The organism is Xylanibacter rarus (genome assembly GCF_001275135.1).
Taxonomy (GTDB): domain Bacteria; phylum Bacteroidota; class Bacteroidia; order Bacteroidales; family Bacteroidaceae; genus Prevotella; species Prevotella rara.
Map to the genome: position 1 here is coordinate 57672 of NZ_LFQU01000006.1, position 57671 is coordinate 115342.

General features: G+C 48.1%; 38 protein-coding genes (2 of these 38 cut by a window edge). 25 read left to right on the plus strand and 13 right to left on the minus strand.

Features of this window, described 5'->3' with window-relative positions:
- The 5 genes from ACU52_RS04855 to ACU52_RS04875 all read left to right on the plus strand — a co-directional run.
- On the plus strand, positions 1-894 hold the 3' portion of the coding sequence (locus tag ACU52_RS04855) for a diaminopimelate dehydrogenase (protein ID WP_053397959.1). 6 nt of this gene lie to the left of the window's left edge; the window shows 894 of its 900 coding nt (coding positions 7-900); the start codon falls outside the window, past its left edge; it ends in the stop codon at positions 892-894.
- 598 nt (positions 895-1492) lie between these two features.
- The gene (locus tag ACU52_RS04860) at positions 1493-2380 is read left to right on the plus strand and encodes an alpha/beta hydrolase (RefSeq protein ID WP_239684871.1); all 888 of its coding nucleotides are present in this window, start codon (positions 1493-1495) and stop codon (positions 2378-2380) included.
- Between the two features lie 640 nt (positions 2381-3020).
- Positions 3021-3911, plus strand: coding sequence for a GLPGLI family protein (locus ACU52_RS04865; RefSeq protein WP_053397960.1), 891 nt, complete (start codon positions 3021-3023; stop codon positions 3909-3911).
- A 31-nt stretch (positions 3912-3942) separates the two neighbouring features.
- Complete coding sequence (locus ACU52_RS04870; RefSeq protein WP_082335169.1) at positions 3943-4845, plus strand: GLPGLI family protein; 903 nt, start codon at positions 3943-3945, stop codon at positions 4843-4845.
- Positions 4839-7412: a TonB-dependent receptor gene (locus ACU52_RS04875; RefSeq protein ID WP_053397962.1), complete on the plus strand. Its 2574-nt coding sequence runs from the start codon at positions 4839-4841 to the stop codon at positions 7410-7412. Before ACU52_RS04870 ends, ACU52_RS04875 begins: the two co-directional genes overlap by 7 nt.
- A 172-nt stretch (positions 7413-7584) precedes the next feature.
- Here the strand turns inward: ACU52_RS04875 and ACU52_RS04880 are convergent, their stop codons facing one another.
- Complete coding sequence (locus ACU52_RS04880) at positions 7585-9000, minus strand: C1 family peptidase (protein WP_193391572.1); 1416 nt, start codon at positions 8998-9000, stop codon at positions 7585-7587.
- Between the two features lie 219 nt (positions 9001-9219).
- Between ACU52_RS04880 and dxs the strand changes: the two genes are divergently transcribed.
- The 3 genes from dxs to ACU52_RS04895 are packed head-to-tail and all read left to right on the plus strand — an operon-like array spanning position 9220 to position 13960.
- Complete coding sequence (gene dxs / locus ACU52_RS04885) at positions 9220-11133, plus strand: 1-deoxy-D-xylulose-5-phosphate synthase (protein WP_053398000.1); 1914 nt, start codon at positions 9220-9222, stop codon at positions 11131-11133.
- A 16-nt stretch (positions 11134-11149) separates the two neighbouring features.
- A complete protein-coding gene (gene trkA / locus ACU52_RS04890) occupies positions 11150-12493 on the plus strand; it encodes a Trk system potassium transporter TrkA (protein ID WP_021855711.1) in 1344 nt (447 codons plus the stop codon).
- A gap of 9 nt (positions 12494-12502) precedes the next feature.
- Complete coding sequence (locus ACU52_RS04895) at positions 12503-13960, plus strand: TrkH family potassium uptake protein (RefSeq protein ID WP_021855712.1); 1458 nt, start codon at positions 12503-12505, stop codon at positions 13958-13960.
- A gap of 211 nt (positions 13961-14171) precedes the next feature.
- Here the strand turns inward: ACU52_RS04895 and ACU52_RS04900 are convergent, their stop codons facing one another.
- Together ACU52_RS04900 and ACU52_RS04905 are read right to left on the minus strand one after the other, a co-directional pair.
- Complete coding sequence (locus tag ACU52_RS04900) at positions 14172-15254, minus strand: DUF4435 domain-containing protein (protein ID WP_082335170.1); 1083 nt, start codon at positions 15252-15254, stop codon at positions 14172-14174.
- Between the two features lie 12 nt (positions 15255-15266).
- Positions 15267-16094, minus strand: coding sequence for an AAA family ATPase (locus ACU52_RS04905; RefSeq protein WP_021855714.1), 828 nt, complete (start codon positions 16092-16094; stop codon positions 15267-15269).
- Positions 16095-16192: 98 nt separating this feature from the next.
- Between ACU52_RS04905 and ACU52_RS04910 the strand changes: the two genes are divergently transcribed.
- Positions 16193-17128, plus strand: coding sequence for a DMT family transporter (locus ACU52_RS04910; RefSeq protein WP_021855715.1), 936 nt, complete (start codon positions 16193-16195; stop codon positions 17126-17128).
- 269 nt (positions 17129-17397) lie between these two features.
- On the opposite strand, the gene ACU52_RS15025 is transcribed toward ACU52_RS04910, so the two are convergent.
- Positions 17398-17931, minus strand: coding sequence for a hypothetical protein (locus tag ACU52_RS15025; protein WP_147630776.1), 534 nt, complete (start codon positions 17929-17931; stop codon positions 17398-17400).
- 399 nt (positions 17932-18330) lie between these two features.
- Between ACU52_RS15025 and dnaK the strand changes: the two genes are divergently transcribed.
- Complete coding sequence (dnaK, locus tag ACU52_RS04915) at positions 18331-20256, plus strand: molecular chaperone DnaK (RefSeq protein ID WP_053397963.1); 1926 nt, start codon at positions 18331-18333, stop codon at positions 20254-20256.
- 182 nt (positions 20257-20438) lie between these two features.
- Here the strand turns inward: dnaK and ACU52_RS04920 are convergent, their stop codons facing one another.
- The 5 genes from ACU52_RS04920 to ACU52_RS04940 all read right to left on the minus strand — a co-directional run bounded on the left by ACU52_RS04920 (position 20439) and on the right by ACU52_RS04940 (position 31511).
- Positions 20439-22214, minus strand: a complete 1776-nt coding sequence (locus ACU52_RS04920) for an Omp28-related outer membrane protein (protein ID WP_147630777.1) — start codon at positions 22212-22214, stop codon at positions 20439-20441.
- A gap of 97 nt (positions 22215-22311) precedes the next feature.
- On the minus strand, positions 22312-24591 hold the full coding sequence (locus ACU52_RS04925) for a T9SS type A sorting domain-containing protein (RefSeq protein ID WP_147630778.1): 2280 nt from the start codon (positions 24589-24591) through the stop codon (positions 22312-22314).
- A gap of 18 nt (positions 24592-24609) precedes the next feature.
- Positions 24610-25479, minus strand: coding sequence for a hypothetical protein (locus ACU52_RS04930; protein ID WP_147630779.1), 870 nt, complete (start codon positions 25477-25479; stop codon positions 24610-24612).
- A 421-nt stretch (positions 25480-25900) separates the two neighbouring features.
- Positions 25901-30775: a RecQ family ATP-dependent DNA helicase gene (locus ACU52_RS04935; protein ID WP_053398001.1), complete on the minus strand. Its 4875-nt coding sequence runs from the start codon at positions 30773-30775 to the stop codon at positions 25901-25903.
- A 400-nt stretch (positions 30776-31175) separates the two neighbouring features.
- Positions 31176-31511, minus strand: a complete 336-nt coding sequence (locus ACU52_RS04940) for a macro domain-containing protein (protein WP_053397967.1) — start codon at positions 31509-31511, stop codon at positions 31176-31178.
- A gap of 480 nt (positions 31512-31991) precedes the next feature.
- Between ACU52_RS04940 and ACU52_RS04945 the strand changes: the two genes are divergently transcribed.
- The 6 genes from ACU52_RS04945 (at position 31992) to ACU52_RS04970 (ending at position 38648) form a co-directional block, all read left to right on the plus strand.
- The gene (locus ACU52_RS04945) at positions 31992-32303 is read left to right on the plus strand and encodes a hypothetical protein (protein ID WP_053397968.1); all 312 of its coding nucleotides are present in this window, start codon (positions 31992-31994) and stop codon (positions 32301-32303) included.
- A gap of 260 nt (positions 32304-32563) precedes the next feature.
- The gene (locus tag ACU52_RS04950) at positions 32564-32995 is read left to right on the plus strand and encodes a MarR family winged helix-turn-helix transcriptional regulator (protein ID WP_053397969.1); all 432 of its coding nucleotides are present in this window, start codon (positions 32564-32566) and stop codon (positions 32993-32995) included.
- Between the two features lie 256 nt (positions 32996-33251).
- Positions 33252-34583: a TolC family protein gene (locus ACU52_RS04955; protein WP_082335171.1), complete on the plus strand. Its 1332-nt coding sequence runs from the start codon at positions 33252-33254 to the stop codon at positions 34581-34583.
- 12 nt (positions 34584-34595) lie between these two features.
- Positions 34596-35630 (plus strand): HlyD family secretion protein, encoded by a 1035-nt coding sequence (locus tag ACU52_RS04960; RefSeq protein WP_053397971.1) that lies wholly within the window; start codon positions 34596-34598, stop codon positions 35628-35630.
- A gap of 5 nt (positions 35631-35635) precedes the next feature.
- Complete coding sequence (locus tag ACU52_RS04965) at positions 35636-37228, plus strand: MFS transporter (protein ID WP_147630780.1); 1593 nt, start codon at positions 35636-35638, stop codon at positions 37226-37228.
- 475 nt (positions 37229-37703) lie between these two features.
- Positions 37704-38648, plus strand: a complete 945-nt coding sequence (locus ACU52_RS04970; RefSeq protein WP_053398002.1) for an NAD(P)H-dependent flavin oxidoreductase — start codon at positions 37704-37706, stop codon at positions 38646-38648.
- A gap of 196 nt (positions 38649-38844) precedes the next feature.
- On the opposite strand, the gene ACU52_RS04975 is transcribed toward ACU52_RS04970, so the two are convergent.
- The 3 genes from ACU52_RS04975 to ACU52_RS04990 form a co-directional block, all read right to left on the minus strand.
- Positions 38845-40269 (minus strand): MATE family efflux transporter, encoded by a 1425-nt coding sequence (locus ACU52_RS04975; protein ID WP_021853408.1) that lies wholly within the window; start codon positions 40267-40269, stop codon positions 38845-38847.
- A 953-nt stretch (positions 40270-41222) separates the two neighbouring features.
- On the minus strand, positions 41223-41858 hold the full coding sequence (locus tag ACU52_RS04985) for a BamJ family beta-barrel-assembly machinery protein (RefSeq protein WP_053397974.1): 636 nt from the start codon (positions 41856-41858) through the stop codon (positions 41223-41225).
- A complete protein-coding gene (locus tag ACU52_RS04990) occupies positions 41859-43400 on the minus strand; it encodes a glycine--tRNA ligase (RefSeq protein ID WP_053397975.1) in 1542 nt (513 codons plus the stop codon). It abuts the gene before it with no gap.
- A gap of 1000 nt (positions 43401-44400) precedes the next feature.
- On the opposite strand from ACU52_RS04990, the gene ACU52_RS04995 reads away from it, so the two are divergent.
- From ACU52_RS04995 to ACU52_RS05020, 6 genes are all read left to right on the plus strand, one after another.
- Positions 44401-47136, plus strand: coding sequence for a DNA gyrase/topoisomerase IV subunit A (locus ACU52_RS04995; protein WP_053397976.1), 2736 nt, complete (start codon positions 44401-44403; stop codon positions 47134-47136).
- Complete coding sequence (locus ACU52_RS05000) at positions 47123-48007, plus strand: DUF3316 domain-containing protein (RefSeq protein WP_082335172.1); 885 nt, start codon at positions 47123-47125, stop codon at positions 48005-48007. The genes ACU52_RS04995 and ACU52_RS05000 overlap by 14 nt, the downstream gene beginning before the upstream one ends.
- Positions 48004-49017, plus strand: coding sequence for a S41 family peptidase (locus tag ACU52_RS05005; RefSeq protein ID WP_053397977.1), 1014 nt, complete (start codon positions 48004-48006; stop codon positions 49015-49017). The genes ACU52_RS05000 and ACU52_RS05005 overlap by 4 nt, the downstream gene beginning before the upstream one ends.
- Complete coding sequence (locus tag ACU52_RS05010; protein WP_053397978.1) at positions 49014-49823, plus strand: ABC transporter ATP-binding protein; 810 nt, start codon at positions 49014-49016, stop codon at positions 49821-49823. Before ACU52_RS05005 ends, ACU52_RS05010 begins: the two co-directional genes overlap by 4 nt.
- A 155-nt stretch (positions 49824-49978) precedes the next feature.
- Positions 49979-50665 (plus strand): response regulator transcription factor, encoded by a 687-nt coding sequence (locus tag ACU52_RS05015; protein ID WP_021853417.1) that lies wholly within the window; start codon positions 49979-49981, stop codon positions 50663-50665.
- On the plus strand, positions 50662-52032 hold the full coding sequence (locus ACU52_RS05020; protein ID WP_053397979.1) for a HAMP domain-containing sensor histidine kinase: 1371 nt from the start codon (positions 50662-50664) through the stop codon (positions 52030-52032). Before ACU52_RS05015 ends, ACU52_RS05020 begins: the two co-directional genes overlap by 4 nt.
- A gap of 32 nt (positions 52033-52064) precedes the next feature.
- Here ACU52_RS05020 and ACU52_RS05025 read toward each other — a convergent pair whose 3' ends face one another.
- A complete protein-coding gene (locus ACU52_RS05025) occupies positions 52065-52757 on the minus strand; it encodes an MgtC/SapB family protein (protein ID WP_053397980.1) in 693 nt (230 codons plus the stop codon).
- Between the two features lie 200 nt (positions 52758-52957).
- On the opposite strand from ACU52_RS05025, the gene mgtA reads away from it, so the two are divergent.
- The 3 genes from mgtA to ACU52_RS05045 form a co-directional block, all read left to right on the plus strand.
- Positions 52958-55603, plus strand: coding sequence for a magnesium-translocating P-type ATPase (gene mgtA / locus ACU52_RS05030; protein ID WP_053397981.1), 2646 nt, complete (start codon positions 52958-52960; stop codon positions 55601-55603).
- 4 nt (positions 55604-55607) lie between these two features.
- Positions 55608-56657 carry a hypothetical protein gene (locus ACU52_RS05035; protein WP_053397982.1) on the plus strand — a complete coding sequence of 350 codons (1050 nt, stop codon included), beginning with the start codon at positions 55608-55610 and terminating at the stop codon, positions 56655-56657.
- A gap of 810 nt (positions 56658-57467) precedes the next feature.
- Positions 57468-57671: the 5' portion of a DUF362 domain-containing protein gene (locus ACU52_RS05045; protein ID WP_021853422.1), read on the plus strand. Its footprint extends 741 nt past the window's final position; 204 of the gene's 945 nt are visible here — the first part of the coding sequence; the start codon lies at positions 57468-57470; the stop codon falls past the right edge of the window.

The window sequence follows — 57671 nt, forward strand, 5'->3', positions numbered from 1 at the left end:
AAAATCAGAGCAGCCGTAGTAGGCTACGGCAACATAGGCAAATTTGCCGTTGAGGCACTCGAAGCAGCTGAAGACTTCGAGATTGCAGGTATAGTAAGACGCCACGGAGCAGAGAACAAGCCGGCAGAGCTGGCCGACTATGAAGTGGTGAAGGACATCACTGAGCTGAAAGATGTTGACGTGGCCATCCTTGCCACACCGACACGCAGCTGCGAGGAGTATGCAACAAAGATTCTTGCACTCGGCATCAACACCGTTGACAGCTTCGACATACACACAAGCATACGCGAATATCGTTCTAACCTGATGAAGATATGCAAGGAACACGGCACTGTGGCTGTGATTGCAGCAGGATGGGACCCAGGTTCTGACAGCGTTGTACGCACACTTATGCAGAGCCTTGCACCTAAAGGACTGAGCTACACCAACTTCGGTCCGGGCATGAGCATGGGCCACTCTGTATGCGTGCGCTCTAAAGAGGGCGTAAAGAACGCTCTGTCTATGACCATACCTAAGGGCGAAGGCATACACCGCCGCATGGTTTACGTTGAGCTTGAAGAGGGCGCAAGTCTTGAGGAGGTTACAAAGGCTATCAAGGCCGACCCGTATTTCGCAAGCGACGAGACTTACGTTATGCAGGTTGACAGCGTTGACGCTGTGCAGGACATGGGCCACGGCGTAAACCTCGTGCGCAAGGGTGTGAGCGGAAAGACTCAGAACCAGCGCATGGAGTTCAACATGAGCATCAACAACCCAGCCCTGACAGGTCAGGTGCTCGTAAACGTTGCACGCGCATCTATGCGCCAGCAGCCCGGATGCTACACCATGGTTGAAATCCCCGTAATCGACCTTCTGCCCGGCGACCGCGAGGAGCTGATAAGCCACCTGGTGTAAATTCTAAGTGAAGAGTGAAAAATCCAATAGTATTGTGGATTTCTGTCAGTAGTTAAAGTCAATATGCTTTAACCACTGAAATAAAGTTAAGGAGATGTTTCTTTGAGCGCAGCAAAAAAGGGAACATCTCCTATCTTTATCAGGCCATAACGGATTGAATTGTCTGCCAGCTACTCACTGGGCATAAGAAACGTAATGTAGCTAAATGTATTTTAACCAAAATCGTTATTAAAATCCGGTCGGGATTTTTGCTTTATATAAAGCGAATTTTCGTCAGTTTTTGCTGTCATAGCAGACTATGTCAGGAAAAACGAACAAAAAGACGGCTGAAAGCATGAATGAACAAAATTGATAAAGCAATGTGCGGCATAATGACCGATTGGGGTTTAATAAACAAGCCCGCCGGAAAAGATTAAGTACGCACGGAATTTTATTCCGCCAACGGATGATTTTATATAGCCATATGCATTTTACATCGAACATAAACCGGTTTATTATAACAGCATTTATAATATTCAATTCATTTTCTGCATATTCAGCAAATACAGGACACGATGAATATTCAGAGCGAAATGAAGCAGATTCATTCATTGCCCGTATGCCAGAAAAGCTGCAGGAGCGTCAGACTGAAGCTATACGCAAGGCAATGTCCGGCAACAACGACCTGCTTCTTAATGTAAGAAACGCCCGCAATACAGCAGCCAAGCTGCCCAACGGTGTCTATCGAACAGACATCAGTAAGAGTCTTACTCTTTTTAGAAGCAAGCGCTACGACAACGACACAACACCACTGCTTGTATATTTTCATGGTGGCGGCTGGGTTATAGGAAGTATAAACAGTTGTTCACGTTATTGTGCTGCGATGGCCGAAAGAGGCATTGCCGTACTTGCCGTAGATTATAGGCTCGCCCCCGAGCATCCTTTCCCGGAAGGACTGAAAGACTGCATAGATGCCGTAAAATTTGCCTGCGAAAATATGGCGAAATGGAAATGCAGCAGCATATCTGTAGGCGGAGACAGCTCAGGCGGAAATCTTGCCATAGCCACGGCATTGAGCTTCCCTAAAAACACTTTCAGCAGCCTGATTACATTCTATCCCGTTACAAAAGCCTATGCTGACAACTCCGAATCATGGAAACTGTTCGGAAAAGGATTCGGACTTGACAGCGAACTTATGAACGCTTTCAACGAAGCATACACCACCGAATCGCATAATCCATTAGTATCTCCCGCAGAAGCAGACGACCATGCCCTTGCAAAACTTCCGCCAACGTTGCTCGTGGCGGCCGAACGCGACATCCTACGATGCCAAGGAGCAGAATTTGCAGAGAGGCTGAAAAATATTGGCATAGAACAGAAATACATTCTGATTCCCGGTTCGGTCCACTTGTTCATTACGGTTGACGGACAGCCTACAGCGTTCAAACATTCTGTAAATGAATCGTCTGAGTTCATATTCAGACATTCAGGACAAGCCACGCAATAAGGATAAGCGCCATATATGCGCTGAAACCACATGTATTACACAACAGCAATCCACCCCAAGAAAGAGCAACGCCCATTTATGCAGCTCTACCGTATGCCGGAAAAACAAAAGGCCTATCGCCACTCTGACTTTCCACATACGTGAGGTTGCATATAAGAAAACACATTGCATAACTGATTTTCAACTTATTCAGAAATTACATTGGAAAAATAAAAAGAATATTATGAAAGACACATAAAAGACATATACCGACATGGAATAGTCAGATGCATTTAACATGTTGAAAGTTAGTTAAATATAATTCAAAAGTCGGATTTATTTATTTTTATACATTAAAATTTCATATTTTTGCGTTTGGCATTTACAACAGTCTTGCAGCCCGACGCATCTTGGAGGTCCATGCACGAGCCTTGCATCACTTGTTTGCAACGCCGGGCGGATTCTGCTTCAACGAGTTATTCTAAGCCGTCATCAACATGAAGGCAAAAAGATGTGTGGAGCATATCATTTATGCAGACTAAGATATTTGCCATACAAAAACACTTCGCAGACGACAGAACTAAACACAAAGCCAACGGCATTGACTTTTGTGATAAACCAAACCGCCACAAATATCTAAGAAAATAAACATAAAATAGTAATGAAACACATAAGCATTTTAGTATTATGCCTGTTGTTATGCCATATAGGCCGTGCACAAACTGGGAGAGCATTTATGACAAGTCCGGACGGAGGCATGTACGCGTATAAAAGAATCAATCATGCTCCTTATGACACAACAGATGTCAATGTGTTTTATAAAGTAAGTTTCTTGCCCGACTCTACTAAAAAGGACAGATACAGAGACGGACAAACGTTGTTGATGATATCTGACGACTACACATGGTTTGGCGACTACTACAAAATAAAGGCCGACTCCGTAAACAATTATCTAGCTAAGAGCAAAAAGAACGCACACGACAAAAAGGCAAATGATGATTTCAATATGCTTGTAACTAAAACGACATTCGACTACATCATGCTTGCCGACCTGAAAGGTTCGCAGACTACCGTGCAACTGAGATCACCATTGAACAAATACCAATACACCTACCCCACACCACAAATCCAATGGACTTTGCTGTCTGGAGACACCATAATAAACGACCTTCAATGCAAAAAAGCGACATGCCGATACGCCGGACGCAACTTCATAGCATGGTACGCCGAAAGCATGCCGCTGCCTTATGGTCCTTTCGTTTTCAGCGGTCTGCCAGGACTCGTTATGAAACTGTATGACGACAAACTGAATTGGATATTCACAAACAACGGCATATCAAAAGCCGCGTCAACAGATATGATGTATCTTTATAAGGACAAGAGATATAAAAAGACAACAAGAGAAAAGGCCTTATCTGCCTACCGTAACGAAGTGGAAAATTTTGTGAGCATTGCGATAGAAAGCGGAGTTATAACAGTTGTAAAAAAAAGTCCAAACTTTGATAAAATGATGGCACCACGCCCGAGCAATATGCTTGAACTGGAATGGTAAAATACTTACGATTAAGTATAACTAAGAATATATGAAACGGATATTTCCTTCATTAATCGCTATTTTATGCACATTGCCTATGTCTGTAAAAGCACAGATGCCACGCATAACAAGCTATGACGGAGGTCTGGATGCGTTCAGGAAAATAAGAAAAGAAGTGTACGACACGGCCAAAATCGCGGTGTATTACGACCTGAAATACTTGAAAGACAGCACCAAGACGGATAAATATACCGAGGCAAAGACACTGTTGCAAATATCAGATAAATACCAAAAGTATGGCGACTATTATCAGCTTGCACTCGACTCGATGGATATTTACATGGGAAAAAGCAAGAAAAACGCACGCGACAGACAGGCCATCAAAACATGGAATGAAGCAATAGGCAGAATCAACTATTACACAGTTAGCATTACTGACCTTGCTGATTATCAGACCAAAGTGCAGTTTTATGACAATTTATATAACTTTGAATACTCCTTCACGCCACAGATCGACTGGAATCTTGCAGCGGGAGACACAATAATAAGTGACATTCCCTGCAAGAAAGCCACATGCAGCTATGCCGGAAGAGATTATGTGGCATGGTATGCCGACAACATAAGCCTGCCCTACGGACCGTATATATTCAACGGACTACCCGGACTGATAATAGATATCCGTGACACAAAAGGCAACTGGATATTCACCTATGCCGGCATGGAGAAGGCACATTCTTACCGCGACATGTATCTTTATGAAAAAGAGTTCTGGGGCAAGCTGAAGACTGTAAGCCGCGAAGAGGCTCTAACTTCGTGCTGCAACGATATAGAGAACTATGACAATCTCTCAATAGAAGTTTTTAAAGTGAAGACTAAAGTGAACGGCAAATGGGTATCGCAAGAGGCTAATTATCCACGCCGTCCGAGTAATATGCTTGAATTGAAATGGTAAAAAACTTTATCTTAATATTGTTTTCTCTGGTGCTTGACTGCGTTAGTGCGGCGGCTCAGAATGACATGACGGCTTATTCGGGAAAAGTTACCGATACTGCAGGAAAAGCCGTAGGCAACGTTACGTGCAAACTGCTGGACGGCAAGGACTCGCTCCTTGCATACGCGCTGACAAGAAGAGACGGAACATACAGGCTGAAAGCCGTGAACGGCGGACGGCAGATTGAGTTTGCGTTTCTCGGCTACGAGACGCGGCGCATACCGCTCAAAGAAGGCTGCAACGTGTATGACGCGCGACTTGAGCGCAAGGCCGTAGAGTTGAAAAACGTAACCGTGACAGCCGACCCTATAACACGGCGCAAGGACACGCTGCTGTATAACGTTGACGCCTTCCGACAGAAACAGGACCGAAGCATAGAAGACGTGCTGAAGCGGATGCCGGGCATAGAGGTGAGCAACAACGGAGAAATAAGCTATCAGGGCAAGCCGATAAACAAAGTGAACATAGAAGGGCTCGACCTCATGGGCGCACAATATAACCAGGCCACGCAAAACATGCCTGCCGAGGCCGTGGCGCAAGTGCAGATAATGGAGCGCAACCAGCCGATAAAGGCCCTTGAAGGCAAGGTGAGCAACGACCGCGCAACGCTCAACCTGAAACTGAAACGAGGCTACAAGGCACGCCCCTTCGGCGAGGCCGACGGCAACATAGGCGGAAGTCCCGTGACATGGGACAACCGACTGACGGCAATAAACATAAACAAGAAAAACCAGCTGCTGTTCACAGGAATGATGAACAACTGCGGAATAAGTCTGGAGAGTCTTACCCAAGGCATGAACAGCTATACGGGAATGTACACCACAGAGCCGCTGCCCGCGCCTTTCATGTACTCACCAACGGCACAGACGCCGCCAATCTCGCAGCTGTATTATCTTAAAAACAAGTCGTATTACACGGGACTTAACTATCTGCACGCCTTCACACAGGAAAAAACGCTGCGCATGAATGTTATGTATTATCATGACAGCGGACTGCAACAAGACAGTATTTTCAACAGCTACACAGCCAAGGATGATACAGTAAACGTGTTTGAAAACAACAACATACACAACAGGAACGACCTTGTGAAGGGCATTTTGCGCTATGAACAGAACACAAAGAGCGTGTATCTCACGGATGAAGCGTCGGCAACGTTAGGACTCGGCGACGCCCTAAACAACGTCAGCAGCAACATAGGCATATTGCAGGAACAGGTAAAGCGCAAACAATATGACGTGCAGAACATACTCGAAGCAACGATAAACACCGACGCTATGCTCTTCGACATGTCGTCGATAGTGCGCCTTTACGGCTCGCGCGAACGGCTCGGCGTTACATCAGGCGATGAAGAAATGCCGACAGACTATACGGCAAGACTGCGCAACCTGTTTACGCGCAACCGCATAGGCACCAACTTCAGCCTTTTCGGCGGCAGTCTCGGCATAGGCTACATCATGGAATACAAGCGCAACGAGACAACCGTGAGCGGTGTTAAGGACGATATGACGGGCAGCTACTGGCTTCACACCCTTGAGCCGAAATACGAATACAACCTGCCCGACGGCTCGCTGACACTCACCCTGCCGGTTGAATATATTTCTTATTCGTACCCGATGCGCGGCATAAAGACGCACAAGGTGATGTTCTCGCCAATGCTCGACATCGACTATAAGCTCAGCACAATGGCATCTGTCGACGCGTCAGTAGGTATCATACGCAATGCCGACACACGGAGCGTGCCTTTCTACGGGACAATGATGAACAACTACCGCACCTATACACTGGGCGCTGACTCGATGTCGTTCAGCCGCACTAAGACTGCCAGCATACGGTTGTCGTGGCTCAACACGGCAACAATGCTGTCATGGAATGTGTATGCCATTTGGCAGCAGATTAATCAAGACCGTTATTTCAGTTATCTTTACGCAGGCGACCTGACGCTGATAAATCCTGTATGGGCCGACAACACGCACACATCATTCAGCGGTGTCGGCAACGTTAAGAAGATATGGCGCAACGCAAGGTTCACGCTGAAAGGCTCTGTCTCTTACTCTTACAACAAGGCGCTTGCCTCACAGAATGGCGTTGAAGGCTATATAAGATATAATGCCGCCAACGCGCAAGTGGGTGCGTCATGGGACAAACTTAATTGGCTGACGGCAAACCTGACCGTTGCAGGCAACATAACATGGAAACGCCCCGACACTTTCTCGTCAACAGACAACGTTCTGAAAAATGCATACTGCTCACTGAGCCTCGACTTTATGCCGATAAAAGCTCTGCGCCTGTACGCAGATGCTGCCGGAACCACATACGAGATAACCCACGACCAATATTCAACCAACCTGTTTCTGAACGCCGGAGCAAAGTATGACTTCAGCAAGACGCTCAGCGTAACGCTCACAGCCATCAACCTGCTTAACCGCGAAAGCTACGAGATTTCGTCATATCAAGGTTCAAACTACACATTCCTGCGCGTTCCGTTGAGAGGCCGCACAGTGATGGCAGGCATAAGCCTAAAGTTCTGAAACAAATATTTTATATTCATAGACATAAAAAATCCGCCGGACAAAAGGACGTCCGACGGATTTTATTTTTAAGTATGAGTAAGATACAAATTAAAGAATTATGTCACGTAGCTAACAATCATCGAGAAAACCACAAGGCATATGGCTTTAACTACTTTAACTCCTAAAACAACTATTCATCCGGCAAGAAGAGCGGATCTTCGGGCATAACCATAACAGGCTTCTGCTCATACTGCTTAAGAGTCTTGGCAGGAACATACTTCTTGTCGACAACGAGGCGGAACATATACTCGTTGAACCACTCGTTGGTCATTATCAGGCAGCCCTTCTGGCCCCAGTCGCCGCCCCAGCTGTTCTCAACCTTCCACTTTGTGGGGTTGCCCTTGGCGTCGAGGTCAACGGCCGTAAGAGTCATGGCGTGAGTAGAGCCGCTGTCGTAAGTCATAATGCGCTGAGCCTTGTTCATGCCGAATGTTGTGCCGAAGAGCGAGCCGTAGTCATAGTTGCGCGGGTCGCAATAGCCACGCTTGCGGTCAAGGAACTTACCTACGTCGTAAGAGCTGTACATCTTCTTGCCGTCTTTCAGAGAGGCGATGGCAAGTTTGGCTATTTCTTCCATCGGCAGGTTAAGATATTTCCAGTTAGTTCCGTCGTATGTGTGGCGGTCGTATTCCACCTCGTAAGTCTTGTAATACTCGCGGCGCGGGTCGTTCATAACCATGATGAAAGAGCCGCCTATGGCTTTGCCGCCAAGCATCTCGGCAGCAAACGACTTCGGAGTGAATTTCTTTGCCTCGGTAACGGTGCGTCCGTCCTTGTTCTTGAAGGCATAAGTAAACTCCTTTACAGGCTCGCCTATGGTAAGAGCCAGCATGCGGTAGATCTCGCCCAGCATCTTTGTCTTCTCGGCGTTAATCTCCTTTGCGCTCTTTCCGCCGTTAGCCATGTCGCGCAGCTTCAGGCCGAACTCGCGCAGCTTTGACTTAATCAGTGACGTAGCCTTAGATGTGTTCTCGGCAGAGAATGTCTCGGGCATTACCTCTGCAGGCACAAGTCCGTATTTGTCAACAAGGTCTGACACACCGCAGAATGTACCGCCGTCGTTGAGCGGACTCTTAAAGAAGAACTGAACACGCACATCGTCCATAGGCTTCGACGCACAGTCGATAACGCCCTGCAGGAAAAGATTTGACTTCTCGAGCTGATCCCAGAAGAAGAGATAAGCATGAGACAGGTCGACACGAAGCGAGTCGGTGCGGTTGGCGAAGTTTGAGCGTATCACGTTGAAGCCGCTGAACATCCAGCAACGACCGCTCTGCTTCTGGTCGGTAATGTTCTGCGACTTGGTCTCAACGCTGAAGTAAGTGTCGAGAGCTCCCTGGTTGGCGTAGTTCTGAGCCAGGTTGTCGATACTGTTAGACGCCACGGCGTTAAACAAAGCCTTGTCGGCAGTTGTCAGCTTCTGCGACTGCTGAATTTCCTTGAGCATATCAGCCGATATGCCTCCGTCCTTTGTCTGTGCATGACATGGCAGCGATAACAGCGCAACCACCATGCCCGACATGAAAATACCCTTGTTAATATTCATTTTTTCTTTATTTTTTTGTTTGTCGCAAATTTACATCTTTTTATTGAAAAACACACTATACGGCCTTTCATTTTACATTTATCCCCACTTAATTACAGTCATTAACGCCCCCATTTCATCCGCCAGGGCACTTTACACCTTAATAAAAATAAACGAATTTATTTTGTTCTTCAATCTGTTTACATTATCTTTGCAATGATATTCAATAATAAGACGACCGTGGAATCTAACGATTTTAAGCTTCTTAACAAAATAAATTATCCCGCCGACTTAAGAAAGTTGAAAGAAGAACAGCTGCCGCAACTGTGCAAAGAGCTGCGCGACGACATTCTGAAAGAACTTTCGGTAAACCCGGGGCACATGGCCTCGAGCATGGGAGCAATAGAACTTACCGTAGCCCTGCACTACGTGTTCAACACACCGGAAGACAGACTGGTTTGGGACGTGGGACACCAGGCCTACGGACACAAGATTCTGACAGGCAGGAAAGACCGCTTCTGCACCAACCGCAAGCTGAACGGAATAATGCCCTTTCCGTCGCCGTTAGAAAGCGAATACGACAGTTTTGTGTGCGGACATGCCTCTAACTCTATTTCTGCCGCGCTGGGAATGGCACTGGCTGCAAAGAAGACCGGCAACGGCAAGAGACATGTGGTGGCTATTATAGGCGACGGCGCCATGAGCGGCGGACTGGCCTTTGAGGGACTCAACAACGTGTCGACCACGCCTAACGACATGCTCATCATCCTCAACGACAACAACATGAGCATAGACCGCAGCGTAGGCGGACTGAAGCAGGCTCTGCTGAAGCTGAACACCAACGAGACCTACAACAATGTTAGATTCAAACTGTCGAAATGGCTCAACGCAAAGGGATATCTCGACGAAGACCGCCGGCAGGGCATACTGAGGCTGAACAACGCGCTGAAGTCGGCCATAAGCCATCAGCAGAACATCTTTGAAGGCCTCAACATAAGATACTTCGGCCCATTCGACGGACACAACATAACAGAACTGGTAAGGGTGCTGCGACAGCTAAAGGACATGAAAGGCCCCAAGCTGCTGCACCTGCACACAATAAAGGGGCACGGATATGCACCGGCCGAAAAGGCTGCAACGATATGGCATGCCCCCGGAAAATTCAACATCAACACAGGCGAGCGCATAACAGACGACGAGACTGGAGTGCCGCCTAAATATCAGACAGTGTTCGGCGAGACGCTGCTCGAACTGGCAAAGAACAATCCGCGCATAATAGGCGTTACGCCGGCAATGCCTACAGGATGCTCCATGAACATTCTGATGAAGGCCATGCCCGACAGAGCCTTCGACGTGGGCATTGCCGAAGGCCACGCCGTAACGTTCTCGGCAGGAATGGCAAAGGAAGGCATGCTGCCGTTCTGCAACATATACAGTTCGTTCGCACAGCGCGCCTACGACAACATCATTCACGACGTGGCAATACTGAAACTTCCCGTCGTTATATGTCTCGACCGCGCCGGACTGGTAGGCGAAGACGGAGCCACACACCACGGCGCCTTCGACATTGCTGCCCTGAGACCCGTGCCTAACCTGACCATAGCCTCGCCTATGAACGAGCACGAACTGCGCAACCTTATGTACACGGCGCAGCTCGACGGCAAAGGACCTTTCGTGATAAGATATCCGAGAGGACACGGCGTGATAGTAGAATGGCACAATGAGTTTGAAGAAATTGAAGTAGGAACAGGACGCAAGCTGAAAGACGGCAACAGCGTGGCCGTGCTGTCAGTGGGCCCGATAGGCAACAACGTTACCAAGGCCATAGAAGCCGTAGAGAAAGAATGCGGCGGAGCACAGATTGCCCACTACGACATGCGCTTCATAAAGCCGCTCGACGAGAAACTTCTGGCCGAGGCAGCATCAAAGTTCAAGCATATCATAACCGTTGAAGACGGAGTGCGCAAGGGCGGATTCGGCTCAGCCGTGCTCGAATGGCTCAGCGACAACAACTATACAACACGCGTCACAAGACTCGGACTGCCCGACAAGTTTATCGAACAGGGCACCGTAAACGAACTGCAGCACATAACGGGAATCGACAACGAAACGATAGCCGCGACAATAAAGAATGCCATAGGCAGCATATCCTAAACAATAAAGATGTAAAATGAAAATCATCATAGCTGGAGCTTATGCCATAGGAACTCACCTGGCAAAGCTGTTATCACGCAACGATCAGGACATTGTGCTGATCGACGAAGACGAGGAAAGGCTCAACAACATCAGCAATGACTACGACCTGATGACCATCCACTCCTCGCCTTCGAGCATACAAACTCTTAAAAACGCCGGCGTGCAACACGCCAACCTGTTCATCGGAGTCACGCCTGACGAGAACATGAACATGAACAGCTGCATACTTGCAAAGGCTCTCGGAGCAAAAAGAACGGTGGCAAAGGTGAACAACTATGAGTTTATTGACGAAAAGCTGAAAGAATTTTTCAACAATCTCGGCATCGACTCGCTCATCTATCCTGAGAACCTCGCCGCACGCGACATAACCAACGGTCTGAAGATGAGCTGGGTGAGGCAGCGCTGGGACGTGCACAACGGCGCGCTGATAATGCTCGGCATAAAGCTGAGGGAGACATGTGAGATTCTGAACGAGCCGCTAAAAGACCTCTGCAAGCCCGAATCGCCATATCACATCGTGGCGATAAAACGCGGCGAAGACACCATTATACCACGAGGCGACGACGAACTGAAAATATACGACATGGCATACTTCATGACCACACGCAACTATATTCCGTATATCAGAAAGATTGTCGGCAAGGAACACTACGTGGACGTAAGGAACGTGATGATAATGGGAGGCGGCAACACGGCCATAAGAGCCGCGCTGACCATGCCCGAATACATGAACGCAAAGATCATTGAAGCCGACGAGAAGCGCTGCGAATATATCAATGAGATTGTAGACACCGACAGGACGATGGTGATAAACGGCGACGGACGAGACCTGCCGCTGCTCATTGAGGAAGGAATAAAGAACACGCAGGCCTTCGTTGCCCTGACGGCTAATGCCGAGACAAACATCCTGGCATGCCTTACGGCAAAGCGCATGGGCGTGAGAAAGACCATAGCAATGGTTGAAAACCTCGACTATGTGAGCATGGCTGAAAGCCTTGACATCGGTACTATCGTCAACAAGAAGGCCATAGCCGCAAGCCACATCTACCAGATGATGCTCGACGCCGACGTGAAGAACACCCGTTTCCTCATGACCGCAAACGCCGACGTGGCCGAGTTTACGGCACAGCCGGGTTCGAAGATAACCAAAAAGAAAGTATACGAGCTGGGACTTCCCAAGGGAACGACAATTGGAGGACTGGTAAGAAACGGCGAAGGACATCTTGTGTCCGGTAACACGGAGATTGAGGCAGGCGACATAGTGGTTGTGTTCTGCCACAACGTCAACATGAGCAAAATAGAAAAGTTCTTCAACTAAAAGCATAAAATGATAAACTTCAAAATCATATATAAGGTTATAGGCTCGCTGCTCTTTATTGAAGCGATAATGATGCTCTACAGCCTGTGCGTGTCGCTCTACTATAAAGAAGACGACATTATGGCGTTTGTCATATCAATAGCCATAACCGTCACCACGGCCATAGGACTGAAATATAAGGGCTATCATGCTGAAAACAGTATGGGACGCCGCGACGCTTATCTGCTTGTAACGCTGACATGGGTCATATTCAGTATTCTTGGTGCCCTGCCGTTCGTGATAAGCGGATATATACCGAGCTTCACAGATGCCTTCTTTGAGACGATGTCGGGCTTCACAACCACAGGAGCCACGATTATCGACGATGTGGAGAGCCTGCCCCACGGCCTCGTGTTCTGGCGCTCCATGACCCACTGGATCGGCGGCCTTGGTATCGTGTTCTTCACCATTGCCATATTGCCGTCGCTCGTAGGCGGAAGCATGAAGGTGTTCTCGGCAGAGGCTACGGGCCCGATAAAGACGAAGATGCACCCCCGACTGAGCACCAACGCCAAGGCTATATGGGCCGTCTACCTGCTTCTCACCGTAGGATGCGCAGCCAGCTTCTATGTTGCCGGCATGAGTCTTTTCGACTGTCTTAACTACTCAATGTCGATAACGGCCACAGGAGGCTTCGCACCTCACAACTCAAGTACAGGCCACTTCCATTCGGCTGTGATTGACTATATCTCTATAATATTCATGTTTCTGTCGGGAACTAACTTCACCCTGCTGTATCTAAGTCTCTTTAAGGGCAAGATAAAGTCGGTTGTGAAGGATGCCGAGCTTAAGTTCTACTTCTGTGTTGTGGCCCTGGCCACTGCCGGAATAATGTTCTTCCTGATAAAAGACCTTAACTATAATCTGGCCGACTCGTTACGCTACGCACTGTTCCAGGTAGTAGCGTTTATAACAACAACAGGTATATTCAACGCCGACGCAGGCAAATGGCCGCACATAACATGGGTGATTCTCAGTATCTGCATGTTTGTCGGAGCATGTGCCGGCAGCACGAGCGGCGGCTTTAAGTGCATCAGAAGCGTCATTCTGCTGAAGATTATAAAGAACGAGTTTAGGCACATCATTCATCCCAAGGCCGTGCTGCCCGTAAAGATAAGCAACAACACGGTGCCCTATCAGGCGCAGGCCACGCTGCTTGTGTTTCTGTCTCTCTATCTCGCCGTGTGCCTGTTTGCATATTTCTCACTTACATGCATGGGCATAGACAGCACCAACTCTGTAACGATAGCACTGAGCTGTGCCAGCAACGTCGGCCCTACGCTCGGTCTTGAGATAGGTCCTACGATGTCGTGGAGCGGCATTCCTGACGCCGGAAAATGGATTTGCTCGATACTGATGCTTATGGGACGTCTCGAGTTTTTCAGCGTGCTGGTGCTGTTCACACCTGCTTTCTGGAAAGAGAACTGATGCTTGCGGGAAGCAACAAGAGTCTGTTTTTTATATAAGACTTTACTTACTGAAAACGGACTTTTACCTTTATATAAGAAGTAATGAATAATGCATCTGCTGCGGAATTATTAATTTCATCCGCAACAGATGCATTATTCATTTTCTGCGCCATTACAACGGCTATATTATTACCAAGACTTACACATTGTAAACACACTGAAGGCGGCTGTCATTGCCGCCCTTTCTCGTGCCTGTTGCTCTCTGAATTCTTATCTTCCGATGGCGTACCTGCCGGCGCATCACCGTCTGCCGCAGCATTGCCGGCCTGAAGATACGCCTCGATGTCGCGCTTCATACGCATGAACGGACCTGAAGTGTAATAGCCCATGTTCTTCTTCAGCATCTGCTCTATGTCCTGAACGCTGTGAGAATAGCACGAAAGCTCGTTGCGCATCTGCGTTGAATGTACTGCCTGTCGCCTTATCTCGTTCTCACGCTCACGCACAAGCCGCTCGCACACCTTGGTCATTACGGGCACCACCACCTTGTCGAACAGATGATGTCCCTGTATATATAGATAGGTGGTGTCGGGCGTTACGCCAAGGCTTATCAGCTCTTTCTTCAGCGCCAGATACGACTCCTTGGCGTTGGGGTTATGATGATGCAGCCAGTTGATTTTCTTTGTAACCTTGTTGCGCACGTTGGCTATGGCCTGCTCCGGTGCGCCAAGACTGAAGCTGCCTATCTCTATCACGCGGTTAAACTCTGTTATGGTGAACTGCGTGTAGATGTCTCTGCGGTAGTACCATATAGACCATACGAACAAAGGGAAGATGGCCTCGCTGTACTGCTTGAGGAACTCGCTGAAGTTGAATATGGCGTGGTCGTTGAGCGTAACCATCACACAGACATTGTGCAGCGACGGGGCGTAGCACTGAAGGTTCTCTATCGAATAGGCATAGGTGTGAAAGACGAACGGATTGCTTAGAATGTTGCGCGACGTAACCGTAGCGCCCTGTATCAGATAGTCGTAGTCGGCATCCACGCAGGCTATCATGTCCTGCCCCACCTTGCCGTATAGCAGGTTCATTAGCACGGAGCGCTTGCCTCGCTCGAGCGTGTTGTGCGACGGCAGCATCACTTCAAAATATTTTGTGTCGTCCTCATAGCTGCCGAGCAGCATGCGCCAGAAGAGCACGTCGTCGTAGCTCTCAACGTAGGCCACGATGCGCCGGCGGGCAGTCTTCGACTTCAGTCTGTTTGCCGCCTCAAAGTATTTTGAGTTTATGTTGTCCTTCAGCCGCCTGTTCATATGCCCTAAACCTTAACGTAAGTTCTGGTCGGTGATGTCGCTCACCTCTGTAACATTGTCCATCCATCCGTTCATTATCACGGCCGGCGAGTGTGTCGTCAGGATAATCTGCACGTTAGGATTAAGGTCGAGAATGAGGTCGATGAGCCTCTTCTGCCACTCGATGTGCAGACTGACTTCAGGCTCATCCATGAACAGCACGTAAGGAAGATTGTCCTCTATGAGCACCGTGAGCAATATCACCAGCATCTGCTTCTCGCCGCTCGAGAGCTGATAGGGATGCAGCGTCTCGCCTATCTGCGTGAACCTTATCTCGTTTTCGGTGCGTATAATCTTCTTTCCGGTATCAGAAAAGAGGTCGTCTATCAGGTCCTGAAACTTCTTCTTGGGCTCCGACAGCTGCTGCGCCTTCACCGCCGCGTCGGGCTCTCCGCTCTGAAGGGCCGCAATGATGCGGTTGCCGATGTTCACCTGATAGTCGAGAAACTTGCGCTGAAGCTTGAACAGCTGCCAGTCGAGCTCTGTCACAAGGTTGGCTCCCACCTCGCTCAGCATGTCGGCATTGAGCAGCGGACGGTCGAAGGAGCGTATCACGTCGAACCGGATATGCGTGGCGTCAGCCGGATTTACCTTGATGTGAACACCCTTGAGCAGATGGTTGTATATGTCGCCAGTTATGCCGACGCTCTTCACCAGCTTGTTAAGGATGGTGCTCTTGCCCACTCCGTTTATGCCGCTAAGGACGTTCACCTTGCGGTCGAGGTTCCACTCCACATGGCGGCGCCCGCTCCATAGCGACTCTATCTCCACCTGTTCTATATAGTCAGCGTATTTCTGCATAATATCAAATTAATAAGCTCTTTAGACAGCAAATATAATTATTTTATCCGAAAATGTGTACCTTTGCACCCGTAAATATATCAAAAAATAAAAACAACATGCAAAACAATCGTCCGCTAATTGCTCACCTCTGCCTGTTCTTCGCATGTGCGTTCTGGGGTCTGATGGCTCCGCTCGGCAAAGATGCCATGACGCACGGCATAACGGGCATAGACATGGTGACATTCAGGGTAACAGGAGGAGCCATCCTGTTCTGGCTGACATCGCTGTTCACGCCAAAGGAACACGTTCCGCGCAAAGACCTGCTCATGCTTATAGGAGCTGCCATATTCGGCCTTGTGACCAACCAGTGCTGCTACACGATAGGCCTGAGCATAACATCGCCCATCAACGCGAGCATCGTCACGACGTCGATGCCTATCTTCGCGATGATTCTGGCAGCAATAATACTTAAAGAACCCATAACGGGCAAGAAGGCCCTGGGCGTGGTGTTCGGATGCACGGGCGCCGTGATACTGATAGTTACGAGTGCGGCTGCGGCAAGCTCTAAGGTGGGCGACATCCGCGGCGACCTGCTCTGCCTCGGCGCGCAGCTGTCGTTTGCGCTCTACCTTTCGCTCTTCAGCAAGCTGATAAAGCGCTACTCGGTGATAACCGTGAACAAATGGATGTTCACCTATGCCACGATACTTATCCTGCCGTTCACGTTCAACCACGTGGCAGGCATCAACTTTGCGGCAGTGCCTACAAGCACATGGCTCGAAACGGGCTTCGTGGTGTTCTTCGGCACATACATAAGCTACATCCTGATGATGATAGGACAGCACACGCTGCGCCCCACCGTGGTGAGCATATACAACTATGTGCAGCCGCTCGTGTCGGTTACGGTGAGCATACTCACGGGCATCGGCGTGTTCAAGCCGAGCCAGGGACTGGCCGTCATACTGGTTTGTCTCGGCGTATGGCTCGTAACCAAGTCGAAGTCGCGTGCCGACATGGTGAAGGAACAAGACGCAACGCAGAAGCAGGCATAGCCCTGACGCAGAAAAATCTATATGACAAAGTCCGGCAAGAGGCGGGCTGCGGTTTCATGACAACTGAACCACAGGCGCGGCTTTTGCCGGATTTTTTGTATCATGACATATTGCAAGACATAAAAATCTAAACGGATACAGAAGGGATGACGGGAAACCTGACCGGACAGACAGGCAGCACGCCGCTGACTGAACCTGACCGGCTGTAGGCACGACACTGACCAACCGCCAAATAATATACATAAACATATCCTCCGGAAGGGACTGATTCACGGGCGATGAGAAAGTAAAAAATCAGGACATGAGTTTTCTTTAATCTGGAAAACGAAACGCAAACAGAAGTTAACGGCGCAAGCGTTACGGCTGCCTATATTTAACATTTCATCACATCTGCATAGCTTATAAAGCCCCAAACCGCCGTTTTTCCGACTGAAATTCAATGGTTTTACGCTGCAAAACGTGCCCTTTCGACTTGCAAAAGATATGCTTTTGCGACGTAAAAGCATACCTTTTAGGCATAAGGGAGATACGATCAGCGCCACAGAAGCTACTAACTCACTGATTAGCAACAGGTTATAAAAAGCATCATTTTTTACGTATTTTCGCGTCAAAACACGTTTCCGCGCAGGGCATGACCATTCTGAGAGCGTTAAACAGACAGAGTTTTCTGTTTTTATCCCCAACCAAACATCACCATTCAGCCCATTATCTGCTCCATGCCGGGCAAGCCGCCGCCGGCTTGTTTGCAGCCATTGCCATTCAAGCCAAGGCCATACCGGCACGTAAAGGCAGGCTGAAAGCATAAACAAGACAGCTAACAGAAATAAGCATAAAGCATGATGCCGGATGCGGCTTACGGCTGATTTCAGCCTATAAGGCGGCAACGCCTTGCGTACATTATATATAATGCGCGCGCATATTTACCGAAATGATATTCTGTCATAACCACAAAAGGCATCATGCGCGCCTTATCCAAAGGGCGCACATTCCGTCGAACTCTCTATTATTCAGCATGTTACAATCACGCAGAATCACACATAGCCGGCAAACAAGGCATAAAAAAGGACTTAGCACATGACATATTATTACGACAAAATGTCACCACGTGGCACACTTTATGCCACATTTTCGCCTTTGGCACACGATTTGTATAAAAGTAAGCGAATTAATTAACATCGATAAAAACAAAAAAATATATAATTATGGGAAAGATTATAGGAATTGACTTAGGTACAACAAACTCATGCGTTGCAGTTTTCGAAGGCAACGAACCTGTTGTAATAGCAAATAGTGAAGGTAAGCGCACCACTCCTTCTGTAGTGGGCTTCGTAAAAGACGGTGAGCGCAAAATCGGTGACCCGGCTAAACGTCAGGCAATAACAAACCCGAAGAACACCGTTTACTCAATCAAGCGCTTCATGGGCGAAACTTACGCTCAGTGTGAAAAAGAGACAACACGTGTGCCGTTCACAGTAGTCAACGAAGGCGGATATCCCCGCGTTGACATCGAAGGCCGCAAATATACTCCGCAGGAAATTTCTGCAATGGTTCTTCAGAAGATGAAAAAGACAGCAGAAGACTATCTCGGACAGGAAGTTACAGACGCCGTAATCACCGTTCCGGCATACTTCTCTGACTCACAGCGTCAGGCTACAAAAGAGGCCGGACAGATTGCAGGACTCAACGTTCGCCGTATCGTCAACGAGCCTACAGCCGCAGCTTTGGCTTATGGTGTTGACAAGGCAAACAAAGACATGAAGATTGCTGTGTTCGACCTTGGTGGTGGTACATTCGATATCTCTATCCTTGAGTTCGGCGGCGGCGTGTTCGAGGTGCTTTCTACTAACGGTGACACTCACCTTGGCGGTGACGACTTCGACCAGGTTATTATCGACTGGCTCGTTAACGACTTCAAGGCTGCTGAAGGCATCGACCTCTCTAAAGACCCGATGGCAATGCAGCGTCTGAAGGAAGCTGCCGAGAAGGCTAAGATCGAGCTGTCAAGCTCTACATCTACAGAGATCAACCTGCCTTACATCACAGCCGAAGGCGGTGTGCCAAAGCACTTGGTAAAGAATCTTACACGTGCTCAGTTCGAGCAGCTGGCTCACTCTCTGATCCAGGCTTGTCTCGTTCCTTGCCAGAACGCCATAAGAGACGCCAAGCTTAACACAGCCGACATTGACGAGGTTATCCTCGTAGGTGGTTCAAGCCGTATACCTGCCGTACAGGAGCTGGTTAAGAACTACTTCGGCAAAGAGCCTTCAAAGGGCGTTAACCCTGACGAGGTTGTGGCAGTGGGTGCATCAATCCAGGGTGCTATCCTTAACAAGGAAGGCGGCGTAGGCGACATCGTGCTCCTCGACGTAACACCTCTTACACTGGGTATCGAGACAATGGGTGGCGTAATGACAAAACTTATCGACGCCAACACCACAATACCTTGCAAGAAGAGCGAAGTGTTCTCAACAGCAGCCGACAACCAGACCGAGGTTACAATCCACGTTCTGCAGGGTGAGCGCCCGATGGCAGCACAGAACAAGAGCATCGGTCAGTTCAACCTGACAGGCATCGCTCCCGCACGTCGTGGTGTTCCTCAGATTGAGGTTACATTCGATATCGACGCCAACGGTATCCTGAAGGTTTCTGCAAAGGATAAGGCTACAGGCAAGGAGCAGGCCATCCGCATCGAGGCTTCATCAGGTCTGAGCAAAGAAGAAATCGACCGCATGAAGGCAGAGGCAGAGCAGAACGCTGAAAACGACAAGAAAGAGCGTGAGCGCATCGACAAGATGAACCAGGCTGACTCAATGATCTTCACCACCGAAAACTTCCTGAAGGACAACGGTGACAAGATTCCGGCTGACCAGAAGGGCAACATCGAGAACGCACTCAACCAGCTCCGCGATGCTCACAAGAGCGGCGACATCACAGCCATCGACAACGCCATCAACGGCCTCAACACTGTTATGCAGGCAGCCAGCGCTCAGATGTATCAGAACGCAGGCGGCGCACAGCCTAACGCAGGCCAGGGCTTCAACGGCGCCAACGCCGGAGGCCAGCAGGCTCAGAACAACGGCAAGGCTGACGACAACGTACAGGACGCTGACTTTGAAGAAGTGAAATAAGGTTTCATAACCTAATATGATATAAGAAGTCCGTGTAACTTATTGAGTTGCACGGACTTCTTGTTTTATTCTACCACAATGTTTAATTACACATAAAAGACAATAAAAAGGGCTGAAACCATCAAATTGATTTCAGCCCTGCTTATATTTAGTAAAATAGGTTTTATCTTATGGCAATAATTCTAAAATCTGATTTTTCGCATTGTTGTCTGTCCTGATTCAGAAGTATGCTTAACGATATAAACACCATGAGTCAGGTTATGACCAGAAACCTGGATGCCTTGGAGATTGAAAACTTCCAATTTACCTTCCTCAGAGCAGCATATTGTTCCCTCCGGAGTTACGTAAATTGAAACATTAGTTATTTCATTATTTCTGATATCAGTTGCTCCGGTTTCAATGTGTGCCTTTGCGGCATTGTCTATAATACCGGTCTTACCATTTATCAGCAAAGCTACGATTGACAGATATTTTGTGCTCTGTACTCTCGGCAGCTCAATATCCTTAGTGAAATCATAAAATTCTCCAACCTCAACCTCTGAAGGCATACTGTTTTCTATTCCATTATAATCGAATATACCTCTTGCCACATGATTGAATTTAATCGGTGCCGGATTAGGAAGATTTTCAAAGCCTCCCATCTCACCATTCGCACCTCCGGCATAAGCATTTGCCTGCGTAACTCCGGTGATACTGTCTTCAAGTATGACAAAAGCTATGCGATAGTCAAGGTCCTTGCCTGGATTAGCAAACGTCGCCGTAACCTTTGCATGTACGACATTGTCTTCTAAGTTTGCACTTGTCACCATGCTGGCAACGGCCTGGTCCCTTACAAGATTCTTGTATTCACTTTCAAGATTACCCGACAACGGACTGCAAACCTTTTGCGGGTCTCTGTTAATGATGCAGTTTGGATATGAGTCGAAATAATTCTGTATAGGTGCATAAGTGTCCTCGCTGAAGACATCTCTATCGTGAGCGGCTATACCGATAAATGTATCAGGATATTTCTCATCCATATACTCGAAAGCCACAATTCCTTTAGGACACCATCCGCACCAAGTGCCAGTACCTTCTTCAACAACCATCCTTCTTACAAAAGAATTCTCTGTAACTTTGATATATGCAACAACATCATTATTAACAGGATTGGCATCTTCTATGCCATTAACAGAGACAAGTTTCATATTGACTGTGTGCATTCCAAATTCGTTAATAGCAGGCACATCAATGCTGAAGCTTGTAGAAGAACCGCCTGTAAGATACGTGGTTTTCTCAATTGTCTGAGTTTCGCCGTTGTCAATATTGTATTCAACCTTATAGCCCTTTATAGCCTTAGTCGAAAGATTTTCAAGTTTTGCCGTAAGTTTAAATCCCTCACCCGGTTTTACCAATGTTTCATTGTTTACTATTAAGCGTGCGTCTTCGGGCAAGTCTTCGCCTTCAATGCGGACAGCAATATTCAGAGCATTGTATTTATACTCTTCATTACCGGCATAGTCTATCCATGCGTTGTCTCCGTCTTTCACCCAACATCCGTTTACATTATAAATGCTTGAACGTCCTATAGGGTTTATACCTACGCAAGAATATCCCACATAAAATCCCTTGCCGCTTATTACGTATGCATCATCGAAACTAAAAGAAGCCACACCTGTTTTTTGCGAACCGAACGTTTTCTCTGTTTCAGGTGTACCGTCAAGATCTTCAGTAATGAACACCTTTAATTCACTTACCGAATTATACAGTCCAACACGTACAGCCGTAGCCTTCTTTCCCTTGTAAAGTTCTGCTACTTCAGAAGGTATGTATATGGCTCCCGAAACAGTTGTATTCTGCCCTATACCGATACCATTTAAAATGATATTATCACTGTATCCCCAATAAATTTGGGCCGCTACATCAGCCCGGCCAAGCATAAAGAGCAAAGATAATAATAATAATTTTAGATATTTCATTTTGAATAAAATAATAGGGTATGATGTTATTATTGTCTTTTTATAAAAATCGGATTACGACCTTCCGCTACAGGATGGTCGTAATCCGGACAAAAGATTATCTGCATACATTAACTTTGACGTTGTTCATAGAACCGTCAGCAGCAACAGTGTGTATTATATACAATCCAACAGGAAGATTGACTGCCAAAGAATTCTGCGAGCCGTTCAGATTAAACATCTTTATCATCTTACCGCTGATATCATATACATAAACCTTCTTAAGGTTATTTTCATTAAAGTTCAAAGTAGAAGTCTTTGAATCATACCATACAGAGTTAGCACCAATATTTACATTTTCAATACTGCCTGCAATACCCCTTACAGCCATATGTATAACAGGAACCTTCCAATATGCCATCGGTGAACCGTCACTAAGGATTGATCTTGTATTTTCAAAATCATCATTGTTGAACATCTTAAACAATGCAGGATAGTCATTTCCTACCAAACCGTTCTTGACAACTGCTATACACAAGTTTTTATCTTTCTTGTATTCAAATTCTTCAGAAAGGATGAAAGACATAAAGTTTGTTCCAGGATTGATTGTTACAGATCCTTCGTAAACCTGTGTCATATCTTCAAGTGGAATAGCCTCGCTTTCAGTTTTGAAGATAGTCTTGTCCGTATTGCACATATAGATTTTTACATCTACCGGACCAAGAACAGAAGTGATTTCGTTACCAGTATATTCATATGCTATACGGCTTATACTTCCGTCAGTCTCAACATTGATCTCGTCTGCAAAATATAACGTCTGTGTCATACTTTCACCTACGATGAACGACATAGGAATTCTGGTGTCATCACCTATTGTATTTTCATCTGTAACGAGTACATTGTACGGCGGCATGCCTTCCGGCAAAACATTTACAGTATACGGTTCAGTAACATTATTACTTTCGTCGCCGTCACCCTCAATTTCAACCAAGCCAACAAGTTCTACCTGGTCTTCAACATCAGGAACATAAGTTACAGTAACCTCTGCGGTCTTGAACATTTCAACAGCAGGAACATCTGTAGTTGAACCTAAGACAACATAGTTGCCATTGTCTACACGTGCAATCTTAACTTCGTATTTGTCTGCCGTCTTATAAGAGTTGTTGTACAGTTTTACCTTACATGTATTATTTCCATTGCATACTGCATCAATAATTCCATCCAAGCTTACAGCGCTCATATCAACAGGATGAATCTCCTCTATCGTTACTTCCTGCAAGCTGAAGATATCGTCGCCTGTTACCAAAGACACGTCTATTCCATAATTGTAAACACCTGTCTCCTTAATCTCAACAATGTCTTCAAATGTCTTAACGTAGTAATATTCATCTGCAGAGTAATCCTTCTCTTCGCGAAGCACGTTTGTCATATCGCCAGCAGTCTTTCCTTGACCGACAGCAATTCTAAAGTCTTCCTTACAGCCATTAGGACCATAATAAGTCTTTATCTTTGTTGTTATTTTATACGTCTTTCCTGCTTCCAGCTTGACATCCGGTGAAATCAACCAACAGTTTTCTCTCTGATGTGTTGTTGTCATCATTCCTTCGTCTCCAGCCATAGAGCCACCGCTCCATTCCCAATCGCCAAGATTTGTCCATGCCTCTGAGAGAATCTGGTCTGTGAAATTGAATTTCACAGGAGTTGTGTATGCTGCTCCGGCTATGAACTTCTCTGTCTCTGTTGTCTCACCGACACCTGTTACGTTTGAAGTCTGTATTGTATAATAGTAGCACTGCTGATTACCTAGATTTGTATCTGTAAATGTAGTTTCAGTCTGGTCTTTAGCAATTTCAATTTCGTCAGGATAACGTATGATTGTATATTTAAGTCCCTCAGGATTTACATATCCGCCGTTCATACCATATTCTGGAGCATCCCATGTAACAGTAACACTTTCTCCATTGTTCTTCACCACAATATTTCCGACAGCTCCGGGAACATCCTCGCCTACGAAAACGCTAATGCTGTCCTTGATACCTTTTCCAAATTCATTGCACGGAACAACATAATATGTGTTTATTCCTGCATTTGGAGTTTCATCTGTCCATGACATTTCCTGTCCTTCCTTGCCTTCTGCAGGGAGAGTAGCCGCCGGTGTTTCTGAACCATCCTTATATATCTGTACTTCTTTCAGGTCTGTAAGTTCCTTTTTATTCCACTGCAATGAAGGATTCGTCCATGTCAATGTGCTTTTCATTGATCCTGTCATATCGGGAGTAGCTTTCAAATCCTGAACTTTTGCAGGTGCATTCTCATTTTCAGGCAACGTATAAGGAATATACAATCCTACGAAATCGCCCCAGAATGCTCCAAGAGCTTCCATATTACCAGTTTCCAAATTTACAGTATACAATTGCTACTTGTTATCATCTGCTCTAAGGGCAATCCAATATAAGTCACCTGTAGTGTAGTCAAATGACATTGTTCCATAATAAGCTGTAACAAACGAACTTCCGTTATAAGAAAGCTTCACTTCTTTTTTAACATCGAAGTTGTCTGTATCATATGCAATAAGCTTTGCACCTACGTTACTTTCACCTTCGTATATTGAATTCTGCACCCATAATGTACCTTCCATATCTACAGACATAGCAAAAGATATGAAATCAAAATCATGCAGTTTTGTCGGCGTACCCGTAGCTCTGTCTATTTTGTAAAGAGTTGACACCTGTGCCTGATTTTCTTTTGTTGTCTGTCCAAGAGCATACACCTCGTCTTTCACGGGGTTATATGTCATGCAATACAACGTATAGCTATGCCAGTTGTCATAAAAATCATCTCCCTGCTCGAAATTCTTAACTATATCCAGTTCTCCCGTCTCCGGTTCAACTTTTACAAAGGCATACGGATAGTCATATCCCAATGAATACTGGAAAATATAAAATGCATAATAAGCATCGCCGCCCCAGCATCCACATCTCAGACCATCAACGAATGACTGTGAACCAGGATTCCAAGTTTTTAGCTTTATAGCATTTTGAGGCTCTTTTGACCAGAACTTATACCATCCACGCTCTTGATTGTAATAATCATCTAATGTTGTTGCATACATCAGGATTCCTTTTTCTTTTTCCTCATTAGGATTCACTTTTTGCATGCCATTAGTCTGTAGTTTAGAGCTAACTCCTAATTTAAAATCAGGAAATTTTTGTCCCGTTTGCGCATGAACGGAAAACGATGTTGCTGCTACTAAAAGTAACAAAAACAAATAGTAACTTTTTTTCATAGATAAAGTTTTTGTTGTTAACAATTATTGTTTTAATAAAGATTTCAAGCCATATCAAGCTTGATTTTGTTGAGAGGATGCCGCCTGCAGGTGTGTATGCAAAGAGGACTGTGAACTTAAACAATTACCGGTTGAAATGGGAATAAAACCTATTAAAAAAGGAATTTAAAATCAACTATAAAGCAGAAACAACTCCCTAAACCTGGGTAAAGATAAATACAATATTTCAAAGCTGAAATATTTTGCCTGGTAAATCTTATTATTTTAATGTTTTTTAAATTTAACATTTATAGCATTTTTAATTGCAATATGCTATACTTTGCACATATTTATTTACAAACTGAAAAAGGCATGAATAGGCGTTTCTGCCCATTTCTCAATACGACAGCACACATAAAATCGACAAATGGGGCACACAATATCACAAAGAAAGAATCATGTCCGCCAGCAGAACAGCAGTCTCAGCTTCATCCCTCGGAGCATCCTTCGGTTTCCATGCAACAATGAATCTTACCGATGCCGACCTGACACGGTAACCTCTGCTCTCCCACTCCGCAAGCGTCTTCTGCATATTGACAGACAACTTGGCCACAGGCATGCCGGCTGCATTATACAGAAAATGATTACCGTATGTAAGCCTGTCGCCGCTACGCAAGGCAAGAACTTCGCTTTTACGGCCTTTGAAGAACTGCAGATACACATCTTTGTGAGAAAGCAGCAAGACTATCTCATCGGGCATGGCATACTGCTCTCGGTCTGTCATGTGGCAGTCTGCTCTCAGACGGTCAAAACAGTTGCCGTTGGTATAGACAAAGAGTCGCTGCTTAGCCCGCGTCATTCCTACATAATAGCGGCGCATCAGGCAGTCGTCTTTCGCATAATTGCCGGAGATAAGCATATACACATCGTCAAACTCACGGCCCTTTGCCTTGTGTATTGTCGATACAACGACATCGGCCCCTGACAGGTCGCAGAAATCTTCGACAGACGACTCAAACACGAACTCTCTGAAATCGCTGAGATATTTAGTCTTGCTGGTCTGCTCAAACAGTTCGATGCAACGCTTCAGATACACCAAACTCTTGCTACTTTCATAAAGCGAGAATGTTTTCTGTTTGGCATTTTCCCACAAATCATCCTGAATCAGCGGTGAAGTAACATGCTTGCTTATGTATTTCATGAAGTATCTCACCTCTACCATGTTCCAAAAGAGCAGGCCTTCCATCGACTGTATCAGTTTACATCTTATGCCGTTCCTGCGCAAAATGGCAACAAGCGTAACCGTTTCTTCGTTTGTCTGTGTGAGTATGCACGACGAACCTTTGCCCTTATGCGACATCAAGCAGTCCACGAGCGGCTTATACATATACAAAGAATTGCAGTGGACGACCTCTACCCTACCGTCGCTGTCTTTCATCGACTTTATAGGCGTTACCTTCATTCTCCGACTTACGTTACGCAAAAAGTCATTAGAGAAATCAACCAAATGACGCTCACTGCGGTAATTCTCCGTCATTTCTATAAAACGGCTCCCCTCTTCCTTGGTCAACTGATACATATATTTAGAGTCAGACCCGCGAAACTCATAAATGTTCTGGTCGTCATCACCAACGGCTATCACGCGCATGTCATCATTGGCATCCATAAGTGCCTTTACAAGTTTATATTCGTCGTCACTCATGTCCTGTGCCTCGTCAATAACAAGCACCGTCTTGCCTATCTTTGACGGCTCCACCTCACCGTCAACAATCATCTGAGCCGCTCGCCCAACAACATTGTCCACATCGTCAAGATTGCCGATACGTCCTAACAAGTCAAAGCAATAAGAATGGAATGTCTTTATCTCCACAAAGTGGGCTGCGTTGCCAATTAGCAGCATCAGCCGCTGCTTAAATTCTGTCGCCGCAGCCCTCGAGAACGTCAGCATCAAGAGCTGCTCATGCTTCACATCTTCAAGCAACAGAAGCGATGCCAGCTTATGAACGAGCACACGTGTCTTGCCGCTGCCCGGACCGGCAGCCACGACAATACAGCGCGACTCTTTATCAGAGATAATTTCCATCTGCCGCTCCGACAGCTGTCCGAAAAGTTGCTTGTATTTCTTTGGCGTAAGATTGCGCTGCAGATCGTTAACTCTCTCACCCTTGAAATATTTTGATATAAACTTTTTATAATCCATCCGGAAATAGTCGCTGACATACTGCAGAGCCGTGTTATAGTCTTTCACCATCAGGTTAGCATATTCGCCGACGATATGCACCTGCTGTATCTTCTGCTTGTAAAACTCATTGAGCATGCGGTAATCTTCCTGTTTGAACCTCGATTTGGTGTCCTTTATTCTTTGTATGTTCATCGCATTATAAAGAACAAGAAATCCTCCTTCAAGCTTGAGCGCGCCTATCCTCGACAGATACAGCAGAGCCTCTTCCACGTCATCTAGCTTTACATTATCTAACTCGGTGAAAAACGACTTTTGTTTTTGCTTTATATAATTAAGGAGTCCCACAACAGAGAACATAACCGGTTTGCTGCCCGACTTGTCGCCGTCTTTATCATCCACCTGTCCGTAAAGCCATTCTATCGCAACCTGGCATATCTCCATACGCTTTTCAAGACGCTTAATGGTCGACTCCATATCGCCCACACGCCTCAACTCCATGTTATGCTGTGCGTCCTCCTTCTTGCGCACATATCCTTTCACTGTCAGAAAATAAAGTAAGGTGCGTATGTCTTTCTCTTTAGACGTGGTTATTCCATAGTTTAAGGCATTGTCGTTAAACTGCTTGCACGATATGCGCAGCGGTTCATCGGGCAGACTACTCAATATGTATTTCTCAAGTTTCTCAAATCTCGTCAGCAGCAACATTGCCTTACGCTCAGAGTCGCCTGCGTCAAGCAGGTATGCCGAGATGTCCCTGCTGTCGGCCAAGATTCCCGCCTGCCGCATACGCTCAACAGCAGACACCACTTCGCTCTTGCTCAGTCCTAATATGTCTGCCAGATAGTCAATGCGCGACTCTCCCTCAGCGTCTCCGGCCTTGGCTATGTTCTTCTGCGAAATCAGCGACTTTATTATTCTCACGGCTGTCTCGGTTTCGTCGCTGCCGAACAATACCGATGATGTTATGCGCTCTCTTGCCTCGTCCATGTTTTTCACGGTGATGCCTGTAGCATAAACATGCGGCACATTGTTGCCCCTTATCAGATATCCGCTCTGTTCAAGCGTGGCGAGTGCCGTGCGCACGCGTGTTTCTATATCATATACCGAATCATCCCATCCGGCGCAACGAGCTATCTCCAATGCCGAACAGCTGACTTTCGTGCGGAGTTTGGTAAGATTCTTCACGGCTCTCCACACCTGCTGGATTTCGCTGATGCTCAACTTTGTCTGATTAAGCAATATGAAATGCTTGTCCAAGTCGTTGTCATTATACAGCACGTAGCAGCGTGCCGTCAGTTCGGGGTCGCGCCCAGCCCTGCCGGCTTCCTGAACATAATTTTCAAGCGAGTCGGATATGTCGTAATGCACGACAAGCCCCACATCTTTCTTGTCAACTCCCATTCCGAAAGCCGAAGTTGCCACTATTATGCGCACCCTGCCGCTCATAAAGGCATCCTGATTGCTTATCTTCTCATCGGCATCCATCTTGCCGTAGAAAGGCAAAGCCTTCAGTCCGTCGGAAGTCAGCTTGCGCGCAAGATCGACAGTGCGCTTTGTGCGCGACACATATACTATCGCGGGACAGTTGAATTCAGACACCAGCGACCTGAGCTTCAGATACTTGTCATTGTCGGTTTCGGCATATATAACCGAATAGCGCAGATTGGTTCTTGAGGCATTAGAGGCAAAAAGTTCAAGATTGATGTTCAGCGTCTTGCTGAAATAATCGCAGATGTCCTGTATCACTTTCTGCTTTGCCGTCGCAGTAAAGCACGACACGGGTATAGGCGTCTTGCACCTTTTTCTTTTCTGATATTCGCTGATAAACTTGCCTATGTAGAGATAGTCAACCCTGAAGTCCTGCCCCCATGAAGAGAAGCAGTGGGCCTCATCAATGACAAACCTCACCACATTGCGCGCTGTCAATATCTTTTCGATTGTCTTCGACCTCAGAGTCTCGGGGGAAATATACAAGAGTGACGCGTCGCCGTCCTGCACTCTTTTTATTGCCAGCGAGCGCGATATAGGGTCAAGCAGTCCGTTAATGGTAACGGCGTCAGTTATGCCACGGTCAGCAAGATTGTCCACCTGGTCTTTCATCAGCGACTGCAAAGGCGAAATTACAACGGTCAGTCCGTGAACGGAACGGCCCTGCATCAGTGCCGGCAACTGAAACGTAAGCGACTTGCCTCCGCCTGTAGGAAATATGGCAAGCAGCGACTTGCCGTCTATCGCAGCCTTGGCAGCCTGCTCCTGAAGCGGCACTCCGTCGTAAGTGCGAAAGCCGTCGTATCCGAAGAAAGTCTTCAGGTTATATCTCACGTTGAGCTTTGTGTTGCAGTAGTCGCATCCTTCGCTGCAGCTTGTCTCACGCAGCAACTTCATGACAAACTCAACGGCAGGATAATTCTTAAGCACCCAGCCGGGAGTAACCGAACGATGGTCTGTTGTATCTATAAGTGCCAGCGCATATGCCAGTTCACATGGATACTGTCTTATCATCATGTCTAAGTCTGCATTGCCGCAAATCATTCCTTTATATATGCTGCGCACAAGGTCTGCCGGTCTGTCGTCAAGAACCATTATACCTACCATCTTGAAAAATCCTTCAAACTCACGTTTATCTTTCAATAACGACGCAAACAGCATGCGCTTTTCGTCGGGCTGCGAATTCCATTGTGCCACTTCGTCCATCAGCAAGTCTCTTGCCTTCTCGCAGTCGTTCACGGGATTGTTCATCTGATCGCTCACCAGCTTGTCGTCTTTTACAAGTCTGTGATACGGACGCTCGGGAAAAAGCAACGGCGAAACATAGAGCGTGTCTACCAAAATCCATGGGCACGGCTCGTCTTCAAACAGATATTTTATGTCATGGTGTATGATGTTATGGCCGCACAGATAATCGACATCTTTCAGAAAACCGAGCAGTTCGCTTTTGGATGACTTATGAAACACGCCACCGTCATGGCGCAGCGCACCAATGTCATGCACCTTATGGTCACTAAGCCCAATCTCAGTATCTATCACGGCATAACGCGGAGCATTATTATATGTTTCGGATGCAGTTTTTTGACTGAAGATTCCATTCTTATCCTCAGCCTTAATTCCCCGTATTAGTCTTTCCCATATTTTCATGCTTCCCAACCGTAAAAAATTTGTCAACGGTGCAGTCTGACGGCATCATCAATATGCCTCTATCTGCAAATATCCAATTATCAAGGTTACACTTATCAGATTGCAAGACTTGCAATAATTCTTTACAAAAATACAAAAAACTATTTTATTCACATTAATTCAACAAGATTTTATTCGAATTAATGCTACCAACGCAAATTAACTCAAGCTGCAGCAATAACAGCTAATAATCCTTGTTATAAAAATCTATGCGAATAAAAATCAACGGAAAAACATGTTGCGTTATCTGAATTTACCAAACATCATACTGCCATATCCTGCCTTTCGAGAAACAAGATATGGCAGTATTATTTATAGAAGAAAGATGCTTTATTGGTAATTTCCGAATCAATTATGCAACCTATTGCTCATTCTCCCCTTGGTAAGCCTCAACCACATATAAATCAACCATAGGATAACTACTTGCCACATGCTCGATACATCTCTTCACGTCATCCCACTTTAAGCCTCCTAATCCGGCACCTATCGCCGGCATGGCTATTGCCTTAACATCATTACAGACGGCCAAGTAAAGCATTCTGTCTAACGACCCTTCAATATACTCAATTTCAGTCCGGGTACGCCATGTAACCTGAGTTCCGAGATTATATATGTGTCCGCTGCCATAATCATAGTCGAACACATCTCCGGGACAAAATTCTCCTTCTTTACACAACTGCTTATACTTAACATACATATCAGGAAATTTAAAGCACAGAAAGCATGGCTAAAATGTTCACGCTTATTTCCTAAAAATAACTCTATGACTTACGCATAAAAAGTGGCCGAGTTTTGAGTGAAAAGTGGCCGAGTTACGGGTCGTAAACAGGCCACTAACAGTTTGAAAGTGAATATGCATTGTTTTGTTACACAAACATTATATAAAAAGAACGAAAATGTTAACCTTAAACATAATAAGCCAAAAATGTTACGATTTTCACGCACTTTTTTCTTTATGATGAAATTCTGGGCTCGAAATGGCGCAAAAAGGATAAGGAGAAAGCTGTAAGATGATGTATTGAACGACGGTAAAAACCGACATACGGACATTACTTTCGGCAGGCAAAAAAAGCCATAATAAGAAGATGCTTTGCCATAAAGCATGATTATGTTTTTTTACTAAAAAAATCAGAAAGCAATCAGGATTTATTCTATCTTTGCAAAAAAGCACAAAATTATGAAGAAACTCTATTTAATAACATTAATCTTCAACGTCTGCATCCTATCTGCTGCAGCACAAACGTCAGCTAAACAGAATGCACAACAACCTGCTGACTCTATAAAAATAACAACGGGCAATGCCAGAATGACGACGATAAGAAATGTTCATCTTGGCAAGAAGGATTCTACGATGCATAAACTAAAGGTGTATAAAATTGACAACAATGCCATAAAGACACCTAAATATGACGCATTCAAGGAGAGCATGAAGAGAAAGCCACAGGCCGTTGACTTGCTAAGAGACATTGCCGGACACATTATTAAATAATAGACAAACGCAGAATTAAATAACCGGTATACGCCGAAACATCAACATCAGGGATAAGCCAACAACAGAATATGATGGCATAAAGCGTCGGCGCAAGACTCTTACAGATGATAAAATCCAAAGAAACATGCCATGTGCCTATGAGCCGTTCTTGACTTAAGGCATGAAACATGGACATGAAAGAATTATTTAACACAAAAATTAGTACGCAATAGCAACTAATTCAAAATATAATATTACCTTTGCAAAAAATTTAAATTATGCCAAAGGAACTGTTAGGAACAACAATAGGAAAACTGCGCAACAAGCTGCACCGCCTGATGAAACAGCGATATGCTGCCGAGGCAAGCATAAAACTTACCGTTGAAGAGTTTATACTCTTGACAATGATAAGGGCTAAGACCGACCAGATTCTGCAAAACATTGCCATAGCAACAGGCAAGAACAAGTCGGTTGTGATGCGCATGATAGACTCGCTCGAGAAGAAAGGTCTCGTGAAACGCACCGTAAACCCGGAGGACAGACGCGAGAATCTGCTCAGCACCACAGACATGGGTGAACAGGTTGTTGCCGAATACCACAAAATTGAGAAGAAGCTGTCTTACGAATTACTGAAGGGCATACCCGACGAAAAGGTAGAGGTCTTCTTTGAAGTAGTAGAGGAAATATCAAGGCGCACAAACAGTCTTTAACGCGATAAAGGCTGACTATCAGGAAAATAAAGCTCACATCAGCCGTTATATCTCAAATTCAGTCATCCCGAAGTTTAAGTCGTCCACATTGCCAGGACCGCAGAAACACCAAGGCATTCCATGCTTTAACCTGCGGCACAAAAGGCAACGAAGACAGTAACATAAAAGGTGACCGAAACATAACCTTATGTTTGAGCTTATTATTTTATAGATATAGTTGCTATTGTAAACTATTTATATTATCAATAAAAATCAGATGAAGAATATAATTAAAAATGTTATTACGTGCCTGTTGTTGATTTGCCCGGTATCATTACACGCACAGCAGACAGCACGCATCATGAGTTTGAATGAATTATTCTCACTGGCCGACACGCAGAGCAAGACGATAAAGATTTACGAGTCGGTTGTAAGCGGTGCCGAGAAGGACATCTCGGTGGCAAAGAATGCCTATCTGCCCAGCGTGGAGTTCTCGGCATCGGCAACGTTCAACGGCAACGCATGGGTGGCCGACCGCGACTTTTCAAACGGACATTCATTTTCATCGCCTCATTTTGGCAACAACTTCGCAATAGAGGCCTCGCAGGTGGTGTTTGCCGGAGGCGCAATCCACTATAACATAAAGGCTCTGGAGATACAAAAGAGAATAAGGGAGTGGGAACTTGCCTCGCACAAGCAGGACGTTTACTTCCTGCTGACAGGCTATTATCTCGACTTGTATAAATACCGCAATCTGCTCACTGTGTATGACAGAAACATGGAACAGACGCGCCAGGTGATACGAGACATGCATGCACGCGAAGCTGCCGGAGTGGCACTGAACAACGATATCACGCGATATGAGGTGCAGTATCAGAATCTGCAATATAAGCGCACTGAGCTTGTAAGTTCGATAAACATCTGTAACGACAAACTGGTAACGATGCTCGAACTGCCTAAGGACACGGAGATATTGCCCGACACGACACTCCTGTCGAGTAACATGCCGAAACCCGGCGAAGCCGAATTTCAGGACATAGCCTACAAGAATTCGCCTATACTAAACAAAAACAGACTTGCGCTCGACATGCTCAGCAAGAAGGAGAAAGTGATAAAATCGGGCTACATGCCGCAGATAAGCATCATAGCCGGCGACAACCTGAAAGGCCCTATTACCTACGAAATACCTACATTGGACAACAACATCAACACATGGTATGTAGGCGTGGGACTTAAATTCAACATAGGCAACATATACAAGCTGCCAAAAGACTTGTCGCGCCTGCGCTCTTCAGTGGAGCAGTCGCACAACGAACTTGCGTCGGCCGAAGAAAACGTGTCGCTGGACGTAAACGCTGCATATACAAGATATCTCGACTCGTTTGAACTTCTGAAGACACAGGAAAAGAGCCTTCAGCTTGCACGCGAGAACTATGACGTGATAGCCAACCGCTATGCCAACGACCTTGTGCTCGTGACCGACCTCGTAGACGCCGACAACCTCAGACTGTCGGCAGAAGTTCAGTATGTCAACGCACAGATAAACGTAATATACAATTATTACAAGCTCATTTACTCAACCGGTTCACTGAATACGATAATTAAATAACCAAAAATAATTATGAACAGAAAAAACAAAAAGATATTGCGCAACATCATCGTAATCGCAATAATTCTGAGCGGACTGACATGGGTCTGCTCAAAGTTCATACACTTCGGCAATGTTGAATACACCGACAATGCCCAGATAAGACGAAACATCATACCTATAAACTCACGCGTGCAGGGCTTCATACAGAAGGTATGCTTCGATGATTTCCAGTTTGTACACAAAGGAGACACTCTCGTAATCATCGAAAACTCTGAATATAAGCTGAAAGTAGAACAGGCAAAGGCCAACTATCAGAAAACCCTCATGGAGAACACGGCCATGGGAACGGCAATATCTACCACGGCAAACAACCTTTCGGTTTCTGACGCAAGCATAGAGGAACTAAGAATAAGGATGAACCAGACCGAAACAGACTACCAAAGATATAAGCAGCTGTATGCACAAAAGGCCGTTACACGTCAGCAATATGACAACGCAAAGGCCGACTATGAGGCTACGAAGGCCAAATATGACATGCTCGTGAGACAAAAGAAGAGTACATCGCTCGTAAAAGACGAACAGACACAGCGCCTTGAGCAGAACCAGACAAACATAGACGTGGCCAAGGCAGCCAAAAACCTAGCCGAACTGAATCTGTCGTACACCGTGATTGTTGCCCCGTGCGACGGCTACACCTCACGCAAGGCCCTGCAGGAAGGACAGTTTATCCAGCCCGGACAGACTCTGCTGTCTATAGTTGAATACGACAACGTGTGGATTATAGCCAACTATAAGGAAACACAGACAGCCAACATACGCGAAGGCATGCCCGTAAGCATAAAGGTGGACGCCGTGCCGGGCGTTGAATATCACGGCAAGGTAGGCAAGCTGGCCAACGCCACAGGCGCACAGTATTCGATTATACCGCAGGACAACTCTGCCGGAAACTTTGTAAAGATTGAACAGCGCGTTCCAATAAAGATTGTGTTCACAAAGGAGAACAGCAAGGAAGCAATAGAGCGCCTGCGCTCGGGAATGAACGTAGAATGTGAGGTTAAATACTAAAGCCTATGCCAGCACCTTCACCACAAGAAGTAGCAGCCGCAAGGCGCATAATGGTATGGAAAGACTTTGTGCCCCAGTTTCTGCGCTTTCCGCTGATAATATTTATAATTGTTGTCTACATGTTCTCCGGCGGCATATACATGTCGGCCGTGGCCGAAATGACGGGAACATGGGGCTGGATCAACGAAGACGTAATGATGGCAGGCTATGCCTCAATGACGGGACTTACAATGGCCTTTCCGCTGCTGTTCAGGATACTGTTCAGATTCACAACGCGCGACGTTCTCCTGTTCTCTGGTGCAGTGTTTATCATATGCGACTACATCTGTATGATATGCGACTTTCTCCCGCTTGTTGTTGCCCTGTCATTCATTAGCGGTTTCTTTAGAATTGTAAGCACTTTTGTATGTTGGAGCAGCATCCAGCTGAAGATTACGCCAAAAAGAGACTTTGCGGTGTTCTTTCCATTCCTGTTCACGTTTGTACTCGGCAGCGTGCAGCTTGTCAACGTTGCCACAGGATACAGCATTTATGCATTCGACTGGCAGGCCATGCACCGCATAACCATTGGTGCATTCATACTTGTTTTCGCGCTGGTTTATTTCTGCATGCGCAGCAAGTTCCGTCAGGGTCCCTACATCCCGTTCAAGGGCATCGACTATCTCGGCGGAATAATGTGGACACTGTGGCTGTTCTGCATCATATTCATCTGCGTATACGGCGAACACTACGACTGGCTTGACGGCGAACCAATCCGCATAGCCATAGCGTTTGCTGTTATTCTGCTGCTGATGTGTCTGCAACGCGCTGCCACAATCAGGCATCCTTACATAAACATAAGGACGTTTTCGCAACACAACATGCTCTATATATTCATCCTGTTCGGGTGTATGACGCTGATGTCTGCCACGGCTACATCCACCCAGAACATATTTACCAGTTCGATTCTTGGATACGACGCACGCCACAATGCCGACCTCAACTGGGGCATAACGGCAGGAATAGCCGTAGGCACGGGCTTTTTCTTCATGGCTCTGACGAAGTGGAAATGGCGCATTAAGGACATCGTCTTAACCGGGTTCGTTTCTTTTCTGCTTTACCAGACGATGCTGTATTTCCTTATCGACCCTTCAACGGAGAAATACATGCTGTATCTGCCCATGCTGCTTAAGGGCGCCGGAGTGAGCATTGTGTACACATCGCTCACCTACGCCCTTGCCGGCTGCGTCACGTTTGAGTATTATTTCGAGGCCATGTGCGTCATCGGATTTATCCGAACGAGCTTCGGCGGACCGCTCAGTTCGGCCATAATGACCAGGATTTTCAACAACGTCAAACAGGCAAACACAGCCAATCTGGGCAGCTACATCGACCCGATGTACTACAACTGCGAATCGTTTCAGACTCTATACAGCGAGTTTCAGCGACAGATGCTCATGGTTAGCCTTAAAGAGGTCTACGGATGGGCCGTGATAATGGCCGTGATAATCCTGCTCGCCATACTGCTGTCTGACTATCGCGTACACCTTGGCGCAAGGGCAAGTCAGATGCTCAGGCTGTCACAAATATGGAGGCAAGTGCGCCACAAGTCTGACTAAGGTGCAAAAGCATAGCGGCACGGAGCCTTACGGACGGCAGCACAAGACACGGCAAATAAGCCGTCTGCCGGATATTTCTGCCACAAATTACAGGCATGCTCTGAAAATGTCCGAAAAACCGTAACTTTTTCGCCATATATAGTTAAAGATTAAGCATTGGCAACGTCAATAAGCATTATATATTAAGAAAACATCGCAGGTTTAGTTTCAAACCGTTAGTGGGCCGTTTACGACCTGTAAACGGCCCACTTTTCATGCAAAAGTGGGCCACTTTTTATCCACAAACGGCATACTAATTTCAGACTAAATGCAAGTTGATGAAACAAGGGAGACACAACAAGCGGCAAGGCACACTGCACTATAAATGAAACAAGGACACCGGACACCTAAAAAATAACGGCAAACACACAAGAATATCGCTGCAAAATCTTATCTTTGCAGCGATATTTTTATTTTACAAAAACAGAAAATGCTTATGAAAAATAACAGAATAACCGAACTTTTCGGCATTGAATATCCCGTAGTTCAGGGCGGTATGGTGTGGTGCAGCGGCTGGCGACTGGCTTCTGCCGTGAGCAATGCGGGCGGTCTGGGACTGCTCGGAGCCGGATCAATGCACCCGGAGACACTGCTTGAGCACATAAACAAGATGAAAGCTGCAACCGACAAGCCGTGGGGCGTGAACGTTCCGCTGATGTATCCCGAGATAGACAGACTCATGAAGATGATAATAGACGAGGGCGTAAAGGTTGTGTTCACGTCGGCAGGCAGTCCGAAGAAGTTCACCCCGATGCTGCACGAAGCCGGAATAAAGGTGGCTCACGTAGTGTCGAGCAGCAAGTTTGCCGCAAAATGCGAAGAGGCAGGCGTCGACGCTATCGTTGCCGAAGGCTTTGAGGCAGGCGGACACAACGGACGCGAAGAGACAACCACGATGACTCTGATACCGCAGGTGCGCAAGGCAACCACAAAGCCGCTCATTGCCGCAGGCGGAATAGCATCGGGCGAGGCTATGCTCGCAGCCATGGCTCTCGGCGCAGAGGGCATACAGGCCGGCACACTGTTCGCACTCACCGAGGAGAGTTCGGCGTCTGAAGAGTTTAAGAAGAGATGCACAGAACTTGCCGAAGGCGACACCATGCTGTGCCTAAAGAAGATTGCCCCCACCCGACTCATCAAGAATGCCCTATACACCAAGCTGGCCGAAGCTGAAGACAAGGGAGCCACAGCCGACGAACTGCGCGAGATTCTCGGCAGGGCAGCATCAAAACGAGGCATATTTGAGGGCGACATGGAGAGCGGCGAACTGGAGATAGGTCAGATTGTCTCAGCGATAAAGACGATAAAGCCTGTGAGCGAGGTGATGAAAGAACTTATCAGCGGCTTTGAAAAGGCAAAGGAAAGAGTTGCACTTCTGTAAGCCTCAACGCTTGTTTATCATCATTTTTCGGCAGAATAAAATGATTCTGCCGAAAATATTATACCTGTAAAACAATTCGTCATCCGCAACATCCTTATAAAGCGGCAACAAAAGTCTGCCGCATGATGTTACGGATGACGAATAAAATTATCAAACAATATCACGACGGACATCCGTCAGACATCACATATACATCTTATCCTAGCTTTACTTTGAGCCATCGTCCGCTGAACAGGCGCCATAAGAATATTGCACCGCGGAACGTAAGCTCTATGGCCATCGCCATCCATACGCCGCGCAAGCCGTAGATAGGCGCAAGATAGGCCGCAAGAGTAAGGCGCACGAGCCACATGCTGGCAAGGTTCATGCAGGCAGGAACAAGCGTGTCGCCTGCACCGAGGCATACGCTGTAAGCCACTATCGAGGCGGCAAACATCGGCTCGGCAAAGGCCTCAATGCGCAAGGCACCGATGCCCAGCTGGCGAATTTCTTCCACAGGCGTCATTATTCCAATCATCTGCGGTGCCGTGATATACATCACGACGCTGATGGCCGCCATGACAATCATGCCAAGGAATACGGTGCGGTAGGCAAAGCTGCGCGCCAGGCGCGGCTGACCTGCACCGATGCTCTGCCCCACAAGTGTGGTGGCAGCCTCGCCGATGCCGTATCCCGGCATATAACAAAGGCTCTCGGCAGCTATGGCAAACGTGTTGGCGGCTATGGCAAAGTTGCCAAGCGGGGCAACAATCATCGTACTTACAATCTGCGCACCACTCATCATAATATACTGTGCGCCCATCGGCGTGCTTATCTTTGCCGCGTTGCGCAGATAGTCCCACAGCGGCGCAAAGGTCCATTTCTCCTTTTTCAGCATCAGTTCCGACGACCTGAGCGTTGCAAACCATATCAGCATCACACCCGTAACGATGTATGCAAGAGCCGTTCCAAGGGCAGCTCCGGCCACGCCCATGCCCATTCCGGGCATCAGTATGTCGTAGCCAAGCACGGAGACGTGACGCGTGCTGAATATAAGGAAATAGTTGAACACCACGTCCAGAAGACACATCAGCACGCTGACAGCACTGGGCACGCGCATGTTTCCCGAACTCTTAAGCATGCTCGACGACAGTATTCCAAGCTGATATACGGGCAGCGACATGCAGAATATGGCGAAATAGCGCGACGCGTCGGGAGCGATATCGGCTCCTCCGCCAAGCCACAGGGGCAACGGACCGGCTATGACAAGGCATATGGCGGTAAGGATGAGCGTGAAGAGCGCCGTGGCCATTATGCCCTGACGGAACACCTGGCGCGCCTTTACAAAGTCGTTGGCACCGATAAAGTGGGCAGCCTGCACCGAGAAGCCCATGGCAGCGGCCGATGTAAGACCGCCAAAGAGCCACGTAGTTGACTGTACTATACCTATCGACGCCGAAGCCTTGGCACCAAGCGAGCCAACCATCGACGCATCGATATATACCATCAGGGTGTTTGTCAGCTGTGCCAGAATGGACGGCACGCTGAGCTGGGCTATCAGATTGAGCATCTGACTGCCGTTCATCGTCTGGCCGTTGCGTATCATGGCCAGCAAGTCTTTTCCTTTATTAGCTGAAAACATCGTGCGAAATTACTACTTTTAAGATGAATAAACAAATTACGCGGACAAAAAACACGCGGAAATCTTTTATTAAAGACTTCCGCGCACATTATTCAGTTAATTCAATTTTCTCAAAAAAATGGAGGCTCATGCAATTCTTTTATGCTTTCCCTTACCCCCAATACCTGTTGCTGTATTCACAGCAAACAGGGTTAACATCCGTTACCTTAAACAATCTTTTTATTTACCTTAATTACCTATGAAAACTTTTTCATGCCTCGCGGCATCTTTGTTATCCTTTACCAAAACAATCTTTCTCTTTACCTTAGCTTTATACCTATGAATTATTAATACCTATTGTTTTGTTTTGACGATGCAAAGATACTGCTGTTTGCGCACACAACCAAACATTTCAAGCATTTTATGCATCAAAACGCATGTTTTTTGACATAAATCAAAATCAGTATATGGGATGTTGATTTTTACATATTATTTGATTACACAAAACGCCACGCTGCGTCAGCACTGCCATGCCGCAACACACATGCGGACAAGAAAGGCAAGGCACGGCAGGACATTGCAATACATAAAGCAGGAAAAGAAAAAGCATGAGAACAAAACGCAAAGACATATACATAATGAAATAAAGGCGCATACATAATAAATTCAAGGTATAGGCATAACCATCGAACATACCAACGTTTACCAACCGTGTATGTTTACATAATAGATTTATGGTGCATGTATAACTGTTGAACGCACAAACGCTTACCAACCGTGTATGTTTACATAATAGATTTAAGGTGAATGTATAACAGTAGAACGCACAAACGCTACCGACCATACGTGTTTACATTACAAATTTAAGGTGCATGCATAATAAAATTAAGGCATATACATATATAATATAATGTAAAAGGGACGGAAGCGGCATAATGCCGTCCGTCCCCAAGAACATTATCTTTACGTAAGTGTTATTCTGTTATCCACTTGCCTTTCTTGGCATACCACGGGTCTGGCGTAACTCCCGGACGATAATATGCCACGAGGGCTATATCGAACACCAGCGTGCTGTAAGCCGGAATACCGGTGCTTCCGGTTGATCCGTAGCCCAGCTGATAAGGGATATAAACGCGCCAGCGGTCGCCTATGTGCATATACTGCAGCGCTGTGGTGAAGCCGTCTATAAGGCCGCCAACATACAGCTGGCGAGGAAGAGCTGTCTGAGGGTTGAACTCTCCCTCATAGCTCTCGTCGAACACATATCCCTCGGAATAAGAAGTTGAGGGCAGGAGGCGTCCGCGATAATGCACCAACACAGAGTCGGTGAACATTGGGCATCCGCTGCCCGTTCCTTTCTCGAGAACCTCTACCACGATGTGATCGGCATATCCGGCCGGTATGGTGTCCTCAAGCGAGTAGTTTCTGATAATCTTCCAGCTGCCGTCCTCAATGCCCATAGCCTTCTCGTAGATATTGTCAAAATAGGCTTCGTTGCGGTTCTTCCAGTCGGGAAATTCCTCAACGGTGTCTTCGTTCTCGCTGCAGGCCATGAAGCACAGCGGTGCAATAAGCAGCATCAGAAGGGCAAAAATATTGTACTTCTTCATTTACTGTATCTTTTTAAGAAGACTTGCAATGCTTACCTTATCCTCAATAATGCCGTTGAGCTCGTCGATGCTGACTCTCTCCTGCTCCATTGTGTCGCGGAAGCGCAGCGTAACGGTGTTGTCCTTCAGCGTGTCGTGGTCAACGGTTACACAGTAAGGCGTACCTATTGCGTCCTGACGGCGGTAGCGCTTGCCGATAGAGTCTTTCTCGTCGTACTGGCAGTTGAAGTGGAACTTCAGGTTGTTTATTATCTCGCGTGCCTTCTCGGGCAGTCCGTCTTTCTTTACAAGAGGCATCACGCAGAGCTTGACAGGAGCCAGGGCTGCGGGCAACTTGAGCACAACGCGTGTCTCGCCGTTCTCGAGTTTCTCCTCGCAGTAAGAGTGGCACATGATTGAGAGGAACATACGGTCAACGCCGATAGACGTCTCGATGTCATACGGAGTGTAGCTCTCGTTGGTCTGCGGGTCGAAGTATTTGATTGAGCGGCCTGAGAACTTCTCATGCTGCGACAGGTCGAAGTCGGTGCGGCTGTGTATACCCTCAACCTCCTTGAATCCGAACGGCATACGGAACTCGATGTCGGTAGCGGCGTTTGCATAGTGGGCCAGCTTCTCGTGGTCGTGGAAACGATAGTTCTCTGCGCCGAAGCCGAGGGCCTGATGCCACTTCATACGTGTCTCCTTCCACTTCTGGAACCACTCAATCTCTGTTCCGGGCTTAACGAAGAACTGCATCTCCATCTGCTCGAACTCGCGCATACGGAAGATAAACTGGCGGGCAACAATCTCGTTGCGGAAGGCCTTGCCTATCTGTGCTATGCCGAAAGGTATCTTCATGCGGCCTGTCTTCTGCACGTTAAGGTAGTTTACGAATATACCCTGTGCTGTCTCGGGGCGCAGATAAATCTTGCTTGCGCTGTCGGCTGTAGAGCCCATCTCGGTTGAGAACATGAGGTTAAACTGGCGCACGTCGGTCCAGTTCTTTGTTCCGCTGATCGGGTCGACGATGCCTTCGTCGAGTATTATCTGCTTCAGCTCGTTGAGGTCCATGGCGTTCATAGCCTCGCTGTAGCGCTCGTGCAGGGCGTCGCGCTTCTTCTGGTTGTCGAGCACGCGTGGGTTGGTCTCGCGGAACTTAGCCTCGTCGAAAGCCTCGCCAAACTTCTTGCGGGCCTTCTCCACTTCCTTGTTTATCTTTTCCTCGTATTTTGCTATCTGGTCTTCAATAAGCACGTCGGCGCGGTAGCGCTTCTTTGAGTCGCGGTTGTCGATGAGCGGGTCGTTGAATGCGTCAACGTGTCCCGATGCCTTCCATATCGTTGGGTGCATAAAGATGGCCGAGTCGATGCCCACGATGTTCTCGTGAAGCAGCACCATGCTCTTCCACCAGTATTCCTTAATATTGTTTTTCAGTTCAACACCGTTCTGTCCGTAGTCGTAAACTGCGGCCAAGCCGTCATAGATGTCGCTGCTCGGGAACACGAATCCGTACTCCTTGCAGTGAGACACTATTTTCTTAAAAACATCTTCTTGTGCCATTGTTGTTTATTTACCTTAAATTTTTATTTCACAGAAAAGCCCTCTCTGAGGGCAACAAAAAGTTATCGTATAAACACTTTTGCGTGCAAAGATAATGCAAAGCTACCGAAACACAAAACTTTTTCACACACATTATTATATTTATTTCGTCCTTGGCCCGTGCCGGCGGATGCCTGCCGCCATGCGGCGCGTTATGTTTATTTAACACGGAGACGGCTGCCGGTTTTTCGTTTTTCTTGACAATATAAATTTGTGAAATAGAAAACTTACGCCGAGAGATATGGGTTCGCGGACGGCATAAACGCCATGAAACGACCAAAAACCGGCATCCGAAAACATGAAATGCGGCCTTTCATGATGCAAAAGCATGCCTTTTGGCTACCGAAACATGGCCTTTTGCAGTGGAAAAAACAGTGTTTTACACCGCAATTTGCGGTATTTTACATTATCTCATGCCGCCGCAGACCGCGCAAACAAGTATAAGCAACTGATTACCAAACACTTACACAAAACATGATTTATGCCGGTTTTTCATGTCTGAAGCCGGATTCTTGAGCAGCACGGGCATTCTGAGAGCGTCAAACGGACGGCAACGGGCATTTCCGGTTAACTTTATTTAACCTCGCACAGACCGTCCTCAACGGCATCTCAGCATAAGGCCGCGCTGCCGCTCCTTATATAAAAAATAAAATATTTATTTTGCATTGTCTCCGATTTTAGCTATCTTTGCATAAGATAAGCGGCATCTCAGCATAACACTTAAACATGTTTCAACAAACAGGTTTAGTGGTTCTGCGTTCGATTTGCATTATCTTTGCATAAGATAAGCGGCATCTCAGCATAACACTTAAACATGTTTCAACAAACAAGTTTAGTGGTTCTGCGTTCGATTTGCATTATCTTTGCATAAGATAAGCCGCACGAAGGCATCAAGCTAAAACAAGCCGGGCTGCAAAAGCCACACCGATTTGCATTATCTTTTCTACAGACATACATCATCATGGACGACAATATTAAAGACCCCGAAAACATAGAAGAGCAGGACATGCCCGTTCAGGACGACAGCAACGACATCGAACCCGAAAGCCACTCTGACTATAAGCCGGCCAACAGGTTTGACGCCTCTGCCGTGCATCATCTGAGCGGAATGTACCAGAACTGGTTTCTCGACTACGCATCATACGTTATCCTTGAGCGTGCCGTGCCCCACATCGAAGACGGACTGAAGCCCGTTCAGCGACGCATACTGCACTCTATGAAGCGCATGGACGACGGACGCTACAACAAGGTGGCCAACATCGTGGGCCACACCATGCAGTTTCACCCTCACGGCGACGCATCTATAGGCGACGCGCTCGTGCAGCTCGGACAGAAAGACCTGCTCGTAGACTGCCAGGGTAACTGGGGAAACATACTCACGGGCGACCGTGCCGCCGCTCCGCGATACATCGAGGCGCGCCTGTCTAAGTTTGCGCTCGACGTGGTGTTCAATCCTAAGACCACCGAATGGCAGCTGAGCTACGACGGCCGCAACAAGGAGCCTATCACGCTGCCGGCAAAGTTTCCGCTGCTGCTGGCACAGGGAGCCGAGGGCATAGCCGTGGGATTGTCGTCAAAGATTCTGCCGCACAACCTCAACGAGATATGCGACGCCGCCATAAGCTATCTGCACGGCGAGCCGTTTACGCTCTATCCCGACTTCCCGACGGGCGGAAGCATCGACGTGAGCAAATACAACGAGGGGCAGCGCGGGGGCACGCTGAAGGTGAGGGCAAAGATAGAAAAGCTCGACAGCAAGACGCTCGTGATACGCGAGATACCCTTCGGCAAGACCACAACTACGCTTATCGACTCGATACTCAAGGCCATCGAGAAGGGCAAGATAAAGGCACGCAAGGTGGACGACAACACGGCCGCACAGGTGGAGATACAGGTGCACCTGGCTCCCGGCGTGTCGTCAGACAAGGCCATCGACGCCCTCTACGCCTTCTCCGACTGCGAGATAAACATCTCGCCCAACTGTTGCGTCATCGAAGACAACAAGCCGCAGTTCCTGACCGTGAACGACGTGCTGCGCCACTCTACCGACCGCACCATGGCCCTGCTGCGCAAGGAGCTCGAGATACGCAAGCATGAGCTGCTCGAGCAGCTCCACTTCTCGTCGCTCGAAAAGATATTCATCGAGGAGCGCATCTACAAAGACCGCAAGTTTGAGCAGGCTCCCGACATGGACGCAGCATGCGAGCACATCGACAACAGGCTGACGCCGTTCTATCCGCAGATGATACGCGAGGTTACAAAGGACGACATCCTGCGCCTCATGGACATCAAGATGGCACGCATACTGAAGTTCAACAAGGACAAGGCCGAGGAGCTGATAGCCAAGATAAAGGCCGAAGTGGACGACATAAACCATAAGCTGAACAACATGGTTGAGGTTACGGCCGACTGGTTCAGGTATCTGAAGGAAAAATACGGAGCCGCACATCCCCGACTGACCGAGATAAAGAACTTCGACACCATCGAGGCTACAAAGGTCATCGAGGCCAACGAGAAGCTGTATATCAACCGCAACGACGGCTTCATAGGCACCGGACTGAAGAAAGACGAGTTTGTGTGCAACTGCTCCGACATCGACGACATCATCATCTTCTACAAGGAAGGCAAGTATAAGGTGGTGCGCGTGGCCGACAAGATATTCGTGGGCAAGAACATCCTGCACGTGGCAGTGTTCAAGAAGAACGACCGCCGCACCGTCTACAACGTTGTCTACCGCGACGGAAAGCAGGGCAAATACTTCATGAAGCGCTTCTGCGTGACCAGCATTACGCGCGACCGCGAATACGAGTTCACGCAAGGCACGCCCGGTTCGCGCGTGGTTTACTTCACCGCCAACCCCAACGGCGAGGCCGAGGTGATAAAGATTACGCTCGACCCGGCACCGCGACTGAAGAATATCTTTAAGGAGAAAGACTTCTCTGAGGTTGCCATCAAGAGCCGCGGGGCAAAGGGCGTGGTGATGACACGCTTCAACGTGCACCGCATATCGCTCAAGAGCCACGGCCACAGCACGCTGGGCGGACGCAAGGTGTGGTTCGACCCCGACGTCAAACGACTCAACTACGACAGCCACGGACGCCTGCTCGGCGAGTTTAACGAGGACGACAGCATACTGGTGGTGCTCGACAACGGCGACTTCTATCTCACCAACTTCGACGCCAACAACCATTATGAAGACAACATAAAGATTATCGAGAAGTTCGACGAGCACAAGGTTTGGACCGCCGTGCTCTATGACGCCGACCAGCAGGGCTATCCTTACCTGAAGCGATTCACCATGGAAGCCACCAAGCGCAAGCAGAACTACGTGAGCGACAACCCGGCAAGCCGGCTCGTGGCGCTCACCGACGAGCCTTATCCGCGCTTCCTCGTAACCTTCGGAGGACGCGACGCATTCCGCGGCACGATGGAGATTGAGGCCGAACAGTTTGTAGGCGTTAAGGGATTCAAGGCCAAAGGCAAGCGCATAACCAACTGGGAGACGGAGAGCATAGAGCAGCTTGAGCCGGCACAACAGCCCGAACAAGAGCCTGAAGACATCACACCTGAAGAGCAGCCGGCTGAAGAGACACCGCAACAGGAGAACCTCGACCCCGATGCAGGCAAGAGCCAGCAGCAGGTGATAGACGAGATTACAGGACAGCTCAGCCTTTTCAACGACAATGAAGATAATTAAGCTATTAACGCTCGCGGCCATGCTTGCCTCCTCTGCGGCGGCATGTGCCCTGCCCTGCGGTAACGGGCCTGAAGACGGGACGGCGCTGCACGGCAGCCTCAACACAGGCAACGTATATGCCCCCGACACCATAAGAAACAACAAGATAATAACCAACGCCCAGATGATAGGCATCGGGGCGGTGAACATTCTCGACACTTACCTCTCGCCCGAGAAGTATCGCGGCACCGAGCTGCGCTACATTTCACACACGCTGCGCGAGCGCAAGGACAGCCGCTGGTCGCGCCTGATAGTACATCAGGGCAACATGTCCTACAGCGACAACCGCTCGGGCAACGGCGGCGAGATAGCCGGAGCCTACACGTTCAGCTACGGCGTACACTACAACTGGAACTTCTTCGACGGCAGCCTCAACGTCAAGGCCGGCGCACAGGCCGATGTCAACGTGGGCTTTCTCTACAACACACGCAACAGCAACAACCCTGCGCAGGCACGCCTGTCGCTCAACATATCGCCGTCGGCAGCCGCCACATACCGCTTTCGCCTGTGGCAGCACAACTACTCGCTGCGCTATGAGCTGAGCGTTCCGCTCATCGGCATGATGTTCAGCCCCAACTACGGACAGTCGTACTACGAGATTTTCAGCCGCGGCAACTACGACCACAACATCGTGCCTACCACCTTCGGCAGCACGCCGTCGCTGCGCCAGATGCTCACCTTCGACTTCTCACTCGGCCGCACCACGCTGCGCCTTGGCTACATGGGCGACTTCCAGCAGGCCAGGGTGAACAACCTGAAATATCATTCTTACTCTAACATGCTGCTCATCGGCATTGTCAGACAGTTCAACATAACTAAAATAGTACCATGAGAAGAGTCTTAAACTTTCTGCTTCCGCTCATCGTGGCACTTGCCGCCGTGTCGTGTGTCGACGAAGAGGAATACAGCGACGACCCGCGCGGCAACTTCGAGGCGCTCTGGAAGATAATGAACGAACACTATTGCTTCTTCGACTATAAGAACAGCGAGTACGGACTCGACTGGAACGAGGTGTATGCGCGCTACAGCCGGCAGATAGACGACGGCATGACGAGCACCCAGCTGTTTGAAGTATTGGGCAACATGCTCGGCGAACTGCGCGACGGACACGTCAACATGTACGCCTCGTTCGACCAGTCGCGCTACTGGAGCTGGAAGGAAGACTATCCCGCCAACTTCAGCGACTCGCTGCAACGGCGCTATCTCGGCACCGACTACAAGATTTCTTCGGGCATAAAATACCGCAAGCTCGACGACAACATAGGCTACATCTACTGCGGATCGTTCTCCAACGCGATAGGCAGCGGCAATCTTAACGACATACTGATGGAACTCGCCACGTGCAACGCTCTCATCGTTGACGTGAGAGACAACGGCGGAGGAATGCTTACCTCGGCCGAAACCCTGGCGTCGCGCTTCACCGACGAGGAGATTCTCGTGGGCTACATGCAGCACAAGACAGGCCCCGGCCACAACGATTTCTCCGAACCGGAGGAGCAGAAGCTGAAGCCTTCGAGCGGACTCAGATGGCACAAGCCCGTGGCCGTGCTTACCAACAGGGCCGTGTTCAGCGCCGCCAACGAGTTTGTCAAGTATATGAAGTGCTGCCCCGGCGTAACCGTCATCGGCGACAAGACGGGCGGAGGCGCAGGCATGCCCTTCAGCAGCGAGCTGCCCAACGGCTGGTCAGTGCGTTTCAGCGCATGCCCCATGTACGACCGCGACATGAACTGCACCGAGTTTGGCATAGAGCCCGACCATAACGTACAGCTCACCGACAGCGACTTTGCCAAGGGCCGCGACACAATAATAGAATATGCACGCAACATCCTTAACCAATGAACAACAGCAACACTTCTGACACAATAAGGCTCGACAACCTTACCATAGGATACAAGACACACGACGGCATACGCACCGTGGCAAAGGACATCAACGCTTCTATAAAGAGCGGCAAGCTGACATGCCTCGTCGGAACCAACGGCATAGGCAAGTCTACGCTGCTCAGAACGCTGTCGGGATTTCAGCCACGGCTTGGCGGAAGCATTGTCATCAACGGCAGCGAGCTGTCGGGCTACACGCCGCGCGACCTCTCGCGCATAGTCAGCGTGGTGCTTACGTCGAGGCCGTCGTCGATAAACTTCACCGTAGAGGAGATAGTGGCACTTGGCCGCACGCCCTACACCGGATTTTGGGGAACGCTCAACGATGCCGACAAAGAGATTGTAAGCGAGAGCATCAGGCTTGCCGGAATATCCCATCTGGCCAAGCGCAACGCCATGTCGCTAAGCGACGGAGAGCGTCAGAAGATGATGATAGCCAAGGCACTTGCACAGCAGACGCCCGTGATAATGCTCGACGAGCCCACCGCCTTTCTCGACTATCCGAGCAAGGTGGAGACAATGCTCCTGCTGACACGCCTGTGCCGCGAGGAAGGCAAGACGATATTCATGTCGTCGCACGACCTCGAACTCGTCATTCAGCTTGCCGACATCTTATGGGTTATGGAGCAGGGCGGCACCATATCTGTAGGCACTCCAAAGGCTCTCGCCGACGAGGGAACGCTCAGCCGCTTCATCGAGCGCACCGGCATAATGTTCGACAAAGAGGCAATGCGCATAACCGTATGCAAGAGCGGCGCCGACTGACATTTTAAGACGATATTAAAGCTGCGGGCATACACATTAATATGAATATGTATGCCTTGCTTAAAAAATTCCAAGAATTTATATTTTTTGTACACACCTGTGATAAGTCGTGATTAATTATTAAATTTGCATCAGAAACATAAAGTTCATAAGCCATGCAATCCATACTTATCATAGAAGATGACAAAAGAGTGGCCGACCTGCTGAAAGCCGGACTTGAGGAAAGCGGATACCATACGATGGTGGCATACGACGGTGCCATGGGGCTGCGGCTGTTTGCATCCAACAGCTTCAATCTTGTGCTTTCAGACGTTATTCTTCCAAAGTTGGACGGTTTTGAACTTTGCAAGGAGATACGCAAGACCAATGCATCTGTACCCATACTCATGCTGACAGCCCTTGGCTCTACTAACGACAAGCTCGACGGTTTCGATGCCGGAGCCGACGACTACATGGTTAAGCCTTTCGACTTCCGTGAGCTAAACGCACGTATCAAGGCGCTGCTTAAGCGCAACACCAACATCGCGACAGAGCAGCCCGAGGAGCTGAAATATGCCGATCTGACGATAAATCTCAAAAGAAAGGAAGTCTGGCGAAACGGGGTAATGATAAAGCTGTCGCCCAAGGAGTATAACCTGCTGCTGTATCTGACAGAGAATGCCGAGCGCGTGATAAGCCGCACGGAGATTGCGGAGAAAGTATGGAACACCCACTTCGACACGGGTACAAACTTTATCGACGTCTACATAAACTATCTCCGCAAGAAAGTTGACAAGGAATTTGAAATCAAACTAATACACACAAGGCCGGGAATAGGCTTTATCTTCACCGACAAGCCATGAAAATACGCACAGCCCTGACATTAAAGAACACATGCGCCACGGCAGCCGTTTTCCTGCTGTGCACAATATTAATCTATATTGTCAGCGAACATACCCGTAGCAAGACCTTCTTTCATGACCTGAAAAGCGAAGCCATAACAAAGGCACATCTGTTCCTGCAGAACAAGGTTGACCCAAAGACAATGCAGGACATCTACCTTAACAACAAGGAATTTATCAATGAAGTAGAGGTTGCCATTTACACGCCCGACTTCAAGATGCTGTATCACGACGCTGTGCAGAACGACATAATAAAGGAAAACCGCCAGATGATAAGCAGCATCCTGAACAAGAAGGAAATAGAGTTTTATATAGGCAAATATCAGGGCATAGGCATGCTCTACACCCTCAACGGCAAGAACTACATCGTAACGGCTGCCGCCTACGACGGCTACGGATATGCCAACTTGACAAAACTGAAGAATGCGCTGCTCATCTTGTTCATCATAGGTCTAACCCTGCTGTTCGCAACAGGCTACATACTCGCACGCACTGCGCTGCGCCCGATAAGGGAGATTGTAAAGGAAGCAGACATCATTACTGCGTCACAAATATCAAGAAGGCTGCCCGTAAAGAATAGGAAAGACGAACTCGGCGAGCTTTCCACCACATTCAATGCCCTTCTGAACCGCCTAGAAGTTTCGTTCAACGCACAAAAGATGTTCGTCAGCAACGTATCGCACGAGCTGAGAACTCCGCTTGCAGCCCTGATTGCCGAGCTCGACATAGCATCTCAGAAAGAACGCAGCTGCCAGCAATACCGCACGACAATACTAAACGCACTTAACGATGCAAGACGCATGACCAAACTGATTGACGGACTTCTTAATCTTGCCAAGGCCGACTATCAGCAGGAACAGATAAAGATGGAGCACATACGCCTGGACGAACTGCTGCTCGACGTCAGAGAATTTATCCTGAGGGCACACCCTGACTACCATATAGAAATAATATTCGAACAGGAGGAAGCCGAAGACGACAGCCTGATAACCGTAAACGGCAACCATTATCTGCTGTCGATAGCATTCTCAAACCTCATCGAGAACAACTGCAAATATTCGGCCGACCACTCCTCGTTCATACAAATATCCTATTGGGACAAATGCGCAGTGGTGCGCTGTTCTGACGACGGTATGGGAATGTCTGACACCGACAAGCAGCATCTTTTCAAACTGTTCTACCGCGGCGAACAGGAGAAAGTGGCCGAAGGTCACGGAATAGGCATGGCCCTTTCACAAAAGATTATCCGTCTGCACAGAGGCGATATCGCCGTACATTCGGAAAAAGAAAAGGGCACAACCTTTATAGTTGAGCTTCCGCATATATAGCAGCAACCGGAGAAGGGCGCCAGCACGGACAGCTACAATTCGCCGCCACGCAGTTCACGGCGATGCCAGCCTGCACTTATAACGCCGGCATGAGCCTGCAGCCGCCGTATTATCAGTTCTGACAAAGTCCTGTCATCACCACGTGCCTCAAAATCACAGAATACGACAAACACGCCATCAGCCTCCTTATAGAACAGCTCATTGACCCTTGCCTCGCCAAAAAGCAAGGTGTTCGTTATAATATTCCTTACGGCGTCAAGCGACTCCTTATCACATTCCACCTTTACGGTCAGCGACGCCGCCCCCTCAAACTTTGTTTCGATAAAATGGCATAAAGGCCTGAAAAGGCAATGAGTGACAAGTACACAGGCAACAAGGACCGCCAGCTCAGAGAAGAAGCCGACTCCGGCAAGGGTTCCGCATGCGGCAGAACACCATATCGTGGCAGCCGTATTGAGTCCTCTCACGTTGAATCCGTCTTTCAGAATAAGTCCTCCGCCCAAGAAGCCTATGCCCGAAACTATCTGCGCCGCAACTCTTGAAGGGTCGCCGTTTTGAGACGTTATGGCATACGACAACACCGTGAAAGCGGCAGACCCTAAAGAAACAAGAATGTTGGTGCGCAGTCCGGCGTTGCGCTGCCTGCACTGACGCTCCAGCCCGATCAACGCTCCGGCAAGAAAAGCGCTGCCCATCCTTATCAGATAATCAACAAACAGAATCATAAGTTTTTTATGCAAAGTTAACCCTGCGGCAGCAGAACGGCTGTTAGAAAATCATTAGACCCGGATTAAAATTTTATTAGAACTTTCTCTAATGATTTTCTAATACCGTTCTAATGACATTCTAACGGCCTTACAGAAAAACATTTCCGACTTTTGCAGCGCAAAAAACAATAGTATTAATCTAAAAACACGGATACGCTATGTGGAAGAAAACGCGCAAGATGAAATTAGAATTCAATGCCGAGAAGATTTTTCTGGCATCAGAACTGCCTATGAGCTCTGTGTTCAGCTATTTCCAGACAGCCCCGCAGGGCCTGAACAATGAGGAAGTGGAAAAAAGACAATCGCTTTACGGAAGAAACGAAGTGGAGCATGAAAAGAAGATGCATCCGCTGACAATGCTTATAAAGGCCTTTATAAATCCCTTCATCGGAGTGCTTACGGCTCTGATAATCATTTCGTATATTATTGATGTATATATCGCCGCTCCCGAGGAAAAAGACTTCACGTCGATAATTATCATAGCCTCGATGGTAATACTCAGCACCATTCTCCGCTTCTGGCAGGAATACAAGGCCAGCATGTCGAGCGAGGCGCTGCAGAAGATGGTCACCAACACATGCACCGCTAAAAGAGACGACGGCACGGAACACGAGATCGGCATATCGTCGCTCGTGCCCGGAGACATCGTGAAACTGGCGGCAGGAGACATGATTCCGGCAGACATACGCATCATAGAGACGAAAGACCTCTTTGTAAGTCAGGGCACACTGACAGGAGAGTCGGAGGCTATAGAGAAGAGAGCGGAGACAAGCGGAGGCGACAGCCGCGGTCGAAGCATAGTGGAACTTGAGAACATCTGCTTCATGGGCTCCAACGTGGTGAGCGGCTCTGCCACGGGCATCGTTGTGTCTACAGGCAACAACACGTATCTCGGCACCATAGCCCGGAGCATTGCCGGCCACCGTGCCTCTACCGCCTTCGACAAAGGCATTGCCAAGGTGAGCATGCTGCTCATACGCTTCATGCTGATAATGGTTCCGTTTGTATTTCTGGTGAACGGCCTGACAAAGGGCGAATGGCTCGACGCCTTCCTCTTTGCGGTGTCTGTAGCCGTGGGCCTTACGCCCGAGATGCTTCCGATGATCGTAACGGTCAACCTGTCGAAGGGCGCCGTTGCCATGTCGCGCAAGAAGACTATTGTGAAAGATCTCAACGCCATACAGAACTTCGGGGCCATGAACATACTGTGTACCGACAAGACCGGCACGCTGACCTGCGACCAGATTGTGCTCGAGAAGTATATAAACGCCGACGGCACAAGCGACAACAGCAGAAGGATACTGCGCCACGCCTACTTCAACAGCTTCTTCCAGACAGGACTTAAGAACCTGATGGACAAGGCCATACTGTCGCACGTAAGGGAGCTTGAGATGGAGTCTGTCAGGGAGAGCTACAAGAAGGTGGACGAGATACCCTTCGACTTCACGCGCCGCAGGATGTCGGTAGTGGTTGAAGACGTCAGCGGCAAGAGACAAATAATAACCAAGGGTGCCGTAGAAGAGATGATGCAGATATGCTCGCACACCGAAGTGGGCAACAGGGTTGTGCCCTTCACGCCCGAATTAAGGGTAAAGGCATACGAGATAAGCAAGCGCATGAACCGCCAGGGACTGCGCGTGCTGGCCGTGGCACACAAGAGTTTTCTGAGCAAGGAGAACAACTTTGCCGTTGAAGACGAGAGCGGCATGGTGCTTATAGGCTTCCTGGCGTTTCTCGATCCGCCCAAGCAGTCGGCGGCCGGAGCCATAAGGCAGCTCCATGCCCACGGAATAGAGGTGAAGGTGGTGTCGGGAGACAACGACGCCGTTGTGCGCACGATATCAAGACAGGTGGGCATCGACACGACAAACGTGCTCACCGGCGCGGAGCTGAGCGTCATGAACGACGAAGAAAAGCGTGAGGCAGTGGCCAGGACAAGGGTGTTTGCCAAGGTTACGCCCATGCAGAAGACCGAGATTATAGCTCTGCTGCAGACTCAGGGCAACACGGTAGGCTTTCTGGGCGACGGCATCAACGACGCTGCAGCCCTGCGTCAGTCGGACATAGGCATATCTGTTGACTCTGCCGTAGACATAGCCAAGGAGAGCGCCGACATAATACTTCTGGAAAAAGACCTCATGGTGCTGGAGAACGGCGTGATAGAAGGGCGCCGCACCTTCGGCAACATAATAAAGTATGTGAAGATGACCGCCGGCTCCAACTTCGGCAACATGTTCAGCGTGATGGCCGCAAGCGCCTTCCTGCCCTTTCTGCCTATGCTCCCGATACACCTGCTCGTGCAGAACCTTCTGTACGACATGTCGCAGACGGCCATACCGTTCGACCGCATGGACGACGACTATCTCAGCAAGCCGCGCCGCTGGGACGCCTCCGACCTGAGCCGCTTCATGATATACACGGGGCCCATAAGCTCCATATTCGACATCACCACCTATCTGCTCATGTGGCATGTGTTCGGGTGCAGCTCGCCCGGTGCACAGTCGCTGTTCCAGTCGGGATGGTTTGTAGAGGGCCTGCTGTCGCAGACACTCATCGTGCACATGATACGCACCAAGAAGATTCCGTTCATACAGAGCCGCGCGTCGTGGCCGGTGATGTGCATGACGCTGGCGATAATGGCGGCAGGAATAATAATACCCTTCACACGCTTCGGCTCGTGCATCGGACTTACGCCCCTGCCTCTGTCCTACTTTCCCTGGCTGGCGGCAACGCTCATAGCCTACTGCGTGCTGACGCAGGTCGTGAAGGAATGGTATATCAGGCGGTTTAAGAGATGGCTCTGAGCAGATGAACAAGATTGCATGCCTCATCATCGCGGCGGCGGCATACGGCTGCTGCCGCGCCACGGCACAGGACTTCAGCGCGCAACTTACAGCCGAGATGCAGGCCGACGCCGGGGGACACACCAACATGTCGAGCCTGCTGCGCATTGACTTCATGCAGCCTTTATGCAAAGGCGTAAGGCTCGATATGGCTGTCATAAGCATAGCAAGGACGCGCAGCGGGGGCATAGACGGCAGCCGTCAGGGCTTCTCAAACATCGACGAAGACAACACCACGCTGGCTCCGGCCGTGGCCGGACTGACCTTTACATCGGGCGGCAGCATGCTGTTTGCCGGCATACGCAACATGAACGAAGACTACTTCACGGCGCACTTCATGTCTCTGTTCACCAACAGCTCGTGCGGCATATTCCCCACCATATCGGCCAACTACCGCATAGCCAACTATCCGCTGGCGTCCATGGGCATTCATCTTGAGCGGAAAATAAGGGAACTGACCGTAATGGCATCGGTCTACAACGGCGTGGGATACAAGAGTTTTTCGGGCCGTCAGAATGTTTTCAGGCTTTGTCCTGAATCCGACGGCCTGTTTTCAATATTATCCGTAAATTATCAAAACAATGGCAGCACTTTTAATATTGGAGCTAACCTGCATTATGGCAATAACGTGTCTTATGAGGAACTTGCAGGCACCGCGACGGCAGAAAAGGCGCAGAAGACGCAGAAGAAGACAGCAACAGGGGCTGTATGGGGATATGCCGAGCTGATGATTGCGCCGCGGATGTGCGCCATCATGCAGTATTCGGCCAACCCGTCAAAGGGTGTCATCTGCCGGAGATATGCAGGCATAGGACTCGTAAGGACGATGCGCAATGCCGAACTGGGCGTCTTTGCCGACCGCGCCGTGTATAAGGACGAAACCGAATGGGCGGCGGAACTTACGTGCCGGATAAACTGCTTAGGCAGGGGATATCTGCAGCCTGCGATACATCTTATAAAGAACTCTGACGGGGCTTACTGCGCAGGACTGCTGCGGATGAGCTACACGATATGAACCGACGATGCTGACCGTGGCGGCGGAGCATGGCGGCTGTATAACGCCACGCATCATCAGCAGCATGTCAGCAACAGAAACGCGTGCCGTCGTGCATGTCTGAAATGCGAAAAAAACGTACAAAACGCCAACCGGTTAACGCCTCCAGAATAGCGATGCTCATCACGGCGCAGCTGTTTTGGCTAAAAAAACAGCCAAAATAAGCATCTTCAGTTAAACCGTTGATATATTGCGCTTTACATATTTTGCGCCGTCAACCGGCAGCTTTAAAAAGTGGAAATCAGGCATTTTTTATGCCAAAAGCTATGCTTTTGCAACACAAAATGTGCCCTTTGGTCATTCAAAACGTATGCTTTCAAGGCACAAAAAGTGCCTGCTCTGTATCATTATCACGCTAAAACGCAAACAGATGTTAACAAAACTGCATTCTACGCCCTGTCCGTTTAATCTTCATTAACTTTCATTTTTCCAGATAAGGAAAAACTTTTGTCCTGATATTTTACTTCCGGACATGCCGGCGGCTGCATAAATCTGCATCGAGAATGCAACGGTCTGAAGCCGGCTGCGGCACGCATACGTCATCAGCCGGTGAGGCAGACCGATGCATGCCATTATCGGTAAAAATGACGCAAAAATAGGCATTTATGTAAAAATGGTACTTTTTTCTGTAATACGGATAGCGCGTCAACGGGATAATAAATATAACTTTGCAGAGCAAAGAGCAGCCGGAGCATGCACGGCAGACTGGCATACACCGGCGCAACCGCTACCGGCAGGGACTGAAGGAACAACAAATAACACTATATGTATATGAAAACGTTAATAGCATTGGCAGCCGCGCTGCTGTTCAACTTGTGCGCGCAGGCTCAGCCTAAAGTTTACTTTACCAAAGAGATTTCGCCCGAAGCACTCGTGCGCATATACAAGGCCCTGGGCAAAGAGGCCAAAGGCCGAGTGGCCGTAAAGATAAGCACGGGCGAGGCCGGAGGCAACAATTATCTTAAGCCTACGCTC

Coding starts and splice junctions, on each gene's coding strand:
- ACU52_RS04910 (WP_021855715.1), top strand. CDS start 16,193: ATGCAAAACAATCGTCCGCTAATTGCTCACCTCTGCCTGTTCTTCGCA.
- trkA (WP_021855711.1), top strand. CDS start 11,150: ATGAAAATCATCATAGCTGGAGCTTATGCCATAGGAACTCACCTGGCA.
- ACU52_RS04960 (WP_053397971.1), top strand. CDS start 34,596: ATGAACAGAAAAAACAAAAAGATATTGCGCAACATCATCGTAATCGCA.
- ACU52_RS04860 (WP_239684871.1), top strand. CDS start 1,493: ATGCCAGAAAAGCTGCAGGAGCGTCAGACTGAAGCTATACGCAAGGCA.
- mgtA (WP_053397981.1), top strand. CDS start 52,958: ATGTGGAAGAAAACGCGCAAGATGAAATTAGAATTCAATGCCGAGAAG.
- ACU52_RS04945 (WP_053397968.1), top strand. CDS start 31,992: ATGAAGAAACTCTATTTAATAACATTAATCTTCAACGTCTGCATCCTA.
- ACU52_RS04870 (WP_082335169.1), top strand. CDS start 3,943: ATGAAACGGATATTTCCTTCATTAATCGCTATTTTATGCACATTGCCT.
- ACU52_RS05010 (WP_053397978.1), top strand. CDS start 49,014: ATGAACAACAGCAACACTTCTGACACAATAAGGCTCGACAACCTTACC.
- ACU52_RS04990 (WP_053397975.1), bottom strand. CDS start 43,400: ATGGCACAAGAAGATGTTTTTAAGAAAATAGTGTCTCACTGCAAGGAG.
- ACU52_RS04920 (WP_147630777.1), bottom strand. CDS start 22,214: ATGAAATATCTAAAATTATTATTATTATCTTTGCTCTTTATGCTTGGC.
- ACU52_RS04985 (WP_053397974.1), bottom strand. CDS start 41,858: ATGAAGAAGTACAATATTTTTGCCCTTCTGATGCTGCTTATTGCACCG.
- ACU52_RS05000 (WP_082335172.1), top strand. CDS start 47,123: ATGAAGATAATTAAGCTATTAACGCTCGCGGCCATGCTTGCCTCCTCT.
- ACU52_RS04955 (WP_082335171.1), top strand. CDS start 33,252: ATGAAGAATATAATTAAAAATGTTATTACGTGCCTGTTGTTGATTTGC.
- ACU52_RS04995 (WP_053397976.1), top strand. CDS start 44,401: ATGGACGACAATATTAAAGACCCCGAAAACATAGAAGAGCAGGACATG.
- ACU52_RS04950 (WP_053397969.1), top strand. CDS start 32,564: ATGCCAAAGGAACTGTTAGGAACAACAATAGGAAAACTGCGCAACAAG.
- ACU52_RS05005 (WP_053397977.1), top strand. CDS start 48,004: ATGAGAAGAGTCTTAAACTTTCTGCTTCCGCTCATCGTGGCACTTGCC.
- dnaK (WP_053397963.1), top strand. CDS start 18,331: ATGGGAAAGATTATAGGAATTGACTTAGGTACAACAAACTCATGCGTT.
- ACU52_RS04970 (WP_053398002.1), top strand. CDS start 37,704: ATGAAAAATAACAGAATAACCGAACTTTTCGGCATTGAATATCCCGTA.
- ACU52_RS04880 (WP_193391572.1), bottom strand. CDS start 9,000: ATGAATATTAACAAGGGTATTTTCATGTCGGGCATGGTGGTTGCGCTG.
- ACU52_RS04930 (WP_147630779.1), bottom strand. CDS start 25,479: ATGAAAAAAAGTTACTATTTGTTTTTGTTACTTTTAGTAGCAGCAACA.
- ACU52_RS05025 (WP_053397980.1), bottom strand. CDS start 52,757: ATGATTCTGTTTGTTGATTATCTGATAAGGATGGGCAGCGCTTTTCTT.
- ACU52_RS04905 (WP_021855714.1), bottom strand. CDS start 16,094: ATGCAGAAATACGCTGACTATATAGAACAGGTGGAGATAGAGTCGCTA.
- ACU52_RS04975 (WP_021853408.1), bottom strand. CDS start 40,269: ATGTTTTCAGCTAATAAAGGAAAAGACTTGCTGGCCATGATACGCAAC.
- ACU52_RS04965 (WP_147630780.1), top strand. CDS start 35,636: ATGCCAGCACCTTCACCACAAGAAGTAGCAGCCGCAAGGCGCATAATG.
- ACU52_RS15025 (WP_147630776.1), bottom strand. CDS start 17,931: ATGCTTTCAGCCTGCCTTTACGTGCCGGTATGGCCTTGGCTTGAATGG.
- ACU52_RS04865 (WP_053397960.1), top strand. CDS start 3,021: ATGAAACACATAAGCATTTTAGTATTATGCCTGTTGTTATGCCATATA.
- ACU52_RS05020 (WP_053397979.1), top strand. CDS start 50,662: ATGAAAATACGCACAGCCCTGACATTAAAGAACACATGCGCCACGGCA.
- ACU52_RS04900 (WP_082335170.1), bottom strand. CDS start 15,254: ATGAACAGGCGGCTGAAGGACAACATAAACTCAAAATACTTTGAGGCG.
- ACU52_RS04940 (WP_053397967.1), bottom strand. CDS start 31,511: ATGTATGTTAAGTATAAGCAGTTGTGTAAAGAAGGAGAATTTTGTCCC.
- ACU52_RS04875 (WP_053397962.1), top strand. CDS start 4,839: ATGGTAAAAAACTTTATCTTAATATTGTTTTCTCTGGTGCTTGACTGC.
- ACU52_RS04935 (WP_053398001.1), bottom strand. CDS start 30,775: ATGAAAATATGGGAAAGACTAATACGGGGAATTAAGGCTGAGGATAAG.
- ACU52_RS05035 (WP_053397982.1), top strand. CDS start 55,608: ATGAACAAGATTGCATGCCTCATCATCGCGGCGGCGGCATACGGCTGC.
- ACU52_RS05015 (WP_021853417.1), top strand. CDS start 49,979: ATGCAATCCATACTTATCATAGAAGATGACAAAAGAGTGGCCGACCTG.
- ACU52_RS04895 (WP_021855712.1), top strand. CDS start 12,503: ATGATAAACTTCAAAATCATATATAAGGTTATAGGCTCGCTGCTCTTT.